This is a genomic window from Microvirga arabica (assembly GCF_016811235.1).
Taxonomy (GTDB): Bacteria; Pseudomonadota; Alphaproteobacteria; order Rhizobiales; family Beijerinckiaceae; genus Microvirga; species Microvirga arabica.
The window spans coordinates 1-54,805 of the sequence record NZ_JAFBID010000012.1 but is presented as its reverse complement, the minus strand read 5'-3'; the positions used below and the strand labels follow the sequence as shown (position 1 = coordinate 54,805).

The 54,805-nt window shown below is 63.8% G+C and carries 59 protein-coding genes, 1 tRNA gene and 1 pseudogene (1 of these 61 cut by a window edge); 27 read left to right on the top strand and 34 right to left on the bottom strand.

What is annotated here, in order from left to right:
* Positions 1 to 365 carry the 5' portion of a ribosome maturation factor RimP gene (rimP, locus tag JQC81_RS08890; RefSeq protein ID WP_203271450.1) on the bottom strand. It extends 256 nt beyond the left edge of the window, so only the first 365 of its 621 coding nucleotides appear in the window; it begins with the start codon at positions 363 to 365; its stop codon lies beyond the left edge, outside the window.
* Between the two features lie 254 nt (positions 366 to 619).
* On the opposite strand from rimP, the gene JQC81_RS08885 reads away from it, so the two are divergent.
* From JQC81_RS08885 to JQC81_RS08875, 3 genes are read left to right on the top strand one after another with little or no spacing between them, the layout of a single operon-like run.
* Entirely contained in the window at positions 620 to 1,615 is a 996-nt protein-coding gene (locus tag JQC81_RS08885) for an efflux RND transporter periplasmic adaptor subunit (RefSeq protein ID WP_203271449.1), read from the top strand.
* Between the two features lie 3 nt (positions 1,616 to 1,618).
* On the top strand, positions 1,619 to 2,866 hold the full coding sequence (locus JQC81_RS08880) for an ABC transporter permease (protein WP_203271448.1): 1,248 nt from the start codon (positions 1,619 to 1,621) through the stop codon (positions 2,864 to 2,866).
* Positions 2,863 to 3,564: an ABC transporter ATP-binding protein gene (locus JQC81_RS08875; protein ID WP_203271447.1), complete on the top strand. Its 702-nt coding sequence runs from the start codon at positions 2,863 to 2,865 to the stop codon at positions 3,562 to 3,564. The genes JQC81_RS08880 and JQC81_RS08875 overlap by 4 nt, the downstream gene beginning before the upstream one ends.
* A gap of 1 nt (position 3,565) precedes the next feature.
* On the opposite strand, the gene trmB is transcribed toward JQC81_RS08875, so the two are convergent.
* From trmB to JQC81_RS08825, 10 genes are all read right to left on the bottom strand, one after another.
* Positions 3,566 to 4,249 carry a tRNA (guanine(46)-N(7))-methyltransferase TrmB gene (gene trmB / locus JQC81_RS08870; protein WP_203271446.1) on the bottom strand — a complete coding sequence of 228 codons (684 nt, stop codon included), beginning with the start codon at positions 4,247 to 4,249 and terminating at the stop codon, positions 3,566 to 3,568.
* A 152-nt stretch (positions 4,250 to 4,401) separates the two neighbouring features.
* Entirely contained in the window at positions 4,402 to 5,580 is a 1,179-nt protein-coding gene (gene metK / locus JQC81_RS08865; RefSeq protein WP_203271445.1) for a methionine adenosyltransferase, read from the bottom strand.
* Positions 5,581 to 5,685: 105 nt separating this feature from the next.
* Positions 5,686 to 6,099 carry a helix-turn-helix domain-containing protein gene (locus tag JQC81_RS08860; protein ID WP_203271444.1) on the bottom strand — a complete coding sequence of 138 codons (414 nt, stop codon included), beginning with the start codon at positions 6,097 to 6,099 and terminating at the stop codon, positions 5,686 to 5,688.
* A gap of 50 nt (positions 6,100 to 6,149) precedes the next feature.
* Positions 6,150 to 7,805, bottom strand: a complete 1,656-nt coding sequence (gene lnt, locus JQC81_RS08855) for an apolipoprotein N-acyltransferase (protein WP_203271443.1) — start codon at positions 7,803 to 7,805, stop codon at positions 6,150 to 6,152.
* Positions 7,802 to 8,836 (bottom strand): hemolysin family protein, encoded by a 1,035-nt coding sequence (locus JQC81_RS08850; protein ID WP_203271442.1) that lies wholly within the window; start codon positions 8,834 to 8,836, stop codon positions 7,802 to 7,804. Before JQC81_RS08850 ends, lnt begins: the two co-directional genes overlap by 4 nt.
* 19 nt (positions 8,837 to 8,855) lie before the next feature.
* Complete coding sequence (ybeY, locus tag JQC81_RS08845) at positions 8,856 to 9,314, bottom strand: rRNA maturation RNase YbeY (protein WP_203271511.1); 459 nt, start codon at positions 9,312 to 9,314, stop codon at positions 8,856 to 8,858.
* Between the two features lie 14 nt (positions 9,315 to 9,328).
* Complete coding sequence (locus JQC81_RS08840; RefSeq protein ID WP_203271441.1) at positions 9,329 to 10,426, bottom strand: PhoH family protein; 1,098 nt, start codon at positions 10,424 to 10,426, stop codon at positions 9,329 to 9,331.
* A gap of 69 nt (positions 10,427 to 10,495) precedes the next feature.
* Positions 10,496 to 11,854, bottom strand: coding sequence for a tRNA (N6-isopentenyl adenosine(37)-C2)-methylthiotransferase MiaB (gene miaB, locus JQC81_RS08835; protein WP_203271440.1), 1,359 nt, complete (start codon positions 11,852 to 11,854; stop codon positions 10,496 to 10,498).
* Between the two features lie 223 nt (positions 11,855 to 12,077).
* Positions 12,078 to 12,761, bottom strand: a complete 684-nt coding sequence (locus tag JQC81_RS08830) for a glutathione S-transferase family protein (protein ID WP_203271439.1) — start codon at positions 12,759 to 12,761, stop codon at positions 12,078 to 12,080.
* 20 nt (positions 12,762 to 12,781) lie between these two features.
* On the bottom strand, positions 12,782 to 13,021 hold the full coding sequence (locus JQC81_RS08825) for a DUF1127 domain-containing protein (protein WP_203271438.1): 240 nt from the start codon (positions 13,019 to 13,021) through the stop codon (positions 12,782 to 12,784).
* A gap of 124 nt (positions 13,022 to 13,145) precedes the next feature.
* Between JQC81_RS08825 and JQC81_RS08820 the strand changes: the two genes are divergently transcribed.
* Positions 13,146 to 14,117, top strand: coding sequence for a transcriptional regulator GcvA (locus JQC81_RS08820; protein WP_203271437.1), 972 nt, complete (start codon positions 13,146 to 13,148; stop codon positions 14,115 to 14,117).
* 58 nt (positions 14,118 to 14,175) lie between these two features.
* Here JQC81_RS08820 and olsA read toward each other — a convergent pair whose 3' ends face one another.
* From olsA to JQC81_RS08795, 5 genes are all read right to left on the bottom strand, one after another.
* Entirely contained in the window at positions 14,176 to 14,946 is a 771-nt protein-coding gene (olsA, locus tag JQC81_RS08815) for a lyso-ornithine lipid O-acyltransferase (protein WP_203271436.1), read from the bottom strand.
* The gene (locus JQC81_RS08810) at positions 14,943 to 15,368 is read right to left on the bottom strand and encodes a Fur family transcriptional regulator (protein WP_203271510.1); all 426 of its coding nucleotides are present in this window, start codon (positions 15,366 to 15,368) and stop codon (positions 14,943 to 14,945) included. Before JQC81_RS08810 ends, olsA begins: the two co-directional genes overlap by 4 nt.
* Before the next feature lie 79 nt (positions 15,369 to 15,447).
* A complete protein-coding gene (locus JQC81_RS08805) occupies positions 15,448 to 15,933 on the bottom strand; it encodes a GNAT family N-acetyltransferase (RefSeq protein ID WP_203271435.1) in 486 nt (161 codons plus the stop codon).
* A gap of 11 nt (positions 15,934 to 15,944) precedes the next feature.
* On the bottom strand, positions 15,945 to 16,628 hold the full coding sequence (gene tsaB / locus JQC81_RS08800) for a tRNA (adenosine(37)-N6)-threonylcarbamoyltransferase complex dimerization subunit type 1 TsaB (protein ID WP_203271434.1): 684 nt from the start codon (positions 16,626 to 16,628) through the stop codon (positions 15,945 to 15,947).
* A 250-nt stretch (positions 16,629 to 16,878) separates the two neighbouring features.
* A complete protein-coding gene (locus tag JQC81_RS08795; protein WP_203271433.1) occupies positions 16,879 to 17,307 on the bottom strand; it encodes a VOC family protein in 429 nt (142 codons plus the stop codon).
* Positions 17,308 to 17,377: 70 nt separating this feature from the next.
* Here JQC81_RS08795 and JQC81_RS08790 point away from each other — a divergent pair, with 70 nt between their 5' ends.
* Entirely contained in the window at positions 17,378 to 17,962 is a 585-nt protein-coding gene (locus tag JQC81_RS08790; protein ID WP_203271432.1) for a TetR/AcrR family transcriptional regulator, read from the top strand.
* Positions 17,963 to 18,059: 97 nt separating this feature from the next.
* Here JQC81_RS08790 and JQC81_RS08785 read toward each other — a convergent pair whose 3' ends face one another.
* The 5 genes from JQC81_RS08785 to JQC81_RS08765 all read right to left on the bottom strand — a co-directional run bounded on the left by JQC81_RS08785 (position 18,060) and on the right by JQC81_RS08765 (position 22,931).
* Positions 18,060 to 18,620: a NifU family protein gene (locus JQC81_RS08785; RefSeq protein ID WP_203271431.1), complete on the bottom strand. Its 561-nt coding sequence runs from the start codon at positions 18,618 to 18,620 to the stop codon at positions 18,060 to 18,062.
* Positions 18,621 to 18,788: 168 nt separating this feature from the next.
* The gene (locus tag JQC81_RS08780; RefSeq protein ID WP_203271430.1) at positions 18,789 to 19,286 is read right to left on the bottom strand and encodes a universal stress protein; all 498 of its coding nucleotides are present in this window, start codon (positions 19,284 to 19,286) and stop codon (positions 18,789 to 18,791) included.
* Positions 19,287 to 19,375: 89 nt separating this feature from the next.
* Positions 19,376 to 20,416 carry a tryptophan--tRNA ligase gene (gene trpS / locus JQC81_RS08775; RefSeq protein WP_203271429.1) on the bottom strand — a complete coding sequence of 347 codons (1,041 nt, stop codon included), beginning with the start codon at positions 20,414 to 20,416 and terminating at the stop codon, positions 19,376 to 19,378.
* Between the two features lie 133 nt (positions 20,417 to 20,549).
* Positions 20,550 to 22,106: a murein biosynthesis integral membrane protein MurJ gene (gene murJ / locus JQC81_RS08770; RefSeq protein WP_203271428.1), complete on the bottom strand. Its 1,557-nt coding sequence runs from the start codon at positions 22,104 to 22,106 to the stop codon at positions 20,550 to 20,552.
* Between the two features lie 198 nt (positions 22,107 to 22,304).
* On the bottom strand, positions 22,305 to 22,931 hold the full coding sequence (locus JQC81_RS08765; protein ID WP_203271427.1) for a thioredoxin domain-containing protein: 627 nt from the start codon (positions 22,929 to 22,931) through the stop codon (positions 22,305 to 22,307).
* Between the two features lie 177 nt (positions 22,932 to 23,108).
* On the opposite strand from JQC81_RS08765, the gene JQC81_RS08760 reads away from it, so the two are divergent.
* Positions 23,109 to 24,008, top strand: coding sequence for a protein-L-isoaspartate O-methyltransferase family protein (locus JQC81_RS08760; protein WP_246520316.1), 900 nt, complete (start codon positions 23,109 to 23,111; stop codon positions 24,006 to 24,008).
* A 7-nt stretch (positions 24,009 to 24,015) separates the two neighbouring features.
* Here the strand turns inward: JQC81_RS08760 and JQC81_RS08755 are convergent, their stop codons facing one another.
* From JQC81_RS08755 to fabA, 4 genes are all read right to left on the bottom strand, one after another.
* Positions 24,016 to 26,655: a bifunctional diguanylate cyclase/phosphodiesterase gene (locus JQC81_RS08755; RefSeq protein ID WP_203271425.1), complete on the bottom strand. Its 2,640-nt coding sequence runs from the start codon at positions 26,653 to 26,655 to the stop codon at positions 24,016 to 24,018.
* A 310-nt stretch (positions 26,656 to 26,965) separates the two neighbouring features.
* Complete coding sequence (gene fabI, locus JQC81_RS08750; RefSeq protein ID WP_312887496.1) at positions 26,966 to 27,796, bottom strand: enoyl-ACP reductase FabI; 831 nt, start codon at positions 27,794 to 27,796, stop codon at positions 26,966 to 26,968.
* A 158-nt stretch (positions 27,797 to 27,954) separates the two neighbouring features.
* The gene (gene fabB / locus JQC81_RS08745) at positions 27,955 to 29,178 is read right to left on the bottom strand and encodes a beta-ketoacyl-ACP synthase I (RefSeq protein ID WP_203271424.1); all 1,224 of its coding nucleotides are present in this window, start codon (positions 29,176 to 29,178) and stop codon (positions 27,955 to 27,957) included.
* 217 nt (positions 29,179 to 29,395) lie between these two features.
* The gene (gene fabA / locus JQC81_RS08740) at positions 29,396 to 29,917 is read right to left on the bottom strand and encodes a 3-hydroxyacyl-[acyl-carrier-protein] dehydratase FabA (RefSeq protein WP_036354479.1); all 522 of its coding nucleotides are present in this window, start codon (positions 29,915 to 29,917) and stop codon (positions 29,396 to 29,398) included.
* A gap of 262 nt (positions 29,918 to 30,179) precedes the next feature.
* Between fabA and irrA the strand changes: the two genes are divergently transcribed.
* Both irrA and JQC81_RS08730 read left to right on the top strand, forming a co-directional pair.
* Positions 30,180 to 30,647: an iron response transcriptional regulator IrrA gene (irrA, locus tag JQC81_RS08735; protein ID WP_246520315.1), complete on the top strand. Its 468-nt coding sequence runs from the start codon at positions 30,180 to 30,182 to the stop codon at positions 30,645 to 30,647.
* 36 nt (positions 30,648 to 30,683) lie between these two features.
* Positions 30,684 to 31,559, top strand: a complete 876-nt coding sequence (locus JQC81_RS08730) for an EamA family transporter (protein WP_203271423.1) — start codon at positions 30,684 to 30,686, stop codon at positions 31,557 to 31,559.
* A gap of 173 nt (positions 31,560 to 31,732) precedes the next feature.
* Here JQC81_RS08730 and JQC81_RS08725 read toward each other — a convergent pair whose 3' ends face one another.
* Together JQC81_RS08725 and JQC81_RS08720 are read right to left on the bottom strand one after the other, a co-directional pair.
* Complete coding sequence (locus tag JQC81_RS08725; RefSeq protein ID WP_203271422.1) at positions 31,733 to 31,879, bottom strand: DUF3096 domain-containing protein; 147 nt, start codon at positions 31,877 to 31,879, stop codon at positions 31,733 to 31,735.
* 73 nt (positions 31,880 to 31,952) lie between these two features.
* On the bottom strand, positions 31,953 to 32,486 hold the full coding sequence (locus tag JQC81_RS08720) for an SH3 domain-containing protein (RefSeq protein WP_203271507.1): 534 nt from the start codon (positions 32,484 to 32,486) through the stop codon (positions 31,953 to 31,955).
* Between the two features lie 165 nt (positions 32,487 to 32,651).
* On the opposite strand from JQC81_RS08720, the gene JQC81_RS08715 reads away from it, so the two are divergent.
* From JQC81_RS08715 to JQC81_RS08700, 4 genes are all read left to right on the top strand, one after another.
* Entirely contained in the window at positions 32,652 to 33,644 is a 993-nt protein-coding gene (locus tag JQC81_RS08715) for a 2-hydroxyacid dehydrogenase (RefSeq protein ID WP_203271421.1), read from the top strand.
* 166 nt (positions 33,645 to 33,810) lie between these two features.
* Complete coding sequence (locus tag JQC81_RS08710; protein ID WP_203271420.1) at positions 33,811 to 34,188, top strand: response regulator; 378 nt, start codon at positions 33,811 to 33,813, stop codon at positions 34,186 to 34,188.
* Between the two features lie 195 nt (positions 34,189 to 34,383).
* On the top strand, positions 34,384 to 35,103 hold the full coding sequence (locus tag JQC81_RS08705; RefSeq protein WP_203271419.1) for a Crp/Fnr family transcriptional regulator: 720 nt from the start codon (positions 34,384 to 34,386) through the stop codon (positions 35,101 to 35,103).
* Positions 35,104 to 35,122: 19 nt separating this feature from the next.
* Positions 35,123 to 35,401 (top strand): hypothetical protein, encoded by a 279-nt coding sequence (locus JQC81_RS08700; protein ID WP_246520314.1) that lies wholly within the window; start codon positions 35,123 to 35,125, stop codon positions 35,399 to 35,401.
* A 5-nt stretch (positions 35,402 to 35,406) separates the two neighbouring features.
* Here the strand turns inward: JQC81_RS08700 and JQC81_RS08695 are convergent, their stop codons facing one another.
* Entirely contained in the window at positions 35,407 to 36,708 is a 1,302-nt protein-coding gene (locus tag JQC81_RS08695) for a flavin monoamine oxidase family protein (protein ID WP_203271418.1), read from the bottom strand.
* 60 nt (positions 36,709 to 36,768) lie between these two features.
* Here JQC81_RS08695 and JQC81_RS08690 point away from each other — a divergent pair, with 60 nt between their 5' ends.
* Positions 36,769 to 37,497, top strand: a complete 729-nt coding sequence (locus tag JQC81_RS08690) for a sulfate transporter family protein (protein WP_203271417.1) — start codon at positions 36,769 to 36,771, stop codon at positions 37,495 to 37,497.
* Between the two features lie 13 nt (positions 37,498 to 37,510).
* Here the strand turns inward: JQC81_RS08690 and JQC81_RS08685 are convergent, their stop codons facing one another.
* Positions 37,511 to 38,614 (bottom strand): complex I NDUFA9 subunit family protein, encoded by a 1,104-nt coding sequence (locus JQC81_RS08685; RefSeq protein WP_203271416.1) that lies wholly within the window; start codon positions 38,612 to 38,614, stop codon positions 37,511 to 37,513.
* Between the two features lie 178 nt (positions 38,615 to 38,792).
* Here JQC81_RS08685 and JQC81_RS08680 point away from each other — a divergent pair.
* A tRNA-Leu gene (locus JQC81_RS08680) sits at positions 38,793 to 38,877 on the top strand.
* Positions 38,878 to 39,434: 557 nt separating this feature from the next.
* Here JQC81_RS08680 and JQC81_RS08675 read toward each other — a convergent pair.
* Entirely contained in the window at positions 39,435 to 40,847 is a 1,413-nt protein-coding gene (locus JQC81_RS08675; RefSeq protein WP_203271415.1) for a hypothetical protein, read from the bottom strand.
* 305 nt (positions 40,848 to 41,152) lie between these two features.
* Here JQC81_RS08675 and JQC81_RS08670 point away from each other — a divergent pair, with 305 nt between their 5' ends.
* From JQC81_RS08670 to JQC81_RS08650, 5 genes are read left to right on the top strand one after another with little or no spacing between them, the layout of a single operon-like run.
* Complete coding sequence (locus JQC81_RS08670; protein WP_203271414.1) at positions 41,153 to 42,289, top strand: ABC transporter ATP-binding protein; 1,137 nt, start codon at positions 41,153 to 41,155, stop codon at positions 42,287 to 42,289.
* Positions 42,290 to 42,335: 46 nt separating this feature from the next.
* Positions 42,336 to 43,487 (top strand): extracellular solute-binding protein, encoded by a 1,152-nt coding sequence (locus JQC81_RS08665; protein ID WP_203271413.1) that lies wholly within the window; start codon positions 42,336 to 42,338, stop codon positions 43,485 to 43,487.
* A 57-nt stretch (positions 43,488 to 43,544) separates the two neighbouring features.
* Positions 43,545 to 44,378, top strand: coding sequence for an ABC transporter permease (locus tag JQC81_RS08660; protein ID WP_203271412.1), 834 nt, complete (start codon positions 43,545 to 43,547; stop codon positions 44,376 to 44,378).
* Positions 44,375 to 45,250, top strand: coding sequence for an ABC transporter permease (locus tag JQC81_RS08655; RefSeq protein WP_203271411.1), 876 nt, complete (start codon positions 44,375 to 44,377; stop codon positions 45,248 to 45,250). Before JQC81_RS08660 ends, JQC81_RS08655 begins: the two co-directional genes overlap by 4 nt.
* Positions 45,251 to 45,257: 7 nt before the next feature.
* Entirely contained in the window at positions 45,258 to 46,028 is a 771-nt protein-coding gene (locus JQC81_RS08650; protein WP_203271410.1) for a metallophosphoesterase, read from the top strand.
* Between the two features lie 45 nt (positions 46,029 to 46,073).
* Here JQC81_RS08650 and JQC81_RS34300 read toward each other — a convergent pair whose 3' ends face one another.
* A complete protein-coding gene (locus tag JQC81_RS34300; RefSeq protein ID WP_203271409.1) occupies positions 46,074 to 46,397 on the bottom strand; it encodes a LysR substrate-binding domain-containing protein in 324 nt (107 codons plus the stop codon).
* Between JQC81_RS34300 and JQC81_RS08640 the strand changes: the two genes are divergently transcribed.
* Entirely contained in the window at positions 46,296 to 47,471 is a 1,176-nt protein-coding gene (locus tag JQC81_RS08640) for a type II secretion system protein GspD (RefSeq protein ID WP_312887495.1), read from the top strand. The two genes, JQC81_RS34300 and JQC81_RS08640, sit on opposite strands and share 102 nt — an antisense overlap.
* On the opposite strand, the gene JQC81_RS08635 is transcribed toward JQC81_RS08640, so the two are convergent.
* Positions 47,445 to 47,861, bottom strand: a complete 417-nt coding sequence (locus JQC81_RS08635) for a hypothetical protein (protein WP_203271407.1) — start codon at positions 47,859 to 47,861, stop codon at positions 47,445 to 47,447. The two genes, JQC81_RS08640 and JQC81_RS08635, sit on opposite strands and share 27 nt — an antisense overlap.
* 601 nt (positions 47,862 to 48,462) lie before the next feature.
* Between JQC81_RS08635 and JQC81_RS08630 the strand changes: the two genes are divergently transcribed.
* The 5 genes from JQC81_RS08630 (at position 48,463) to JQC81_RS08610 (ending at position 52,525) form a co-directional block, all read left to right on the top strand.
* The gene (locus JQC81_RS08630) at positions 48,463 to 49,299 is read left to right on the top strand and encodes a universal stress protein (RefSeq protein ID WP_203271406.1); all 837 of its coding nucleotides are present in this window, start codon (positions 48,463 to 48,465) and stop codon (positions 49,297 to 49,299) included.
* A 26-nt stretch (positions 49,300 to 49,325) separates the two neighbouring features.
* Positions 49,326 to 49,910 carry an NAD(P)H-dependent oxidoreductase gene (locus JQC81_RS08625; protein WP_203271405.1) on the top strand — a complete coding sequence of 195 codons (585 nt, stop codon included), beginning with the start codon at positions 49,326 to 49,328 and terminating at the stop codon, positions 49,908 to 49,910.
* Positions 49,911 to 50,078: 168 nt separating this feature from the next.
* Positions 50,079 to 51,674 carry an MBL fold metallo-hydrolase gene (locus JQC81_RS08620; protein WP_203271404.1) on the top strand — a complete coding sequence of 532 codons (1,596 nt, stop codon included), beginning with the start codon at positions 50,079 to 50,081 and terminating at the stop codon, positions 51,672 to 51,674.
* A gap of 129 nt (positions 51,675 to 51,803) precedes the next feature.
* Positions 51,804 to 52,208 carry a hypothetical protein gene (locus tag JQC81_RS08615; RefSeq protein WP_203271403.1) on the top strand — a complete coding sequence of 135 codons (405 nt, stop codon included), beginning with the start codon at positions 51,804 to 51,806 and terminating at the stop codon, positions 52,206 to 52,208.
* Entirely contained in the window at positions 52,208 to 52,525 is a 318-nt protein-coding gene (locus tag JQC81_RS08610; protein ID WP_203271505.1) for a c-type cytochrome, read from the top strand. The genes JQC81_RS08615 and JQC81_RS08610 overlap by 1 nt, the downstream gene beginning before the upstream one ends.
* A 48-nt stretch (positions 52,526 to 52,573) precedes the next feature.
* Here the strand turns inward: JQC81_RS08610 and JQC81_RS08605 are convergent, their stop codons facing one another.
* The gene (locus tag JQC81_RS08605) at positions 52,574 to 53,416 is read right to left on the bottom strand and encodes a universal stress protein (RefSeq protein WP_203271402.1); all 843 of its coding nucleotides are present in this window, start codon (positions 53,414 to 53,416) and stop codon (positions 52,574 to 52,576) included.
* Positions 53,417 to 53,634: 218 nt separating this feature from the next.
* Here JQC81_RS08605 and JQC81_RS08600 point away from each other — a divergent pair, with 218 nt between their 5' ends.
* Both JQC81_RS08600 and JQC81_RS08595 read left to right on the top strand, forming a co-directional pair.
* Positions 53,635 to 53,832 (top strand): hypothetical protein, encoded by a 198-nt coding sequence (locus tag JQC81_RS08600; protein ID WP_203271401.1) that lies wholly within the window; start codon positions 53,635 to 53,637, stop codon positions 53,830 to 53,832.
* Positions 53,833 to 53,972: 140 nt separating this feature from the next.
* A pseudogene (locus JQC81_RS08595) lies at positions 53,973 to 54,530 on the top strand (NAD(P)-dependent oxidoreductase); the annotation flags it as partial.
* Positions 54,531 to 54,548: 18 nt separating this feature from the next.
* Here JQC81_RS08595 and JQC81_RS08590 read toward each other — a convergent pair.
* The coding region (locus JQC81_RS08590) for a transposase (protein ID WP_203271400.1) at positions 54,549 to 54,805 on the bottom strand (257 nt) is incomplete at its 5' end.

Genomic DNA, 54,805 nt, shown 5'->3' with positions numbered 1-54,805 from the left:
CGGCCCTCAAGCGGCACGGCCATTTCGATCTTGGCGTCGTAACCGGTCCAGCGTTCGAAATCGCTGATCCGCACGAGCGGTCTGTCGATCCCGGGCGAGGATATCTCGAGGTAATAGGCCGTATCGATCGGGTCCTCGAGGTCGAGCACCGGTGAAATCGCCCGGCTCACGGTCTCGCAATCGCTCACCGACATGGTGCCGTCCGGCCTCTCGGCCATGATCTGCACGGTGCATCCGTTCTGGCCGGTGACCCGCACCCGCACCAGATTGAAGCCCAGATCCTCGATCACGGGCTCGACGATCGCCGCCACTCGGGCGGCCACGCCGTTCTCGGTAATCAGCCGCTTGTCGCGTTCGTTGGTCATGGTTCTCCGCACGCTCCGGCATTCAGGCAATAAAAAAGAGCGGACCCGGCGGGGCCCACTCTTGACCAGCAGCTTGACGCTGCAACCAGAGCTGACATCGAACTTATAGCGATTCAAGCCCAAAAAAGCAAGGGTCCTCCGGAAGACCTGTCGGGGCGAACCATGTGAAGGGGACCAGACCTCTCTGGAAAGGTCCTCAATCGCCGCCACGCTTCAGTTATGATAGAGGAGTCCGGCGTTTCGAGAGCCGTGCCGTGAAACTGTCTCGCCTCCTCATCCTGCTCGCCGTCATTCTGGCCGCCGCTGCCACGTTCTGGCATTCCAGCCAGCCGCAGGAGGTCGCCGTCGTGCCGCCGAAGCGCGGGGATGCTGCCGAGATCGTCTATGCCACGGGCATCGTCGAGCCGCGTACCTGGGCCAAGGTGACGCCGCTGCTGCGGGAGCGGATCGTCGAATTGTGCAATTGCGAGGGCGAAGCGGTGGAGCGCGGGGCCGTTCTGGCCCGCCTCGACAGCCGTCAGCCGGAGGCGGCGCTCGCCGAATTGCGGGCGCGGCAGAAATTCACCCAGACGGAATACGAGCGGATCACCGCCCTTATGGAGCGACGGGTAGCGAGCGAGCAGGCCCTCGACCGGGCGCGCAGCGAACTCGGGCAGATCGAGGCCCTCCTCGCCGGACAGGAGACCCGGCTCGAGTCCTATGTCCTGCGGGCGCCGGTGAGCGGTGTCGTCCTGCGCCAGGATGGGGAGGTCGGGGAGGTGGCCGAGCCCGGGACGGTCCTGTTCTGGGTGGGCGAGCCCAAGCCCTTGCAGGTGGAGGCCGACGTGAACGAGGAGGACATCCCGCGCGTCGCTGTGGGGCAGCGGGCCGTCCTCAAGGCCGATGCCTTTCCGGACCAGGTGCTGGAGGCGAAGGTCGATTCGATCACCCCGAAGGGCGATCCGGTGGCCAAGACCTACCGGATCCACCTGTCCCTGCCGGAGGACACGCCGCTGCGCATCGGCATGACGGTCGAGGTGAACGTGATCGTGCGGGTCGCCTCCGAGGCTCTCCTCGTTCCCAGCAATGCCCTTCGTGGAGGCAGCCTTTTCACCGTGGAGGACGGCGTGGCCCGCCGCCGTGACGTGAAGGTGGGCATCCGCGGGGCTGGACATACGCAGGTTCTGGAGGGGTTGAGCGAGACCGACCGTATCATTGCTCCTTTCCCGGACGACCTCGCCGACGGAACGAAGGTTTCGGAGAAGAGGTGAGACATGCGCCTCATCTTTGAGCTCGCCCTCACCCACATCGCCGGACGCGGACGCCAGACCATCGTGGCGATCCTCGGCGTCGCGCTCGGCGTCGGCTTCTCCATCGCCATGGCGGCCCTGATGCAGGGCACCGAGAAGGATTTCATCGCCCAGCTCGTCGACACCATGCCGCATGTGCAGATCACCGACGAGCGCCGCACCGCGCGCCGGCAGCCGGCCGAGGACCTGTTCGCCGCCACCCAGTTCGAGGGCCTGCGCCCGAAGGAGGATCGTCGCGGCATTCTCAATCCGGCGGCCGCTTTCGCATCGTTGCGTTCCTGGGTGCCGGGCCGCATGGCCCAGAGCCTGCGGACCCAGGGGGTCGTCCGTTATGCAGGGCGGGACGTGGGGGTATCCATCATAGGGATCGATCCGGAGACGGAGGCGCGGGTCTCGTCGGTGGCCGGCGACTTCGTGGAGGGCAGCTTCGACGCCCTGCGCGCCGGGGGCAACAACATCGTGGTCGGCGACGGCCTCGCGCGGCGGATCGGCGCCTCGACGGGCACCACGATCCAGGTGGTCGCGCCGACCGGGCAGTCACGGGGCTTTCGCATCGTCGGGCTCTTCCATACCGGCAACGTCGCCCGCGACGAGGGCGAGGCCTATGTGCTCCTGAAGAGCGCCCAGATCCTCTCCGAGCGGCCCAACGCCATCAACGACATCCGCCTGCGCCTGGACGACCCGGAGGCGGCGCCCCGCGTCGCCCGCCAGGCGGAGGCCGAACTCGGCTACAAGGCCGTGCCCTGGCAGGAGGCGAACGAATCGCTCCTCGAAGCGCTCGTGGTGCGTAACGTGGTCATGTACACGGTGGTGGGCGCGATCCTGCTGGTGGCGGGCTTCGGCATCTTCAACATCATCTCCACCATCACCCACGAGAAGGCGCGCGACATCGCTATCCTGAAGTCGCTGGGCTTCACGCAGGGTAACATGCGCCGGCTTTTCCTCGTCGAGGGGCTGGCCTTAGGGCTGGCCGGCTCGCTGGTGGGCTGGCTCATCGGCTTTCTCCTGTGCTTCGCCCTCTCCCAGGTGGAGTTCAAAGTGTCGGGCGCAGGCATAGGGCGCGAGATGACCAATCTGCCCCTTTTCTGGAGCCCCTGGCACTATGCCATTGCGTCCGCCTTCGCGCTGATCTCGTCCGGCGTGGCCGGCTATCTCCCGGCCCGGCAGGCGGCGCGGCTCAATCCGGTCGACATCATCCGGGGGGCCACATGAGCCTGCTCATCGAAGCCGATCATCTCACGCGCATCCTGCCCGCCACCGTGCCGGTGACCCTTGTGCGCGACGTGTCGCTCACCGTCGGCGAGCAGGAATTCATTGCCATCACCGGCCCGTCCGGCTCCGGCAAGTCGTCGCTGCTCTATCTCCTTGGCCTCCTCGACCGCCCGACGAGCGGGATCTTGAGGGTGGCCGGGCGGGATACTTCATCCCTGAATGACCATGCGCTGGCGCATCTGCGCCTCGACATGCTGGGCTTCGTGTTCCAGTTCCACTTCCTGCTGCCGGAATTCTCGGTTCTGGAGAACGTGAAGCTGCCCATGCGCAAGGCGGGACGCCTGTCATCGGGCGAGATGCGGGAGCGCGCCGCGGGCCTGCTGGAGGAGCTCGGCTTGGCCGGTCATCTCGACAAGCGGCCCGACCAGCTCTCCGGCGGCCAGCGCCAGCGCGTGGCGGTCGCCCGTGCGCTCGCCAACGACCCCCATGTGGTGCTCGCCGACGAGCCGACCGGTAGCCTCGACAGCAAGAGCTCCGAGCAGGTGTTTCAGATCCTGCGGGATCTCGTGAGGAAGCGCGGCAAGACCGTGATTGCGGTCACGCACGAAATGGACATCGCGGCCCGCGTCGACCGTCGCATCCACCTCGTCGACGGCGCGGTGGTGAGCGACGACCGCGTGGCTCCGGCTGCGGTCTGAGTTAGATGCGAACGAGGGTCAGGTAGCTCGGCACGCGGCCCTCGCGGATGGCCTTGGCCTCGTAGCGGGTGCCTGGCCAGCCCTCATAGGGCCTGCGCCAATCGTCGGCGCGGGTGGCGGTCCAGCGGAAATGCGGGGAGCGCAAGGCGCGGGCGAGCACCCAGCCGATGTAGTCGTCGATGTCGCTGGCAAAGCGCAGCTCGGCGCCAGGCTTCATCACGCGGGCGAGCATCTCCAGAGTCTCGTCGGAGACGAGGCGGCGCTTGCGCTGCCGGCGCTTGGGCCAGGGATCCGGATAGAGAATGTAGACCCGATCGAACGAGGCGTCGGGCAAGGTCGGCAGCAGGTCGGTGACGTCGTCATCCCAGACCCGGACATTGTCGAGATGTTCCTGCTCGACCACGGCGAGAAGCTTCGCCATCCCGTTCACGAAGGGCTCGCAGCCGACGATATTGACGTCGCGATGGGCACGGGCCTGGGCTGCAAGATGCTCGCCGCCGCCGAAGCCGATCTCGAGCCAGGTTTCGTGCGCCTGAGGGTTCGGAAACTGGCCGTGAACGTCGCGGCCGGGGACCACGCGGATCGCGGGCAGCAAGTTCTGAACGAGGTCGTCCTGTCCGGCGCGAAGCTTCTTGCCTTTCCGGCGTCCGAAGAAGGCGCCAGCGCGTTCGGAGGCTTCGCTCATGGGACACATGCTCCTGGAGTCGGCATGACTGCTCGAAAGCCTGTGCTTATCACGTTGCATCATGCATTGAGAGCCGGTTCTCCTCGCGGGGAACCGGCTCTTTATGGTGAGTCTCGGTGGGCTGAACGGTCTTCAGCCTGCCGCAACAGCCGTTAGCGGAACGCCGCCTTCAGACGGTCGGCGAGGTCCGTACGCTCCCAGGAGAAGCCGCCATCCTGGTCGGGCTTGCGGCCGAAATGGCCGTAGGCCGAGGTGCGGGCATAGATCGGCCGGTTGAGGCCGAGATGCGTGCGGATGCCGCGGGGCGAGAGATCCATGGCGTCCATGAGCACCGCTTCGAGCTTGCCCTCGTCCACCTTGCCGGTGCCGTGCAGATCCACATAGATCGACAGGGGCTTGGCGACGCCAATGGCGTAGGAGAGCTGCAGGGTGCAGTTATCGGCAAGACCTGCGGCGACCACGTTCTTGGCAAGATAGCGGGCGGCATAAGCCGCCGAGCGGTCCACCTTGGTCGGGTCCTTGCCCGAGAAGGCGCCGCCGCCGTGGGGAGCCGCACCGCCATAGGTGTCGACGATGATCTTGCGGCCGGTGAGGCCGCAATCGCCGTCCGGGCCGCCGATCACGAACTTGCCCGTGGGGTTCACGTGCCAGATGGTGTCGGGCGAGATCCAGCCCTCGGGCAGGGTCTGGCGGATATGCGGCTCGACGATCCTGCGCACGTCCTCGGAGGTGAGGCTCTCGTCCAGGTGCTGAGTGGAGAGAACGATCTGGGTGGCCGAGACGGGCCGGCCGTTCTCGTAGCGCACGGTGACCTGACTCTTGGCATCCGGGCCAAGCTTGGCGGCATCGCCCACCCGGCCTTTACGGGCGGCGGTGAGGTTCTCGAGAATCTTGTGCGCGTAGTAGATCGGTGCCGGCATCAAATCGGGCGTCTCGGTGCAGGCATAGCCGAACATGATACCCTGGTCGCCTGCGCCCTCGTCCTTATTGCCGGAGGCATCGACGCCCTGGGCGATGTGGGCCGACTGGGCGTGGAGGTAGACTTCGACGTCCGCGTTCTTCCAGTGGAAGCCGTCCTGCTCGTAGCCGATGTCCTTGATGGCGTCGCGGGCGAGCGCGATCACCTTATCCTTGGTGATGGAGTCGGGGCCGCGCACCTCGCCGGCAATGACCACGCGGTTGGTGGTGGCAAGCGTCTCGCAGGCCACGCGGGCCTCGGGCTCGGCGGCCAGATAGGCATCGACGACGGCATCGGAAATCCGATCGCAGACCTTGTCCGGATGCCCCTCGGACACCGATTCACTGGTGAAAAGATAGCTCGAACGCCGCACGACGGAATTCCTTAAGGCAATGGAAAAGCTGGGCCTGCGGGTTCCCGCAGGTCTCAAGTCATGGTCATGCCGCAGGCTTAAGGAAAGGTCAAGCGAACGTGTTCGTTATGACGAACGTTCCGTATCGTCCTCAGCGGCCACCGAGGCGACGAGCTGGACGATGCTTTTACGGACCTTGGGGTTCTTGATCCTGGCAAAATGCCGCACGAGCTGCAGGCCTTCCGGAGTGGCCATCATGTCCGCCACATAGGTGGGCGGGCTCTCCTCCGCGAAGCCGGGGGCGGGTTTGGTGCTCGTGACGCCGTCGAGAAAGAAATGAACATCGACGCCGAGGATCTTGGTGATCTCGATCAGACGAGCGACGCTGATCCGGTTCATGCCCTTTTCGTATTTCTGAACCTGCTGGAAGGTCAGGCCGAGCATATCGCCAAGCTTCTCCTGGCTCATGCCGATGGACACGCGGCGCATGCGCACACGGCTTCCGACTTCCTTATCGATAGAGCCCGTCGACTTCTTCATGTGGCCCCACTTCCTCACTGGACTTAGTGTAACGCAAGGTCATGGGTTACTTAAGGAAAAGTTGAGTGTGGCCCACGACGTACAACCAGGAGCATTAAGCAGATCACAAGCGTAACCGTCAAAGAAAACTTGCCCGATTTGCTGTAAACAGTCGCAGGTTTCGCAACTGGAAGATTTGTATTCAAAGTTCCTTCAACTGAAAGTGGCAGTTTCTCCACTATGCGGCCGAAAGGATCGACAATGGCTGAGATCCCCGTATTGGCGGCCCGCACCAAAGGCAGGCCCTCCTCGACGGCACGTAAGCGGGCTTGGGCGAAATGCTGGTAGGGCCCTGGTGTCTCGCCGAACCACGCATCATTGGTCACGTTCAGGATGAGGTCCGGCCGGGGGCCGTCGCTCAGGATCTCTCCCGGAAAAATCGCCTCATAGCAGATCGTCGCGGCCACAGGGGGCAGGCCCGGAATGGCAAGCGTCATGCGCTTCTCGGCCGGCTCGAATCCACCCGGAATATGCACGAACTGGCGCAGGCCCACCGCCCGGATAACGGTATCGAGTACCTTCGGCAGGTATTCGCCGAACGGCACCAGATGCACCTTGTCATAGGAACCGAGGATCGTGCCCCGGTCGTCGATCACCTGGATGGCATTGTAGAACTTGCCCACCGCCTCGCCGGGCAGCGGGTCGTCCATGCGGGCCGCCCCGGTGATCAGGACGGAGCCGGGCTCCAGAAGAGCCCCGATCTGAGCCAATGAGGCAGGATCGCGATGGAGCAGGAACGGAAAGGCCGATTCCGGCCAGATGATATGCGTTGGTGCGGCGCCGTTCGGACCGGGTCTCGCGCTGAGGGACAGGTAATGCCGCATGATGGCGTCACGGTTGCGCGGGTTGAACTTGGCATCCTGGGGCAGATTGGGCTGCATAATGCGCAGGCGCACGTCGGGAACCGTGGCGGAGGCCTGCGCCGGCACCCGCCAGAAGCCGAAGCCCGCAAGGCCGACGAGCATTGCCGCCGCAAGGGCTGGAGCCGTCCAGCGGGCGCGGGCTGTCCGCCCGGTGAGCAGGACGGCCGGTGCGGCGCCGATGCAGAAGCTCAAGAACGTGAGGCCGTAGAGGCCGACCAGGGAGGCGGACTGCATCAGCCAGAGGTTCTGGCCGAGCGCCATGCCCGGGCTGTTCCAGGGGAAACCGGTGAAGAGATGCCCGCGCAGCCACTCGGCCACAGTGAGGCCGAACGCGAAGGCCAGGATGCGCCGGGCGTCAGGAAGCCAGAGCAGGCAAGCGAGCGCGAAGCCGAAGGCCGGGAAGGAGGCGAGGAGCGCCGGCAGGCCCAGAACCCCGAAGGGCATGGCCCAGGCGAACTGGTCGGCCTCCACGAGGAAGGCGGCGCCGAGCCACCAGAGCCCGGCGACGAAATAACCAAAGCCCCAGAACCAGCCGAGCAGGGCCGCAACCTTGAGCGGGGCCCAACGGGATGAGCCCTCCTTCATGGTGCCGTCGAGGAGCCAGATGGCCGGCACGAGGGACAGGACGAGCGCCGGCAGGAATCCGAAAGGCGGCATGGCCAGAGCGCCGACGGCTCCGGCCGCGACGGCCATGAGCCAGCGGCGCCAGCCGCGCGAACGGGTTCCCAGCGCGGCAAGGGCCGGCAGGATCCCTGCAATGCCCGACGTTTCGGTCAAGGCATCGCGCTTCGCCAGCAGGCTCATTCGGCGGCAGCGCTTTCAGGACGCGCGGCGACCGGCTGGCCTTCTGTGATTTCCACTTCTGTCGAGGCCACGGTGCGGCGCAGGATGCGAAGCCGCTTCACGCGCCGGGGATCGGCGTCCAAAACCTCGAATTCGAGGCCGGCCGGACCCACGATGACCTCACTGCGGGACGGCACGCGGCCGGCGAGCGTCACGATGAAACCGCCGATCGTGTCGATGTCCTCGGCACCCTCCTCCTCGGTAAGGTCGACGCCCAGCGTCTCCTTGATCTCGTCGAGGCTCGCCCGGGCATCGGCGATGGTGGTGCCGTCGGCCGCCTGCGTGATCGTGAGGGTCGCATCCTCGTCGTGCTCGTCCTCGATATCGCCCACCACCATCTCGACAAGGTCCTCGATCGACACGAGGCCGTCGGTGCCGCCGTATTCGTCGATCACCAGGGCCATGTGGGTGCGCGTTGCCTGCATCCGCACCAGGAGGTCGATGGCCGGCATGGAGCGCGGCACGAACAGCACCGGGCGCAGGATGTTGGCCGACGCCAGGGTCATTGACAGGTCGATCTGGCCGAGGCTCGGCGCAGCCGTCGCGTCGCCGGCGCCCGCTTCCGAGGCGCCGCCATCGGCCCGCATGGCAATGAAATCGAGAAAGTCCCGGATGTGGACCATGCCCTTGGGATCGTCCAGGGTCTCGCCATAGACCGGCAGGCGCGAGTGGCCGGCCGTGCGGAAGAGGTTCAGGAGCTCGCCGAGATTGGTCTCGGCCGCCACCGCCACGATATCGGCGCGGGGCACCATGACGTCCTCCACCCGGATGCGGTGGAAGGACAGCACGTTCTTGAGCATCGCCCGCTCCTGGGGCGAAAAGTCCGTATCCTCGACGGTTTCCGCGAGAGCATCCTCAAGATCGTGACGGATGGATTCGCGGGGTTTCAGGCCGAGACGGGTCAAAACCCGGTCGTACCAGTGGTCGCGTGTGTCGTCTGTCTCGGTGAGGGTTCGGACAGGGCGGTCGCTACGACTTCGATCTTCGTTCATTGCCGTGGGTTGTCAGCCGTTATGCTGCCATATCGCGATAGGGGTCGGCGATGCCAAGGGTGGCGAGCGCCTTGACCTCGAGACCTTCCATGATCTCCGCCTCCGCCTCGACCTCGTGGTCGTAGCCGAGAAGGTGCAGAACGCCATGGACGATCAGATGGGCGAAATGATGCGCAAGCTCCTTGGATTCCTCCTCGGATTCACGCACCAGGGTTTCGTACGCTAGAGCAATATCGCCCAAATGGCGAGGCCCTGTTGCACCCGGCTGCTCGGGCGCCGGGAAGGACAGCACATTCGTCGGCTTGTCCTTGTCCCGCCAGGTGCGGTTCAACTCCCGGATCTGGGCGTCGTTGGTGAGCATGACGCTGGCCTCGAACTCCTCGTCCGCCTCGTAAGTGACGGCGAGCGCCGCCTCGGCGGCTTTCTGCGCCAGGGCCTCGGCGTCTTCGAGGCGGGCCCAGTCGCCTGCCTCGATCATGATGTCGAGGGTGATCACGGCCGGCGATCCCGGTAATCCTGGCGCGGCGGCTCCGGCGGCGCTTCGCGGGCCGCCTTGTCGTAGGCGGTCACGATGCGGCGCACGAGGTCGTGGCGCACCACGTCCGCGTCCTTGAACGTCACGCGGGTGATGCCTTCCACTCCGTCGAGGATGCGCACCGCCTCGACGAGACCCGATTTCTGGCCCGGCGGCAGGTCGATCTGCGACGGATCGCCCGTGATGATCATCCGCGAGCCTTCGCCGAGGCGGGTGAGAAACATCTTCATCTGCATCGACGTGGTGTTCTGCGCCTCATCCAGCAGCACCAGGGCGTTGGTCAGCGTGCGCCCGCGCATGAAGGCGAGAGGCGCGATCTCGATCATGCCGGTCTGCAGGCCCCGGTCCACATGTCGGGCCTCCATGAAGTCGTAGAGCGCATCGTAGATCGGGCGAAGATAGGGATCGACCTTCTCGCGCATGTCGCCGGGCAGGAAGCCGAGCCGCTCGCCCGCTTCCACGGCCGGGCGCGAAATGATCAGGCGGTCCACCTGTCCGGCCTCGAGCAGCGAGACCGCGTAGCCCACGGCCAGCCAGGTCTTGCCGGTGCCGGCAGGACCCTCGGCGAAGACGAGCTCGTTGGTTTTGAGCGCCTTGATATAGGTGTTCTGCGAGGCGTTGCGGGCACGCACCGCCCCGCGCCGGCGGGTGGAAATCTGGTCGAAGGCGGTGAGGCCCGTAGCCGGCTGCTCCTCGGCCGCCGGGAAGAGGCTGCCCTGGAGGGTGCTCTCCTCGATGGCACCGTCCACGTCGCCGGTGCCGAGGGCTCCGCCCTGGCGGGCGCGCTCATAGAGGCCCTCCAGAACGCGCCGGGCCATCTCGGAGGCTTCCGGCGTGCCCTTCACCGTGACCCGGTTGCCGTTGGCGATAGCCGTCACGTCGAGGCGCCGCTCGAGATGGGCGAGGTTCTGGTCGTATTGTCCGAAAACGAGGCTGGCGAGGCGGTTGTCGTCGAAGGTGAGGATGATTTCGGCCTCTTCGACGACGCCGGGATGCAAGCCGCCGGGGTTCCGTCCCTTTTGTGCACGTGCGGTCGCGTTGTCCGCTGGGCTCAAATGCCTCTCCTCTGAATCTCTGTCGCAGGCGTTGCGGCAGACGGATATGGGGTCTTACCGGTCAACAGACTAGGCCGCGGCTTGGCTGCCGGGTCCGATCCATTCCCCGAACAGGCTGTTCGAGCCTGCCTGAATGATCCGCACCGTCACGATCTCGCCGACGGCATGGCGGTCGCTCTCGAACTGCACGGGCTGCAGGTAGGGCGACTTGCCGGCCATCTGGCCCGGGTGACGACCCGGCTTCTCCAAGAGAACGTCGAGGGTCTGGCCGACGGTTCCGTGATTGAAGGCCTGCCGCTGCATTTCGAGCAGATTCTGCAGCCGCGCCAGGCGCTCGGCCTTCACCGCCTCGGAGACTTGGGTCTCGATGTCGGCCGCGGGCGTGCCGGGGCGGGGGCTGTACTTGAACGAAAACGAGCTGGCAAAGCCCACGTCAGAAATGAGCCGCATGGTGTCCTCGAACTCCGCATCCGTCTCGCCGGGGAAGCCGACGATGAAATCGGAGGAGAGCGCCAGGTTCGGTTGAGCTTTGCGGATGCGCTCGATCAGGCGGCGGTACTCGTCGCCCGTGTGCTTGCGGTTCATCACGTCGAGAATGCGGTCGGAGCCGGACTGCACCGGAAGGTGCAGGTAGGGCATCAGAGCCGGCAGATCGCGATGGGCGACGATCAGCTCGTCGTCCATGTCGCGCGGGTGGCTGGTGGTGTAGCGCAGCCGCGCGATGCCGGGGATCTCGGCCAGGCGATGCAGCAGCCGGCCAAGCGACCACACGGCACCGTCAGGCCCCTCGCCGTGATAGGCGTTCACGTTCTGGCCGATGAGCGTCAGCTCGCGCACGCCCGCGTCCGCCAAGCGCAGGGCCTCGTCCAGAATCTTGGCGACGGGACGCGAGACTTCGGCGCCGCGGGTATAGGGCACCACGCAGAAGGTGCAGAACTTGTCGCAGCCTTCCTGGATGGTCAAGAAGGCCGACACGCCCCGGTTCCGGATCGCCGCCTTTGAGGGCTTGGGCAGGTGGTCGAACTTGTCCTCGACCGGAAACTCCGTGTCGACGACACGCTCGGAGCGCGGCTTCTTCAGCAGGCTCGGCAGGTTGTGATAGTTCTGGGGCCCCACCACCACGTCCACGGCGGGAGCCCGGCGCAGGATCTCCTTGCCCTCGGCCTGGGCGACGCAGCCGGCCACCACGACCTTGGTTTCCCGGCCTGCCGCCTCGCGCTCGTTCTTGAGTTCGCGCACGCGGCCGAGCTCGGAATAGACCTTCTCAGCGGCCTTCTCGCGGATATGGCATGTGTTGAGGATGACGAGGTCCGCCTCCTCCATGACCTTGGTTTCGCTGTAGCCCTCGGTGGCCAGCATGTCGGCCATGCGCTCGGCGTCATAGACGTTCATCTGGCAGCCATAGGATTTGACGAAGACTTTTTTCACGAGGTCGGCCTGTTCTGCTTGCAATCGGGCGGGCGAAGATGAGCGCCTTTTAAGCCTTTTATGCGTGCAAGAGAATAGCGGCTGTTTGGCTCAAGAGATTTGAAGAGTTTCAACGCCGTCTGTTGTCCCCGGCGAGCCGCAGGCGAGGGAAGGGGATCCATGGTGCGGAGCGTGCGGGTGGATTCCCTTCCACTCCGCTCCGGCCGGGAATGACACTACTGCCTCACTCCCGGAACGCGCCCTCGACCGGCGCGGACAATTCCGCATCGGCGGCCAGAATTTCAGCAACGACCTTCGCGAAGGCCGGGCGTGCGCTGAGCCGATCGTACCAAGCAGCCAGGTTTTCATGCCCTCGCAAGGAGGGACCGCCCAGGCGGCGGGTCCAGAAAACGGTCATGAACACGGCGATGTCCGCGGCTGAGAAACCGCCGCAGAGGTAATCCCGGTCTTTGAGCTGGCGGTTGAGCGTGGCGAAATGGCCGGCAAGCGCAGGCTCGGCCTCGCGGGCCTTCAGTTCTTTCGCCTCCCAGCGCTCAAGATCGTCAGGCTTCGGCTCGGTCCGGTGCATCAGGAAGCGCAAGGGCGCCAGCATGATCTCGTCGGCGAACACGTCGAGCAGGCGGCAGCGGGCGCGCTCCCGCGAATCCTTCGGGTAGAGCGCCGGTTCGGGATAGGCGTCTTCCAGGTATTCGAGGATCACGGTCGAATCGTAGAGGGACAGGTCCCCGTCGACGAGAACCGGGACCTGTCCCTTGGGGTTGAGCGCCAGCACGTCCGGGTGCTTGGGGGCATAGCCCTTCGTCTGGCTGAAGGCGACGCCGATGCGCTCGAAGGCGAGCCCCTTCTCGTAGAGGGCAATCTCCACTTTACGGGAGAAGAGGCTGACGGGGCCGGAATAGAGCTTCATCGGGGGCCTTTCAAACATGCTTATCGGCTGATGGACGGCGGCAGGTGATCCTGCCAGGAGGCCTCATTCAGGCCCTCCACGTCGGCCCGCGACAACCCGATATCATGCAATGCGTGATCGTCGAGCTCGTATAGAGCCTTCAAGGTCCTGCGGCGGTCGAGCCAAGCCTCATAGCGCAGAAGCAGGTTCATGAGCGTGTTCCCATGGTTGCGGCGGGTGGTGTGGAACCCAAGATTTGCTGTGGCATATCCGGTCGCCATGACGGTTCTCCTTCGATGGCGTTTCTCTGGAGATGAATGTGCTCCTGTGGTAGCCTGCAAGCAAACGAGAAGTTCTTGCGCGTCGCCCAAGAAAAACTTGGGCTGAGCCCTGTCCGGATCCGCCATGTCCCGCCGCCGTCTCCCGCCGCTCAATGCCCTGCGCGCCTTTGAGGCCGCGGCCCGTCACCTCAGCTTCGAGAAGGCCGGCGACGAGATCGCCGTCACGGCGAGCGCCGTGGGCCAGCAGGTGAAATCCCTCGAGGCCTGGCTCGGGCGGCCGCTCTTCCTCCGCCAGCCGAGCCGGGGCGTGGTGCTCACCCCCTTGGGCGAACGCTATGCCGCGTCACTGTCCGACATCCTCGATCGCCTTGACGACGCGACGGCCCAAGCCCTGCGGCCGGAGGCTTCCCATGTGATCACGGTGAGCGCCATGCCGAGCCTCGCCTCGAACTGGCTGATCCCCCGGCTCGGTTCCTTCCAGCAGCGCCATCCGGAATTCGACGTCCGGGTCTCGGTTTCGATGCAGCTGACCGATTTCGCCCGGGAGGACGTGGATATCGCGATCCGCTTCGGCCGCGGCGGCTATCCGGGCCTGCGCACGGACCTGCTGATGGAGGAGGTCTTCTTCGCAGTCTGCAGCGCGGCCCTGCTCAACCATCCGGAGCGTCCCCTGCGCGAGCCAGCCGACCTGCGCCACCACATGCTCATCCATGAGGCCGCAAGCGGCGTGCCGGACTACACCACCTGGGACACCTGGCTGAAGGCCCTTGGCGTCGAGGGAATCGACACGTCGCGGGGACCGCGCTTCAGCCACACCTATCTCTGCCTGCAGGCGGCCGCCTCCGGGCAGGGCGTGGCGCTGGCGACCAGCGTCCTGATCGGCGATTATCTCAAGGCGGGCCGTCTGGTGCAGCCCTTCCCGCATCAGGTGAAAGGCGCCTACCGCTATTACGTCGTCTGCCCCGAGGTGACCGCCGACCGGCCGGCGCTGGCGGCCTTTCGCACCTGGCTCTTGGACGAGGCGAGGGGGCAGGAAGCGGACGGTCGTGGTATCAATCCCGGCCGGAGCGAAAGCGGAGGGGAAGGTAATCCATAGCGCCTAGCCTGATCGTGGATCCCCTTCCCGATCCTGCAGGCCACCGGGATGACACTGACTATGCCACCCTCAACGCCCGGCGCACCTCGGCCTCGGCGAAGGCGGTCGCTTGCTTGCGGCTGCCGTTGAAGGGCATCGGCTCGCCCCAGGTCACCACCACGTCGATGGGAATGCCCTGAATGAACATCTTGAGATGAGGCGCCAGATCCATGTCGCCGTACCAGGCGATGAAGGGGCGGTCGCGCCGGGTCACGGGCATGCCGTGGCGGCGGGTATAGGTGATGGCGAGCGGCTGCAGGAGCACGCGCTCGACGCTGTCATGCATGAGCGCCGTCTGGGCTGCGCCCACCAGCGAGGAGCGGAAAGGCAGGAGCCGGTTGCCGTCGCTCGTGGTGCCTTCGGCAAACAGCACGATCACCTCACCCTTCACCAGCCGGTGGGCGAGCGCGTCGTTGACTTCGGCCGTCGCCTTGCGGCGCTGGCGGTCGATGAACACGGACCGCTGGAGCGTCGCCATGAAGCCCACCACCGGCCAGCCCTCGATCTCGGATTTCGCGATGAAGGAGAGCGGGTGCAGCGAGCCGATCACCGGAATGTCGAGCCAGGACACGTGGTTCGACACCACGATGGTGGGCGCCCGGCCCGGCGGCGTACCGCGCTCGATGACGCGCACGTTGAAGATTTTCAGGAGCGCCCGGTGAAACCACATCGGCAGCACGTGCAGGGTGGCCGACCAGCCGAGACGCAGGGCGAGCATCTGCAGCGGCACGAGCACAAGGCTGCACAGGCCGAGCAGGAGCAGCCGGAAGACGACGGCGATTTTCGTCACGCGTCGTCCTTGTCCAGCGGCACCGCGTAGAGTTCGAGACGGTGATACACCACCTTGTAGCCGAGCCGCCGGGCGATTTCGTTCTGCAGCGCCTCGATTTCCTCGGAGCGGAACTCGATCACGTCGCCGGTCTCGAGATTGATCAGGTGGTCGTGGTGCTCGCGGGCCGCCTGCTCGTAGCGCGAGCGCCCGTCGCGGAAATCGAGCCGCTCGAGAATGCCCTCCGTCTCGAACAGCTTCACCGTGCGATAGACGGTGGAGAGGGAGATGCGGTCGTCCACCTCAGCCGCGCGGCGATGCAGCTCCACCACGTCGGGATGGTCCTCGGCCGCATCGAGCACCTGCGCGATGATCTTGCGCTGGCCCGTCATGCGCAGGCCCTTCTCGCGGCAGGCGCGCTCGATGGCGTCCGACCGGCGCATTCTGGCGGATGTGCTGTTGCGTGTGGCCAAGGTTAAACGACTCCTTGCGGAGGGTTATACGGTAGGTGAGGGAACGGGGCTATAGGTCGAGCGCCATGGTGAGCGCTGAAGCCTTCGTGCCGTCGGCCTTGTGGTAGTAGCCCTCCCGCCGTCCGGTCTCGCGAAACCCGGCGCGGCGGTAGAGGGCGATGGCCGGCCCGTTCCCCTCCTCGACCTCCAGATGCACGCGGGCGACGCCGCGGCGCGACAGGACGTCGAGATGGTGCGTGAGCAGGACGTGTGCATGGCCTTTCCCGCGGGCCTCAGGGGCGATCGCCACCGTGATGATCTCCGCCTCGTCGAGCACGATCCGCGACAGCACGAAGCCAGAGGGCTTGGTGGTGCGGCCGATGAAGAGCCCGTCCGCCACGATGCCACGCTCCCCGAGCAGGCGCTCGAAATCGAGGGTGCTCCACGGGCGCGGAAAGGCCGAGGCGTGGATCGCCGCAAGCCGCGCAGCCGCATCGGTGCCCACAGGCACGACATGCGGCGCAGGCGGCTGGAGGAAGCGGTCGAGAATGCTCATGGCGAGACGTTTCACTGCCGAGCGATTCGGGCCCCGTCCTGCGGCTTGGCGTCGGGCTCGCGCAGGTAAAGCGGCTTCGGCAGGGCCTGAGCCGGATCGGCCAGCGCCCCGAGGCGCGCCACCCAGGCGATGTCGGGAAAGGCCGACACGTCGCTGATATGAGCATCGACGCCCTGAATCCGGGCCTCAGCCGCCAGCATGGCGGCGGCCGAGCCGGCCACGATGATCGGCCCCGAGCCGAGAAGCCGGATTGCGTCGCGATAGGTCATCAGTCCCGGCGGGATGATGGTGCGTCCGCCCGGCGCGACGGCCTGGATGTAGAGGTGGCTGTGCTTGGCATCGATGGCGGCGGTAAACAGCCCGCGTTTGTCGCCCACCATGAGCGGCGCCAGGAAGGCCGACAGGGTGGCCACGCCCACCACGGGAATGCCGGCCGCGAGGCCGATGCCGCGGGCGGCGCTGATGCCGACCCTCAGGCCCGTATAGCTGCCGGGTCCCACCGTCACGGCGACCCGGTCGAGGCTCTCGAACCCGCCGCCCACCTGGGCGGAGAGCCGGTCGAGCAGCGGCATCAGGGCCTCCGCGTGGCCGCGCTCCATGGGGATGGTGTCGGCCGCCAGCGGCACGGTCTCTCCGGCCTGGACGATGCAGGCCGAGCAGGCGCCGAGGGCGGTATCGATGGCAAGGACACGCAACGTCAGTCTCCGTCAGGTCTCCCTGTTTCTTTAGAGCATGGGACCAAGAGGAGGGAACCCGGAATCGGCGCAGGGGACGACGCAAGCGGAGGTTCTGAGGGCGTGCGTCCTGTATGGAGTCAGAAAAGCCCTCGGAGGGTAAGGTGTCATTCCCGGCCGGAGCGCAGCCGAGGGGGAAGGGAAGCCATGACGCCTCGCGTGTAGATGGATCCCCTTCCCGGCCTGCGGCCGCCGGGACGACAACCGTGCATTATCTCCGCGGCAGAGCACCCGCCTCGTATTGCGCGGCAAATTCAGCGCTCGGCGGGATCGGCTTGATGACGTCGATCAACACGCCGTTCGGATCCTGCGTAATGAAATGCCGCTGCCCGAAAGCCTCGTCGCGCAACGGGATAAGGATGGGTAGGCCGGCGGCCCTGACCTCGTCGTAGAGCGCATCCGGATCCTCGACCTCGAAGTTGAGGAGCAGCCCCGCGGCCGGCTGGCGGCTGCCGGCCGGGATTGTGTCGTGGGTGCTGTCGAGAACCGCGAGGTTGACGGCCTCATCGTCGCGGAACTGCAGGTGAACGTACCAGTCGCTCGCAAAGACCGGCTGGAAGCGGAAATGCTCGGCATAGAAGGCAGCGGTGCCGGCAACATCGCGGGTCATGATCACCGGGTAATAGCTCGTGATCTTCATCTCTGTTCAACCTCCGCCCGATAACATATAATCTGCATGTTTTGTTGGAAATAACATACAGGCTGTATGTATGCAACAGAGACGATCCAATTCTGAGCGAGCCGACGCAACCCGGAAGGCCCTTGTGCAGGCCGGCCGCTCCTTGTTCGTGCAGAAAGGATACGCCGAGACCTCCACACCTGAGATCGTCGAGGCCGCCCACGTAACGCGCGGCGCGCTCTATCATCATTTTGCCGACAAGCGCGACCTGTTCCGGGCCGTGCTGGAGCGGGAGGCCCAGGCAGTGGCCGAGGAGATCGAAGCTTCGGCCTCTCCCGATCTCTCCCCTCAGGATGCGCTGGTCGAGGGCAGCATGGCCTATCTCGAGGCCATGACCGTTCCCGGCCGCACACGCCTGCTCCTCGTGGATGGCCCTGCGGTCCTTGGGTCGGCCGATATGGCGGCCATCGATGAAGCCCATGCCGCCCGGACCCTCCGCGAAGGGCTTGAGGCGATCGCAGGCTCCCTACAGCGTCGGTTTCCGACTCCGGCCATGACGGCCCTGCTCTCGGCAGCCTTCGACCGCGCGGCGCTTGCCATCGAGTCGGGAGCCGATCCTGCGGAATTCAAGTCAGCGATGATCAGCCTCGTGGAGCGGGTCACAGCTCCCGAATAGGCAGAGCCGTCAAAGAAGCGTGCGAATCCCCTACGAACGAAAAGCGCGGCTTTTAGGCCGCGCTTGGGTAACCCAAACTCTGGTTTGATCGCAGGCGTCAGACGGCCTGCACCTCGCGCACATCCGGTAGGAAGTGACGCAGCAGGTTCTGGATGCCGTGGCGCAGGGTGGCGGTCGAGGACGGGCAGCCGGAGCAGGCGCCCTTCATGACGAGATAGACGGTGCCATCCTTAAAGCCCCGGAAGGTGATGTCACCGCCGTCGCCAGCCACCGCCGGGCGGATGCGGGTTTCGAGCAGCTCCTTGATGGTCTCGACGGTGGCGGCATCCTGTTCGTCGAAGAACTCCTCGCCGTCCTCCTGAGAGGCGCCGTAGCCGTTGGCGAAGAGCGGCGCGCCAGTCATGAAATGCTCCATGATGGCGCCGAGGATCGCCGGCTTCAGGTGCTGCCACTCGCCATCCGCCTTGGTGACCGTGACGAAGTCGTAGCCGAAGAACACGCCCGTCACGCCGGGAACGGCGAAGAGGCGCTGAGCGAGGGGGGATACTTCGCCCTGGTCGGGATTCTTGGCCTCGAAGGTGCCTTCCGGCATCACGACGCGGCCGGGCAGGAACTTCAGGGTGGCGGGATTGGGCGTGGCTTCGGTCTGAATAAACATCGTCGTTTGTCCTCTGCGCCGGTTCAAGGCCGGCCGAGTGGTGGATTTAGAATGGTTCTAACAGATTCCTCTCCCAATGTGGATTGAATCGGGACGAATTCCAAGGGGAGGACGCATGCAGGTGTGTCATGCCGGATCGGCTTGCGCCGTGCTGGATGACGGAAGCCTTCACCCCGCCAGCGCGTCGATCTGCTCGTCCGACAATCCGCCCGGCACGATCACGATGGGCACAGGGAAGGAGGCGGCGGCGCGGCCGCCCAGGGTCGAGACCAGGGGACCGGGGCCCTCCTTGCTGTTGCCGGCGCCGAGCACCAGGAAGGAGATATCTTCGTCCTCCTGGATCAGCTTCATGATCTCGTCCGCCCGGGTGCCGACACGGATGATCTGCTCGGGCTCTACGCCCGCCGCATTGCGGGCCTCGCGGGCAGCTGTATCGAGGAGCTTCTGAGCCTCCTCGCTCGCTTCCTCGATCATGGCCTCGCCCACGCCGATCCATTCGAAATCGTCGGGCGGATCCACGACCGCAAGCATTACCATGCTGGCGCCGGTGCGGGCTGCGCGGCGGGAGGCGAAATGCACCGCGCGGGCGCATTCCGGGGTCTTGTCGACCACCACCATGAATTTCGGCCTGTGGCCCGATTCGTAGGATCGACGCTTGTCGCTCACGGAACGCTCTCCTGATGACACCGGATGCTGCCCTGCCTTTGCGTCAACGGCAAGCGGGTCGCATGCCGCTCATTTAAGCAGCGCATGCGTCAGCGGGCGCGCACGAATCCCACGATATCCTTCACCGCATCCATGGTCACGGAGGCAAGCGCCCGCGCCCGCGCGGAGCCGTCCGCCAGCACCGCGTCGATGTAGCCGGGATCGGCCATGAGGCGGCGCATCTCGTCGGCGACCGGCGAGAGCTTCGTCACTGCCACGTCCACCAGGGAGGCCTTGAAGCCGGAGAACTGCGCGCCGCCATGCTGGCGCAGCACCTCGTCGGGCGTGGTGTCCATCAGCGCCGCATAGATCGCCACGAGGTTCTCGGCTTCCGGCCGGGTCTTCAGGCCCTCGACCTCGGAGGGCAGGGGCTCAGGATCGGTCTTCGCCTTGCGCACCTTCTGGGCGATGGTGTCCGCATCGTCCGTAAGGTTGATGCGCGAGTAATCGGACGGGTCCGACTTCGACATCTTCTTCGAGCCGTCGCGCAGCGACATGACCCGGGTGGCCGGCCCCTGGATCATGGGCTCGGTCAACGGGAAGAAAGCCTCGCCGAAGCCGTGGGCTGCGATCGACTCGGCCCAGTCGTTGTTGAACTTCTGGGCGATGTCGCGGGTCAGCTCCAGGTGCTGCTTCTGGTCCTCGCCCACCGGCACGTGGGTGGCGCGGTAGACCAGGATGTCGGCGGCCATCAGGCTCGGATAGGCGTAGAGGCCGACGGAGGCGTTCTCACGGTCCTTGCCGGCCTTGTCCTTGAACTGGGTCATGCGGTTGAGCCAGCCCAGCCGCGCGACGCAGTTGAACACCCAGGCGAGTTCCGCGTGCTGGGGCACCTGGGACTGGTTGAAGACGATGTGGCGCTTCGGGTCGATGCCGGCGGCGAGGAACGCGGCGGTCACTTCCCGGATCTGCCGGGTGAGGTCGGCGGGGTTCTGCGGCACCGTGATCGCGTGCATGTCCACGACGCAGTAGATGCAGTCGTAATTCTCCTGCATGGCCACGAAGCGCTTGATGGCGCCGAGATAATTCCCGAGATGAAGGTTTCCCGTGGGCTGAACGCCCGAGAACACCAGCTCCTTGAACTGCGCCATCGCCTTGAACTCCTGCGGGACGTGCAGGCGAACGGAGGGATCCTCGCGCTGCCCTAAACCCTATTTTCAATGCATCGTCCTGACGGAGGGCGGAGGACCCGCCTGTCCGGAACATGCTTCTCTGCGGCGCGGGTTATGACAGGCCCGCGTCGGGACGCAAGGGTTCTGACGATTTTTTCGTGAGAGAGGCCCAATCGTCGCGGGTCATGGCGCCGGTCGCGATGGCGGCAAGGGCATAAAGCCCAAAGCCGCCGAGGCAGAGGGCTGCCAGCATGAGAGACCCGGGCTCGGGAAGGGCGCTTCTGGCGCCGAGGAGCCCGAGGCTCATGACGAGGGTCGCCGTTACCGCTCGCGCCAGGCGGCTCAGGCTCCGGCGGTCGGGCGACCAGAGGCCGAGTCGACGCAGAGCCAGGATCACCGCGCCCGCGTGAACGAGGCAGCCGAGGCTGACCCCAAGCGCAATCCCGGTCGGGCCGAGCGGCCAGGCGAGGAGGAGGGAGGCGGTCACGGTGACAGCGAGGCCCAGGCCGGCGGCCGCGAGCGCGGTTCTCAGGGAGCTCAGGGCGAAGAGGGTCTGGCTCAGGACTTTCCCCACCGTGGCGAAGGGAAGCCCCAGGCTCAGAGCCATGAGCACCAGGGCGGTGCCATCGGCATCCGTGGACACGAAGGCACCGCGCTCGAAGAGAACCGTGCTGATGGGACGGGCCAGGATGACCAGGGCGGCACCGGCCGGCAGGGCAAGCAGCAGCGCCACCTCCAGGGCCCGGTTCTGCGCCGTTATCAAAGTCTGCCGCTCGCCCGCCTGATGGCGCCGGGCCAGCTCCGGCAGGAGCAGGCCTGCGCTCAAGCCCGCCATCAGGCCGAGCGGCAGCTGCATGACCCGCTCGGCGTAGTAGAGCCAGGACACGCCGGAGGGCCAGAAGGAGGCGATCTGGGTGGCGGCCAGGAAGTAGATCTGCACCGCGCCGCTGGCTGCCAGCACGGGCAGTCCCGCCAGCAGCAGGCTCTTCAGGAAGGGTGACCAGCGCGGTCGGCGAAAGCGCACGAGGCGCGGCCAGCCCTGCAGGAGCGCTGCCGCCACGATGCCGAGCTGGACGAGGCCGGCGAGGCTTGAGGCAGCCGCAAGCCATGCGGCTTTTTGGGCGAGAGGGAATTCGAACCCGCTTTCCAGCACCACGAGCGCCAGGATCAATCCGCCATTGACCGCGAGCGGCGCAAGCGCCGTGGCCGTAAAGCGCCCGCGCCCGTTGAGAACGGCAGCCGCCATGGAGGCGAGCGTCACGCAGATCACGACGGGAAACGACAGGCGGGTATAGAGCGCGACCAGCGCCAGCGTCTCCCCGTTATCGTGCAAGCCCGGCGCGAGGAGAAAGGCGATAAGGCCCGCACCGATCTCTACGAGGCCTGTGAGCGCCAGCAGCGCAAGGGCGAAGACGCTGAGCGCATCGCCCGCCATCGTGACTGCCTCGTCCGGACCCACCCGGCTCAAACCCGGCACGAGCACCGGATTGAGCCCGCCCTCGCCGACGATGCGGCGCACGAGGTTCGGCAGGCGGAAAGCCGCAAGAAACGCATCCGCCACCGGACCTGCGCCCAAGGCCTGCGCGAACAGCACGTCGCGCGCGAAACCGAGGATGCGCGAGGCAACGGAGCCGAAGCTGACCAGAAGGGAGGAGCGGATGAGCGACATGCGCTCTGAGGCTTAACCGGTTCGCTTCGTCTCGTGCAACTTTCCCTGCCTTTTGCGGAGAATGTGCTGCGCTGTGTCATTTCCGGCGCACGAAGTGCGGGAAGGGGATCCATTCGTACGCTCAGCGCTATTGATTCCCTTCCCTCCGCTGACGCTCCGGCCGGGAATGACACCAAAGGGTGTTCGTGAAAGGGGTGATCAGCCCCTCGCCGCGGCAATCGCCTCGCGCTTCTGCGCAAGCGTCATGCCGCCCGCATAGGATTGCGTGGCGACCAGGAAGGACGGGGTGGCGACGAACCCGAGAGAATCGCCGATTTTGAGGGTGTCCTTCATCCATTGCGCGGTGCGCTCGGCATTGGCGGCTTCCTCCAGGCGCGCCCGGTCGGCGCCGAGGCGCTCGGCTTCTGCCAGCGCCCGCCCGCCATCCAGGGCGCCGCGCAGGAGGAACAGGGCGAGGTGGAGGTCGAGATAGCGCTCGGGGCCATGGAGCTGGAGATAGGCGAGCGCCGCCTTGTGAGCCGTGACAGACGGGATGCCGAGAACGGCGAAATTCACCAGCACGTAGGAGAGGTCCGGCTCCGCCTTCAGCAGCGCCGGCAGGTCCCCGGCCGAGCGTTTGCACCAGGGGCAGTTGTAGTCGAAATATTCGATCATGATCACGTCGCCATGCTTGTGGCCGAGCCGCACGGCGGACGGAAGAGCCAGCGTATCCTCCACCAGCTCGATGGGCACCAGCTGCGGCTCCGGCCCCGACTGCGCGAAGGCAGGGACGTTGACGCCGGATGCGGCGAGACCGGCGAGAAGAGTGCGGCGCGACAGGATCATGAAAAGCGACTCGTCTGAAGGGAGGCCCCTCGTGACGCCGGATCGTGGCGATGGCAAGGCCAAGGTTGGCCCTCTCGCGCACTCGTGAAAAATCTGGCCCGATCACAGCATCCGGCTACTCAGTTGCACATGGCCCTGCTTGCGCCGACAATCGCCGCGACAGACGAGGAATGCCCGATGAGTTCAGTTTTCAGCCACGGCGAACTGGCCGTGATCCGGCGCGCCTATGCCAAGCAGATCCTCACGCTCTGCGGCATCGCGGACGATCCCAGGCTCGAGGAAGCCTTCGCCGCCGTTACGCGCGAGCGCTTCATCGGCGCGCCGCCGTGGCTGATGTCGCGCGGGCTGAGAGGCTACGACACCGTCGCATCGCACGATCCGGCAGTGCTGTATCAGGATGTGCTCTTCGCCCTTGCGTCCGACAAGGGCGTCAACAACGGCAGCCCGTCCCTCCATGCCCGCTGCCTGCATGCTCTAAACCTGCGCGAGGGCGAGCGCGTGGCCCATATCGGCGCGGGAACGGGCTATTACTCGGCGCTGCTCGCCCATCTCGTCGGCACACGAGGGCATGTGCTCGCCGTCGAGTTCGATCCCGTTCTTGCGCAGCGCGCCCGGGACAATCTGGCGGACCTGCCCAACGTCACCGTCGTCCAGGGCGACGGCGCCGAATGGCCGCGCGAGGATGTGGATGCGGTTTATGTAAATTTTGCCGTCGGGAGACCGGCCGAGGCCTGGATCGAGCGCCTCAAACAGAACGGCCGGCTCATCTTTCCCCTCGGCGTTCCCCAGCCGAAACCGAGCCCGGGGGGAGGGACGCACTCCCTCTACGGCGCGGGGCTGTTGGTGACAAGCAAGAGAGCCGGCCTTGCCGTGCGATGGCTCGGCCACGTGTCCTTCGTCTGTGCGGAGGGACGCCTGTCGCAGCCGGGAGAGGACAGGCAGGCGCTGCAGGCCGCCTTCGAGAGCGGCGGGATGGAGTTCGTGCGCAGCCTGGTCTGGCGGCAGAGCGCCACGCCTGGACGGTGTTGCTTTACCGGAGCGGGCTGGGCCCTGTCTTATGATGATGTGCCGGAATAATTTGGGGCTACATCCCCTGCCATGACGCGAGGAAGGACGGCACGTCGCTCCCCGGCATCGGGCGTCCGAAATGATAACCCTGGACCAGGTCGCAGCTCATGCGCTGCAGGAGAGAGGCCTGGAAAGCCGTCTCGACGCCCTCGGCGACGACCTCGATGCCGAGATTGTGCCCGAGGTTCAGCACGGCCTTCACGATGGCCGCGTCCCCTGCGTCCGCTTCCAGGTCCTGCACGAAGGTGCGGTCGATCTTGAGCGTGTTCACCGGAAAGCGCTTGAGGTGAGACAGGGAAGCATAGCCCGTTCCGAAATCGTCGAGCGCGATGGTGACGCCCTCGGCGCTCAAGGCACGCAGGGCCCGTTCCACCAGCTGGGTGCTGGAACCGAGAAACACGCTCTCGGTCACCTCCACTTCGAGGCAATGGGCCGGCACGCCCGCCTGCCTCAGCTCCTCGAGCACGCGCTCGGCATAATTATCGCGACGGAACTCGGCCGCCGATGCATTGATGGCAATGCGCCCGAGGTTGAGCCCGGCATCGAGCCAGCGGCGCATGTCGGACAATACGCAGGCGCGCATGCGCTCGCCGATGGCGGTGCCGAGTTCGGTGTCGTTGAAGGCCGGGGCGATCTTTTCCGGCGATTGGATGCCGCCGCGCGGATGCTGCCAGCGCAACAGCGCCTCGAAGCCGCCGATGGCCCCTGAGGCCAGCACCACCTTGGGCTGGTAGAACGGCATGATCCAGCCGGCTTCCACGGCTTTCGCCGCCACCTCCAGGGCCGAGGCCGTCCGCTGCGCTTCCTGGCGTAGGGCCGGGACGAACATCTTGAACGCCCCGCGGCCTGAACTCTTGCTGTGGTAGAGCGCCAGATCCGCCTGCTTCTGGAGATCCTCGGGGCTGGTTCCTGCTGCGAGCGCGATGGCGCCGCCGATGCTGGTGCGACAGTCCAGCGCCTTGCCGCTGCGCTTGAGCGGTTCCTGCATACGGCACAGAATGGTTCGGGCGATCTCCGCGACCTCCTCCTCGCCGGCGACGTCGGGCAGGATCACGGCGAATTCGTCTCCGCCCAGACGGGCCACCACATCGGTGGGCTTCACCGCCTGCCGCAGGCGCTGGGCGAACTCCTTCAGGAGATTGTCACCGGCGTCATGGCCGAACCGGTCGTTAATCTGCTTGAGGTGGTCGAGATCCATGACCAGGAGGCCGATGGCATGGGACTCGTCGGTAACCTCGTCCAGAACCTGCTTGAGGCGTTCGCGGAAGAACCTCCGGTTGGCGAGGCCGGTGAGATCGTCGTGATAGGCTGCCCGGTGGAGTTGCTCCTCGGCGATCTTGCGGTCATGGATGTCCTCGACCGTGCCGTACCATCGGATCACCGTCCCGTCCTCGGCCAGGTGAGGGATCGCCCGGGTCCGAAACCAGCGGTAGCTTCCGTCGACGAGACGTCCTCGGCATTGCGCATCCAGCGGTTCACTCGTGCGCACCGCCTCAAGCCATTTCTGTCGCTGGAGAGGCAGGTCCTGAGGATGAATGGCCTCCTCCCAGTTTGAGTCGGCTGTCCCGTCAGGGGACCCGCCCGTCAGCTGGGTCCAGCGAGGGGAGGTGGTCAGAACATTGCCGTCCCCGTCGGCCGTCCAGGGAATCTGCGGGTTCAGCTCAACCGAATAGCGGTAGTGCTCCTCGCTGTCGCGCAGGGCCGCCTCACTCCGCTGCCGCTCGATGGCGAGTGCCGCCAGATGCGACACGGCATCAATCCCTGCCATCTCGCTCCGGGTCGGGGAGCGTGGTTCGGCATAGTAGAAGCCGAAGGTGCCGAGCACATCGCCGGACCGGGACAGGATCGGCTTCGACCAGCAGGCCTGCAGATCATGCTGCAGAGCGAGATCGCGCCATGGGGCCCAGAGCGGGTCGTTCGCGATGTCCGAGACGATCACGGGGCTGCGCGTGTAGGCGGCGGGGCCGCAGGACCCGGCATCCGGCCCTATGGGCAGGAGGTCGATGGCCGCGTTGTAGGCCGGGGGAAGGTTGGGTGCCGCTCCGTGCCGGAGCAGCCCGCGCTCCGGATCGAAGAGGAGGATCGAGCAGCGGGCTCCAGCAATCTGGTCTTCGGCGAGGCGGCAGAGAGCCGTCAGCACCTCGTCGAGCGGCCGTCCGGCGGCGATCATCTCCAGGACCCGCGTCTGGCCCTGGTGGGTCAGTTCGGCAAGCTTGCGGTCCTGGATGTCCTGGGTGGTGCCGTACCAGAGAATGACCGCCCCGGCCTCGTTCCGGCGCGCTCCCGCGCTGGAGCGGAACCACCGGTAGCTGCCGTCGGCCGCCCTGATCCGGTACTCGCATTCGTAGGACGCCCCTGAAATCAGGGTCTCGCGCCGGGCCTGCTGCAGCCGGGCAGCGTCATCCGGATGCACGAACTGCATCCAGCCATATCCCAGCAGGTCTTCGAGAGGGTAGCCGATCATCTCCGCCCAGCCCGGCCCGATATAGAGGATGTGACCTTCCGTATCCGAAACCCATAGGATCTGGTGGCTCAGCTCAATGGCGTAACGGTATAAACTCTCTTTTTCAAAGAAAACGTTGCAGGCACCATCGAATACCGCCTCGCGATAAAGACTACCTCCTTCAAGAGGAGCGATGGATTGGTTGCGATGCATTGAGCAGACTTGATAATACTACAAGATGAAGGCAAAAACCTTGGCCGACGTAGATCCTTCTGTCCATCCGGCAAAAGATATCTTGTCATTGTAAGGGTTAATTAAATCGGTAATTGAGCTTTCCTTTACGTCTCCCGCAGGCTCACTGTGATCGCTTGCAGAGGGAGCACGGATGCTGACCGCTCAGAAGCGACTCCGTTAAGGCCAGCTGCAAAATTTCAGATGGCGGCTGGATCGAACGTGAAAAAGGCCGACCGTCTTGCAACGGCCGGCCTCAGAATATTCAGGGATCGGCGCGAAAGGTCTGGCTTTAGCCTTCTTCACCCGTCACGCCGGCGGCATCCTGAGCCCTGAGCACCTCGGGGCGCGGCATGGAGATGATGTTATAGCCGGAATCCACGTAGTGGATTTCGCCGGTCACGCCGCGGGAGAGATCCGACAGCATGTAGAGGGCAGCACCGCCGACATCCTCGATGGTGATGTTCTGGCGCAGGGGCGAATGGGCCTTCTGATAGGTGAACATCAGGCGCGCATCGGCGATGCCCGCGCCCGCAAGCGTCCGCACGGGACCAGCCGAGATGGCGTTGCAGCGGATGCCGGCGGGGCCGAGGTCGTTGGCGATGTAGCGCACCGAAGCCTCCAAGGCCGCCTTCGCCACGCCCATCACGTTGTAGTTCGGCATGACCCGGGTGGAGCCGCCATAGGTCAGCGTCAGGAGCGAGCCGCCGTTGCGCATGCGCTTGGCGGCGCGCTGGGCGATCTCCGTGAAGGAGAAGCAGGAGATCACCATGGTGCGGGAGAAGTTCTCCCGGGTGGTGACGTCCACATAAGGGCCCTTGAGCTGCGACTTGTCGGAGAAGCCGATGGCGTGAACCACGAAGTCGAGGCCGTCCCAAGCCTTGTCGAGGGTGTCGAACACCGCGTCGACAGAAGCGAGATCCTCCACGTCGCAGGGGACCACGAGGTTGGAGCCGAGCGACTGCGCCAGCGGAGCCACGCGCTTGCCGAGCGCCTCGCCCTGATAAGTGAAGGCGAGCTCCGCCCCTTGCTCGGCCACGGCCTTGGCGATGCCCCAGGCAATGGAGTGATCGTTCGCGACGCCCATGATGAGGCCGCGCTTTCCTTGCATCAGACCGGTCACGTGGGTTCCCCTCTGCATCGGCTCCAGGGTGCGATGCCAATTGTTATGAAAGTGTGCATCGCGAGCCGGAATCGTGGTGTGATTGAGCGTATCCATGCGAGGTCCCCTTGGAGTCACCGGGGCTTCGCATGGGGCCGTCTCAAGTTTATGACAACGTCTTACCCGTTGTAGCGGCTGAAGACGAGTGTGGCATTGGTGCCGCCGAAGCCGAAGGAGTTCGACAGGACCGTGTCGATCCGGGCATCGTCGACCCGCTTGCGCACGATGTTCATGTCGGCGAATTCCGGATCGATCTCGTCGATATGGGCGCTCTCGCAGATGAAGCCGTTGTTCATCATCAGCAGGGAGTAGACCGCCTCCTGCACGCCGGTGGCGCCGAGCGAGTGCCCGGTGAGCGATTTCGTAGCGGAGATCGGCGGGCACTTGTCGCCGGAGCCGAAGACCGTGCGGATCGCCTCGATCTCCTTCTGGTCGCCCACGGGGGTCGAGGTGGCGTGCGGGTTGATGTAGTCGACCGGGTTGTGCACGTCCTTGAGGGCCATGCGCATGCAGCGGATCGCGCCCTCGCCGGACGGGGCCACCATGTCGTAGCCGTCCGAGGTCATGCCGTAGCCGACGATCTCGCCGTAGATGCGGGCGCCGCGGGCCTTGGCGTGCTCCAGCTCTTCGAGCACCAGCACGCCCGCGCCGCCGGCGATGACGAAGCCGTCGCGGTTGACGTCATAGGCCCGCGAGGCCCGTGACGGGGTATCGTTGTACTTGGTGGACATGGCCCCCATGGCGTCGAAGAGGTTGGACATGCTCCAGTCCAGGTCCTCGCAGCCGCCGGCGAACATCACGTCCTGCTTGCCGTACTGGATCATCTCGTAGGCGTTGCCGACGCAATGGTTCGAGGTCGCGCAGGCCGACGAGATCGAATAGTTCACGCCCTTGATCTTGAACCAGGTGGCGAGCGTCGCGGAAGCCGTGGAGGACATGGCTTTGGGCACCGCGAACGGCCCGATGCGCTTGGGGCCCTTTTCGCGGGTGATGTCGCCAGCCTCAAGGATGATGCGGGTGGAGGGACCGCCCGAGCCCATGATGATGCCGGTGCGCTCGTTGGAGATCTCGTTCTCCTCCAGGCCCGCGTCGCGGATCGCCTGGTCCATGGCCACATGGTTCCAGGCCGTGCCCTTGGCGTGGAAGCGCATGGCGCGCCGGTCGACGATCTCCTCCGGGTTCAGGCTCGGGGCGCCCTGCACCTGGCAGCGGAAGCCGTATTTCGCGAAATCCTCGGCCTTGCTGATGCCGGATCTGGCTTCGCGCAGAGAGGCCAGCACCTCCTGGGTGTTGTTGCCGATGGACGACACGATGCCCATGCCGGTGACGACGACGCGCCTCATAGCTACCTCTCCAAAGAACTCTTGATGCCAAGCCTAACGCCTCAACAGGTAAGGCTGGCCCTGCTCATTCTCAACACTGAGCCCGAGAATGGTCGAAAGCATGACGCCAAGTCCCAAGGCTCCTGCGGCTGAGCGATGAGGCTGGTTCTTGAAAAAAGATCATGCTTTGTCAATAGGATGCGGCCCAGCTTGGTGCCGGGCCGGCCTCATCCGACTTCTAGCCGCCGACCGGGGCTTCGGCCTGGAACAGCCCGACGCGCATGTCCTTGGCCTCGTAGATCCGGCGTCCGTCGGCCTCGAGCCAGCCGTCGGCGATGCCGAGCACCAGCTTGGAGCGGAACACGCGCTTGAGATCGACGCCGTAGACCACCTTCTTGACGGTGGGCAGCACCTGATCGGAGAACTTCACCTCGCCGACGCCGAGCGCACGACCGCGGCCCGGAGAGCCGCCCCAGCCGAGGAAGAAGCCGGTCATCTGCCAGAGGGCATCAAGGCCGAGGCAGCCCGGCATCACCGGGTCGCCCTTGAAGTGGCAGGGGAAGAACCAGAGGTCCGGCCGCACGTCGAGTTCCGCCACCACATGGCCCTTGCCATAGGCGCCGCCATCCTCGCCGATGGAGGTGATGCGGTCGAACATCAGCATGGGCGGGAGCGGCAATTGCGCGTTGCCGGGGCCGAACAACTCTCCGCGCCCGCAGGCAAGGAGCTCTTCATAATTAAAGCTGGACTGGCGGGCCATGCCGGGTGCCGATCCTTTCCCTAGGGTCTCAAAAGGGCCTCAAGAAAGCCTCGGGGCCATGATGCGGCTCTGGTAGCACAGGCTTGGCCGTCCATCAAAGGGACCCTGGCCGGGATTCTTTGCGGCCTCCAACCATCATCCCAGGAACCCTGCCAAGGACCATGCTCCCATGAGCCATCCGGGGGGCAGCCTTGCGGCAGCCCTCTCGCTTTCTTATTATCGTGATGTTAGAAGCGCGCATTCGTCCATTCAGTTCCGTGACATGACCGATCCTTTGTCCGCCTACATCGCGTCCACCACCGCTCCGGCTCACCGGAAGGGCTGCCCCGTGTCCGAATTGCGGGACAAGCTGCGGCGCGTGGGCCTGCGCCCGACCCGCCAGCGCGTATCCCTGGGCTGGCTCCTGTTCGGCAAGGGCGACCGTCACATCACGGCCGAAATGCTCTTCGACGAGGCGTCCCGCGCCCGCGTGCCGGTGTCACTGGCAACCGTCTACAACACCCTGCACCAGTTCACGGAAGCCGGCCTCCTGCGCCAGCTCGCGGTAGACGGCGCCAAGGCCTATTTCGACACCAACCCCACCGAGCACCACCACTTCTTCCTGGAGGAAGAGGGCGAACTCGTGGACATGCCCTCCTCAGGGCTGAGCGTCGCCGACCTGCCCCAGCCGCCCGAGGGCATGGAAGTGGCGGGCGTCGAGGTGATCGTGCGCCTGCGTCGCAAGGCTTAATCACCAGCCTCTTCAAGCGGCTTCCGGATTATTTCGATGCCGCTCAGCCATACTCTCTTCGCTCTTCTGGTCACGGTCATCTGGGGCCTGAGCTTCGTGGTCATCAAGCTCGGGGTCGGCACCACGCCGCCCCTGCTGCTGGCGGCCCTTCGCTTCCTCTTCGCCGCAATCCCGGCGGTCTTCTTCATCCCGCGCCCGAAGACGGGCTGGACGAACGTGGTGGCCTACGGGTTCTTCCTCGGGGTCGCCCAGTTCGGATTGCTCTTTGCCGCCATCTCATTCGGCATGCCGGCAAGCCTCGCCTCGGTGGTCATGCAGGCGCAGGTCTTCTTCACGGTCCTCTTTGCCGCATTCCTGATGAACGAACGGCCCGGGCCGCATCAGGTTGCCGGCGGCTTGGTGGCCGGCCTGGGTCTCGTCCTCATCGCCTGGCCGCGCCTGACCGGCGGGGGCGCCGGACCCTTCCTCATGACGGTGATCGCCGCCGCCTGCTGGGGTGTGGCCAACATCGTGTCCAAGCGGGCCGGTCGGGTCGATATGCTGGGCTATATCGTCTGGTCGAGCCTGGTCGCGCCGCTGCCGCTGCTGGGACTGTCCCTGTGGCTCGACGGACCGGATCAGGTGATCGCCGCCCTGACCCGCATGGACGGCGGGACGCTCGCGGCGGTGGCGTATCTCGCCTATCCGACCACGATCTTCGCTTTCGGGATCTGGGCCTATCTGCTGTCCCGCCACCCGGCCGCCACGGTGACGCCCTTCGCGCTCTTCGTGCCCGTTGCCGGGATCCTGGGCTCAGTCCTGATCCTCGGGGAGGACATGCACCCGATCGAGGCCGTCGGCGGGGCTGTGATCGTGCTGGGGCTCGCCTTCAACGTGTTCGGCCCGCGTCTCATAAGGCGCCGGGTTGTTTGAACAGCATTGTCATTCCGGGGCGGCTCGCAAGAGCCGAGCCCGGAATCCATAACCGCTGACGGTGCAAGGCAAATCGCACCGACAGGTGCTTTATCCTGAGATGCTGGTGTTTATGGATTCCGGGCTCCGCTGCGCGGCCCCGGAATGACATTGTAGAGAGGGCTCTTAACTTTTCAGCGAATGAAGCCGTAGCCCACGAGGCCGTAGGCGATCAGGAAGATTGCCACGAAAACGTTGAGAAAACGGGGAACGACCAGGGAGGCGATACCCAGCACAATGGCCAGGATCGGGAGCAGCTTGAAGCTCAGGTTCAGGGTCATGGGAGAAGGCTTCCGCCAATTGGGTTACGATGTTGCCTTCTAGCCCGAAAAAACTTGATAAATCGGTAAAGGCCTACTCGACCGTCTCGTTGGGATAGACGCCCCACAGCTTCTCCTGCTGGATGTAGCCGTCCACGTCGCGGGCGCCCTCCATGGCGATCATCACCCGGCACCACCGGCCGTCGCAGCCCTTAATGTTGGTGATCACGCCGGGCTGGAGATGGGCCACCACGGCGCTCTTCTCGTCGGCCCGGTCGAACAGGCTGATCGGGGGCTGGTCGCCCTTGGCCCAGGGCATGGCGAGGGCGGTGCGGCGCCCCGACAGGAGCGAATGGAGCACCCATCCCTCCGTGCCCTCCGAATCGCGGATGCGCCGCCAGGTCTCGTATTCGGCGATGATCTCCACAGGGAGGCCCGCGCGCTGGAACACCCAGGCGGTCCGGTGATCCTTGGACGGGCCTTCTCGCAGGTTCACCCGGTCGGTCTTGAGGCTGACATAGCGGGGCACGGGCAGGCCCGTGCCGAGGCGTCCGCCCGGAGGCTGCTGCGCAAGGGCCGCGCCGGCGCTCAGGCTCACGACAGCAAGGGCAAGGACGATCTTGCGCATGGGTTCCTCGATCATGACTTTGTCTTGGATGGCAGGCTCTGGTAGATAAGCTTGACGGATGCCGCCACGCGGCGGGTCGTCTCCCTTGATCGCCGAACCAGGGTTAAGAGAGCGTGAAACTCTTTAGACTTCGCGGCTTTTTCAGTGCTGAGGGTTTTTGAACCGATGAAGAAAAGACCCTTGGTCGTCGTCACCCGCCGCCTGCCCGACGTGATCGAGACGCGCCTGCGCGAGTTGTTCGACACGCGCCTCAACCTCGAGGACAAGCCGCTCTCAGCCGAAGAGCTTAGCGAGGCGGTCAAGACGGCCGACGTGCTGGTTCCCACCATCACCGACGAGATCGATGCGGGCATCATCGGGCAGGCTGGACCGAACCTGAAGCTCATCGCCAATTTCGGCAACGGCGTCGACAACATCGATGTGTCGGCAGCGGTGGCCAAGGGCATCACCGTGACCAACACCCCCGGGGTCCTCACTGAGGACACGGCCGACATGACCATGGCGCTGATCCTGGCGGTGGCCCGGCGCCTTCCGGAAGGCACGCGGGTGATCCCTGACGGGGATTGGGCCGGCTGGTCGCCTACCTGGATGCTGGGGCGGCGCATCACGGGAAAACGTCTCGGCATCGTCGGCATGGGCCGCATCGGCCAGGCGCTCGCCCGTCGGGCGAAAGCCTTCGGCCTGTCGATCCACTACCATAACCGCCGTCACGTGCCGCCGAAGATCGAGGCGGAGCTCGAGGCGACCTACTGGGAATCCCTCGACCAGATGCTGGCCCGCATGGACATCGTGTCCGTGAACTGCCCGCACACGCCGGCCACCTACCACCTGCTCTCCGCACGGCGCCTCAAGCTCATGAAGCCGGACGCGATCCTGGTGAACACGGCCCGCGGCGAGATCATCGACGAAGGCGCCCTGACCAAGCTGATTGAAGCCGGCGCCATCGCGGGCGCGGGCCTCGACGTGTTCGAGGAAGAGCCCGCGGTCAATCCGCGCCTCGTGCGGCTGGCCAAGCAGGGCAAGGTGGTGCTCCTGCCGCATATGGGCTCGGCGACGCACGAAGGGCGCGTCGCCATGGGCGAGAAGGTGATCGTCAACATCCGGGCCTTCGTGGACGGCCACAAGCCGCCGGATCGTGTGCTGCCCAGCATGCTCTGAGCACGCCACGCAATTAGATCAGCCCCTTGTCGGCGCGGCGATGCGGTGCCCGCTGCGGGGTTTTTCCTTGAATCCATGTCTCGCTAACATATGTTAATCCGCGTGATTCGCGTGAGCCGATCTACCTAAACTCCGACTTTCCTCCCGTCGCGAGACCATCTCCCCGATGAACGGCCATTCGATTTCTTCACGGCCCGTCGTGCTCCTCGTGGAGGATGAACTCCTCGTCCGGATGGCAACGGCCGATGCCCTCACGGACGCGGGGTTCGACGTGATCGAGACCGCCCATGCCCAGGCGGCGCTGGAGGTCCTCCAGCATCGGGACGACATTCGGGTGCTGTTCACCGACGTGAAGATGCCGGGGTCCATGGATGGCCTCGAACTCGCAGACCTCGTCCGCCGCCGCTGGCCCCATATCCTGATCGTGATCACCTCCGGCCATCTGACGCCGGAGAGCGTTTCGCTGCCTGACGATGCCGTCTTCATCGCCAAACCGTATGGCGAAAAGGCTCCGGCCGTGGTGATCCAGGCCCTTCTGGCCTGATGCCGAGGGGCGGCGTTGCGTCCCCGATCCGCATCCGGACAGCACGCCCCGACACCCACGGCGCTCCCCTGAATGTGAAAATGTGGGCTGCGACTCAATGAAACCGAAAACCATCTTGAGCATAAACATATGTGAGTGCAGCTGAGAACGGAGTTTGGCCAGTACAGGCTGTTCCTACCCTCAACAACGACCCGTATGACCAACCCCCTGATTCTAAAGCTCGAACAGCGTGATCAGCTCTCGGACGAAGAGAAGAGAGCCCTGGAAAATGCGATTGCGCGCGTTCGGGTGGTCGAGGCCGACGAGGACATCGTGCGCGAGGGGGATCGCCCGAACGAGAGTTCCCTGCTCCTGGACGGTTTTGCCGCCCGATATAAGATCGTGTCGAACGGCCGGCGGCAGATTTCCGCCCTCCATGTTGCGGGCGATTTCCTCGATCTGCATAGCTTTCTGCTGAAGACCATGGATCACGGCGTTCTGGCGCTGACCACCTGCCGCATCGCCACCGTTCCGCATGCGACGCTGGAAAAGATCACCGACGAGTTTCCCCATCTCACACGTCTGCTGTGGCTCAATACGCTGATCGACGGCGCCATCCACCGTGAGTGGCTCACCGCCATGGGGCGGCTCTCGGCAACGGCCCACATGGCGCACCTGATCTGTGAGCTTTACCTGCGTCTCAAAGTGGTCGGCCGGGCCGAGGGCGACTCGGTCCAGCTTCCCATCACGCAGGCCGAGCTCGGCGACACGCTGGGGCTCTCGACCGTCCACGTGAACCGGGTGCTGCAGGAACTGCGCAAGGAAGGACTGATCCGTTTCCAGGGCGATGCGTTGACCATCCTCGATTGGGAGCGGCTGAAGAAGGTGGGCGAGTTCACCTCGACCTATCTCAGCCTCCAGAACGAGGATCGATAGGCCGAGGCCCTGATACCGGATGCCCGAAATCACCCTGCAGCCCATATCCGTGATGACCGATGGTGGCGGCCACGAGGGACAGCTCGTCCTCGCCGCCGGGCATCCTGTGGCCGTTCTCTCCCGTGTGACGGCAGAGGAAACCCTGGGCGAGCGGGAGCAGGTCGGTGGATGGTTTCTGGAGGCCGGCTTCGGCCCCTGCGGGCCCCTGATGAGCGTCACGCCGCCCGTTTTCGCCGATCTTGACCAGGCCTTGGCATGGGTCCGCACGCGGCTGGAAACGGGCTTCAATCCGAGCTGACCGGATCAGCCGCCCAACTGCCTGACGATCTCCCGGGCGGCCCGTTCGCCCTCCTCCCAGGCACCGCCCGCCGTACCCCACTGCGCCCGTGACAGCGCCTCGCCGGCAAACCAGATCCGCTCGCCGACCGGTGCCTTCAGGATGTCGCGGATCGGGTAGAGCCCCGGCGGCACCACCGCCCAGGAGGCGCGCGACCAGGGATCGTTGCGCCAGGCGGTGCTGTGCAGAGTGGTGAGGTTGCGGATCGCCCGGTGGCCGAAATGCTCCGCCAGCACCGCGCGGGCAAACCGGAACGGCGCATGGGCATCCCGCCGGTCGAAGCCTGCGGCTGCGGGCTGGTCGAGCTCGAAGAAATGGAACGGCGTGTTGTCGATGCAGGTGAGAAGCCCCGGCGGCTCCCGGTGCGTGCCGGTGAGGCTCGCCAGGCGGTCGGCGCCACGGAACGGCGAATCCGGCCAGTGCAGCACCACATGCTCGTAGACGCCCTGGGTGAAGCCGTGGATCGCCTCCCGGATGGCGTTCGGCAGGGCGGGAGCGAAGCGGATCGCGTCCCGCTGCAGCACCGCCATGGGCGTGGTCACGATGGCGGCTTTCCCGCGCAGCGTTCCGGCGCTGCTCTCCACGCGCACGCCTTCTGCCGACCAGTCGATGGACCGGACAGCCGCTCCGAGACGAATCGGCAGGCCCCACGCCAAGCGGCCCACATAAGCGCCGAGCCCTCCGGCGATGAAGAGGTTGTCGGCATATTCCATGCTCGGGAAGTCGTGCAGGCTGACCTCGTCGAGCGGCCTCCCTGAGACCAGCCCGTGGATGGCCGCCACCCGCCGCCCCTGCGGCCCCATGGGCGGCAGGACCCTGGCGGCCGCCTGATCCTCACGGGCTCTGGCGGCTTGCGTCATGGCCCGGTCGGCCATGGCAAAGGCACGGTCGAGCGCCGCGCTCTCGGCCCGGCTTCCCCGACGGCCGCGCACGAAGAAATGTCCGTCCACGGGAGCCCGGCGCAGGGGCTCACGGCGCTCTCGACCGAGCTTTACCAACGGGTTGATGGGACCTGCATGAAGCCAATGGGCGCCGAGGTCGAGCGGGTGGCCCTTGAAGCTCCGCGTGAGCGTGCGCCCGCCGATCCGGTTTCTGGCCTCCAGGACCGTGACCGTCAGCCCCTGGGCCAGGAGATGCCGCGCCGCCGCGATGCCGGCGCTGCCCGCGCCCACGACGATCACGTCTGGATCCGCCACAGGGGCGATCGACAACCCGGTTTTCAACGGCACAGGCTTCCCCACCCCTCGCTTTGCGGCGGCTTCGTTCATAAGTAAGCTCCGCGCCGCGCATCAAGCGTGGCCTTAAAGTTTCGAGGGGACGAACGACAGATGCTCATCCAATCGGTTTTCGCGGCGGTCCGCGAGGTGTTCTCGCCCGCGCTGCGGCGCATCCTCTGGAAATCGATCGGATTGACCCTGGCGCTGCTTGTCCTGGTCTGGCTCGGCCTGACGAGGCTGTTCGACATCTTCCTCACCAATCACGATCTCAGCGCCAGCTATCCGATCATCGACAGCTTCGCGTTCTTCCTCGCGGGCTTCGGGCTTTTCGTGGCCCTGATCTACCTGCTGCCGGCAGTCTCGGCCATCGTGGCGGGCTACTTCCTCGACGACGTGGCCGAGGTGGTGGAGCACAAGGATTATCCGGCCGATGCGCCGGGCCGGGCTCTGCCCTTCGGCAAGGCCATTCTCTACGGCATCCGCTTTGCCGGCCTGTCGCTGCTCGTGAACCTCGTCGCCCTGCTGCTGTTCTTCATTCCCGGCATCAATATCGGGGCGTTCTTCGTGGCCAATGCCTATCTGCTCGGGCGCGAGTATTTCGAGCTGGCGGCCGGCCGCTTCTGGCCCGCGGAGGACGTGGCGCGCCTGCGCACCGAGCACCGGGGCACGGTGCTCGGTGCCGGTGCCGTACTGGCCGGCCTGGTGCTCGTGCCGGTGGTGAACCTCATCACGCCGGTCTTCGGCGCCGTGATGATGGTTCACCTGCACAAGAGGCTCACTCGCGGCCGGGCGGCGATCCCGGACCGCCGGGAGGGCCAAGCCTCTCTCGGGAACCGCTAAAGAGGCAAGCCCCTCAGCGGCTCGCCTGCTGGCCGATGGCCGGGCCGGACGCCTGCTCAGGGTGGAAGTCGGATGCAGGCCCTCCCGAGCGGGGAGCGAGCAGGTCCGGCATCGTTTGCGTCGCGTTGCGCTTGAGGTCGAACTGGCCGGTCTTGCGGAACCGCACCAGATAGCTCGGCACGATGGCTTCGATGGTGGTGGGGTTGATGCCCAAGCCCTGGAGCGTGCGGCCCTCGGCCACGGCGCTCTCGGACACCACGTTGTCGCTCTCGAGCAGGATCGCCTGGTCGCGGGTGGTGACGAGCTCGTTCGGCAGGAGGCCGAGGGTGAGCCAGTCGAGCGTGCCCATGACGCTTCCCATGGCCCTGGCGGCACTGGCCGGCACGGGCACGATGGTGCGCTTGCGCTCGGTGACCTCGAAGATGAGCTCCATCATCTGGCGTAGGGTGCGAGTCTCCGGCCCGCCGAGTTCGTAAACCCGGCCGGCAGGCACCCGGCCGTCCACTGATGCCACGATGGCGGCCGCCACATCGCCCGCATAGACCGGCTGGAAGCGGGTGTCGGCGCCCGGCAGGGGCAGGACGGGCAGCATGCGGGCCAGCGTCGCAAAGCGGGTGAAGGAGCTATCCCCGGGTCCGAACAGCAGGGAGGGGCGCAGGATCACCGCATCCGGCCGCTCCCGCAACAGAGCCGCCTCGCCCTCGGCCTTGGAGCGGGCATAGGCCGACTCCGAGCTCGCATCCGCCCCAAGGGCCGAGACATGCGTGAACGAGACCGCCTTCTTGGCCAGCCGCGCGATCATGGCCGGCGCCTGGGCCTGCAGCGTGTCGAAGCGCTGGCGCCCCGTCTCCTGCAGGATGCCGACCAGGTTGATCACGTGATCGGCCCGGGCCACCGCATGGGCCACCGAATCCTCGTTGCGCAGGTTGGCATGGATCGGGTGGATCTGCCCCACCTTCCCCAAGGGAAGAAAATTCGCCATGTTCGGCTGCCGGGTCGGCACGAGCACCCGGTAGCCGCGCTGGGCGAGCAGGCTCACCACATAGCGGCCCAGGAAGCCCGACCCGCCGAAGACGGTGACGATTTGCTGCTCAGGCGTGCGAAGGGCACCGATCATGAAACTCTCCTGCCCGGCGAGGGACTTGCATGGAGCTTGGGTGGGAAATGTAGAACGTCTCTAGTCAAACGCCGCTCCCCTGTGAAGAGGTGCAGGCAGAAGAATGCGCATCTGACGCATTTTCAGCGATTGACGCGCCGCCCGATCCACCGTAAACGAAGCCTCGCCGGTAAGGCATGCCCAGGTGGCGGAATTGGTAGACGCACTGCTTTCAGGTAGCAGCGGGTAACACCGTGGAGGTTCGAGTCCTCTCCTGGGCACCAACAATCCTCTAAAGGATTGATCCGCAAAAGAATCCGAATCAATCAACACTGAAAGACGGTCCGAGCGCTACCACGGGTGGTAGCCATGGCCGTTTCGATATCGCACTCCTGGAAGAAACCCGAGACCGAGTCTACTGATTTCGCAGAGGCGCGTCTCCGACGACCTGCGGACCGTCATCGGCAAGCGCGATGAACGCGGGGGCTGGGAGCTCTCTTCTGAGGCCAAGCAGAGGCATTTAGAAGTACTAGCCAAGCTTGAGAAGCATCGGGCTAATATGACGGCTGGCCTCAAGTTCCTCAGAGAATGAGACTCTCATTCGCTTGCAGCCTTCGTCTGCCGTCAATGAGCTGAACCAGTACTGTGACACTCCTCGTCAGCAGAAGCAGTGGCGCGGCGACTTAGATATGAGGTCGTGGCTCAGAACGGGTCCGATCTAAACGCTTTGCTGTTCGAACGACACAATCGCATCCGGTTGGATGCCACATCGTTGGAAATTTGATCAGAGCCACCGAGGTCGAAGCGGCCCGCCGGTCGGAGTCAGCGAGCCGCCCGCGATTCATGGCGCTGCGAACTCACGGAACGATAGCCATCGCGCACCGGTGTTTGACATGTCACGCCAGCCGTCGGAGGCGTACATCATGATCTTTCCGTTGATGCTTACATGAATTCCCGCTGCCATGTTGAAGTCGGCGAATTTAGGCCCAGCAACTCTGTCGCTCAGGACAAACTTCTTCTTCCATATCTTGCGGATGAAGTAGCGCCCTGGGACACCATCCCCGGGGAAGAGCCCGTAAATATCGATCCAATTCGTGCCGATCACACTTGAGCCGAATAGACCATCGTTGTTTGTTGCGGCGATATAGAATCTACCATCGCAACCATTGATGAGGCTGATGCTTTGATACCGGCCTAGGCTGGAGTCGATGCTCCCAGGCCCAGGGATCTTGGTATGGTTGTAGCCGCTATCGGAGGCTCCGATTCCTAGATGGATGAAACCGGATCTAATATCGGGTGTGCGAGAGATGTAAAATGTCATCTCATAATCGACCCATGTCGCCACAACCCAATGATTGTCACGGTTCCGGGTAATGGCCGCTGCACCAATTTTGCGTGGTGTTTTTATTTCCAGTCCATCAATCTTGTACGGCTTCCAAGGATTGGAAACATCAACGAAGACGATCTTTCCCACATTCCAATCGCCATCTTCAAGAGCGACGGCCATAATGCCTTCATACTCCTGGATACCTCCGGCATGCCAGTAGCCAGGCTTGTTTGGGCCTTCGGCTTTGTTATCGAGCCTGACTTTGTGATAGATATGATCACGCCCATCCGGCATGTTCCACCGCCACCAAGAATCATAGCTAAAATTGCTCTTAGATGTTTGAGCCCATCCACTCGTAAACGGATAGATGTGAGTATCTTCCCGACTCGGCAGGTGAGCGAAGAACAGATGGGACCCGCCCTCAAAATCATAATGCCAGTCGCCGCCTGACCAGACGATGAAATTCCAGCCCGCCCAAGGATTGCCGAAGCGGATCAATCCCTGAAAATGATTGTTTCCACCTGGCTGATCTGGGAAATCCGGAATCGGTCCAATGTTGTGATCAGTTTTCGTGTAACGCCAGCCGTAAATCCAGTCATGCTCCCGCACCCCAAGAGGATGACTAAAGCTGCCTGAAGAATATCGAAGCTCTCCGTTTTCATACCAAGAGCCATTTTGCATTTTATCAAACTGATCAGTAACTCCATGCGCACAGCGATACTGGCTCGCAAGCCCCAATGGCGGCCTCGTGATAGGTCCGCCAATGGTAGATATGGGAGGTGGCGGCTCGATGGACTCATTGTCGAGCGCAAGAGAAGCCGTTGATAGGCTCAAGGCAACGACCAGGATCGAGCCTAACCTCGTATATGTTTCAATCATTTTAAACCCCGAAGCTGATTCATCGCCGTGCGCCGAGCAGCCGGGCATTGGGAAATCCGCTTTACCTAGTGAATTCTAGAAGGGCGGATTGACCTACATGAGGTTCATGTCACCGGACATCATCGACACGCATCCGGTATGCAGGCCTCGTATAGGAAGAAACCCATGATTGTTGATCGATTAACGCATGAAAAATTCATGAGCTTGCTATGTTTAGAGAGGTGGTGAACTGGGTTTCGAGGTATGATAGGCAACGCAGGCGCCAAGGTAGCAATACACGTCACAAAAGCGTAACAGAATATCTGTAGACGCCGCACCATGGGCCGAGTGGGCCCCGATGGCGAGCTTCTGGCGTGACGTCTTCCACCTTCCTGAACATACAAGGCCTCAGCGTTGGCTATGGGCGCAATGCGGTGCTCTCCGGCATCGATCTTGAGCTCGGGCAAGGTGAGTTCATTGCTCTATTGGGCTCGTCTGGCTGTGGAAAGACGACGCTTCTGCGCACGCTTGCCGGCTTCATGCAGCCGTCTTCAGGGCGCATCCTCGTTGCCGGGCGCGACATTACGCATAATCCGCCCGAGCGACGGGACATGGCGCTCGTGTTCCAGTCCTATGCTCTCTGGCCGCACATGAGCGTCAGGCAAAACGTGGGATACGGCCTCAAGGTGCGCGGCATTCCCCGTTCCGTGATCGGAGCGAGGGTCGACGAAGTCCTAACCATGCTGGGTCTCGATGGACTTGGAGACCGGCCCGTCACAGCCTTGTCGGGTGGGCAGCGCCAGCGCGTGGCGCTCGGGCGGGCGCTGGCGATTGCGCCGCAGATTCTGCTGCTTGATGAGCCTTTGTCGAATCTCGACGCCCGCATCCGTCTAACCGTTCGACACGAGATCCGCTCTCTCCAGCAGCGTCTCGGGATTACGGCCGTTCATGTGACCCACGATCGCGAAGAGGCCATGGTCATGGCCGATCGGATCGTGATCCTCAACCAAGGACGGATCGAGCAGGTCGGCTCCCCGGAGGAACTCTACCGCCACCCCGCCAGCGCCTTCGTGGCGACTTTCCTGGGTGCGGACAACGTGATCCGCCTCCATGCGGAGACCGAGGCCTCAACCCTGTTCCTCAAAGGCGATGCCCTGGCGGGGGGTGCAGGTGTTGTGCCAAGGCCCGAGCATCTTACCGGGTATCGCGGCCCGGTGCAGGCGCATTTCCGCAGCGATGAGGCAGAGATTGTCTCCGGTTCCTCCAATGGAGCAGGAATCGAATTGCTGGGCATCGTGAAGCATGCCTCCTATCCGGGCGGTATCTGGCGGCACGCAGTTGCTGTCGGAGATGAGGAGATCCTCGTCGATGCCAAAAACAGTCATGCACAGGGAGCGAATGTACGGATCCGTATTCCGGCGGATGCCCTGTTCGTGTTTCCGGCAGAGGCCGCCACTCAAAGCGAGATGAACGAACTCCAGCGGGGAGGGGCCACGCAGGCCGCCGCTTGAGCAACCCGGCTGCATAAGCAGTCTTGAGACGACCAGGAGAACCTTCATGAAACCGGCACAGATCCTTCTCGCCGGGGTGTTCGCGGCTGCTTTGGCCTCGACCGCTCAGGCGCAGACCACGCTCAACGTCGCTACCGCCGGCGACCAGAACATGGTCGACTACATCAACGACTATCTCGGCCCGCTCTTCGAGAAGCAGAACCCGGGCACCAAGGTGCGGGCGCTGGGCACCGGCCCCGGCGATGCCGGCTCGCAGAAGATCTTTGAGCGCCTCGACGCCCAAGCCAAGTCCAACGCCCCTGCCTGGGACGTGGACGTGGCTGTCGTTCACGAGAAGATCACCGGCAAGCTCGTGACCGACAAGCTGCTCGCCAACTACCGCTCGGGCATCCAGACGGCCAACCTCGCGACTCGCGATTCTTCGAAAGCTGCCCTGGGCACGCCGGTGGACGGCTACGTGATGCCGATGTTCCACAGCCAGACGGCGATCGCCTACAACCCGGACATCGTGAAGAACCCGCCGTCCACTTATGACGAACTCGTCGATTGGGCGAAGAAGAACCCGAAGCAGTTCGGCTATAACGGCATCAAGGGCGGCATGTCGGGCGTGAGCTTCGTCATGGGCTGGATGTACGCCTATGGCCCGGATGCCAAGAAGCTGCAGAACGGTCCCTTCGACGCCGAACTGACCAAGTCGAAGGCTTGGAACTACGCCATGGCGAACCTGAAGGAGTTCAACAAGAACGTGACCTTCACGCCAGGCAATGCCGGTACGCTGGACATGCTCAACCGCGGCGAGATCGCCATGGGCCCGGTGTGGGTCGATATGTTCTACTCCTGGAAGGCGGAAGGCCGCCTCAACCCCAGCATGAAGCTGAAGCTCGTCGGCCCCGGCATGCCTGGCCAGCCGATGTACTACGTGGTGCCGGCCAAGGCCGCTCAGTCGGATCTTGCCAAGAAGTTTGTGGCTCTCGCCACCAGCCCCGAGGTGCAGGCCGAAGGCATCGTGAAGCGCTTCAGCTGGTATCCGGGCATCGACGCCAAGCACGTGCAGGCCAAACTCGATGGTGCCACCTGGCAGAAGCTGTTCACGGACGTGACGCCGGACGACCTCGCCACGAAGGGCAAGTCTTTCCCGGTCGGCCCGTACTTCGACGCGATCCTTGAATCCTACGAGCGTCAGACCGCGACCAACTAATGGCTCTCGGCGGAGCCGGCCCCATGCAGGCCGGCTCCGCCAGCTTCGGGATCACCCATGAATCAGCGAGCTCTCGGCCCCATTCTTGTTGCGCCCGCCCTTGCCATGGTGGTGCTCTTCTTCGTTTATCCGCTAGCATATTCCCTGATCAGCGCCTTCTGGTCTCCTGAAGGCTGGGGCTGGGCCAACTTCATCAAAGCCTACGAGCTCTATCGCAACGACATCGTCTTCACGGTGCTGATCATTGCGCTTTCGACCGCCCTTGTCGGCGTGTTCTCGATCGCCATCGGAGGATATTTGGTGCTGGGCGAGAATCCTCGCTCCGTGGCTATTCTCAAATGGCTCTACCGCTGGCCGCTCTTCATTCCGTTCGTGGTTGCGGGGCAGGTCATGCGCACGTTCCTGGCCAAGAACGGCATGCTCAACAACACACTCGTCGGGTTGGAGCTGATCGAACCTGTCAGCGCCGTAAGCCTCCTTGACTGGCGCGGCATCGTCATCACCTTCGTTTGGAAGCAGACGCCTTTCGTCGCGCTGCTTGTCGCCGGAGCCATGGCCTCCCTCGACCGGAGCATGATCGAGGCCGCACGCAATCTTGGCGCGTCGCGCCTGCGCATCCTGCTTGAGATCATCGTGCCTCAGGTGCGAGCCAGTCTCACGGTCGGTCTGACCTTAAGCTTCGTGACCATGATGTCCGTCCTGTCAGTGCCGCTCATGATCAACGCACAGACACCCACTACGATCACGGCCAATATGGCATTCCGCATCAACTCCTATGGAGACTACGGCGTCGCCAACGCACTTGGGGTCATCTCGATCCTTCTGACAAGCGGCGTGGCATGGCTCTATCTGCGCCAAGCGTCGAAAGACAAATCTCGGGCGATCGCATGAGCAGTTCCGTTCTCAACACCCCAGCCTTGCCGTCGAGCACGGCAACCCATCTCACGACATGGTTGCCAAGCCGGGCGCTGCGCCTGCTTCTGCGAGGCTTAGCGCTCGGTCTGCTCGCCTTCGCAGTGTTCGGGCCACTTCTCAACATGCTGCTCTGGACCGTCGCGGAGAGCTGGTTCTTCCCAAATAAGCTGCCGTCCGCTTATGGCTTCGCCTATTGGGGCCGGGTGTTCTCCCCGCGCGGCAATGCGGTGGAGTCATTGGTCAACAGCGTCTCGATTGCCGTTGGCGTGGTGGTTCTCTCCCTGTCGCTTGCAATCCCGGCGGGCTATGCTCTGGCGCGGCTCAAACTCCCGATGCGGAGCTTAGTCCTGCTCATGTTCCTCGTGCCTCAGGCCTTTCCGAACCTGCCCGTCTATATGAACATTGCTCGCCTCTTCTACGATGTCGGGCTTAACGGAACCTACCTCGGCGTCGTTCTGGTCCATACGGTCCACGGGCTCGTCTATGCCATCTGGATCGCGACGGCGGCCTTTGCAGCCGTGGATCATGCCTTGGAAGAGGCGGCACGCATCTCCGGGGCCGGACCTCTGCGGACATTCTCCGACATTACCCTGCCGCTGGCCATGCCGGGCCTGATGGCAAGCGCCGTCTTCGTGTTCCTCGAATCCCTTGATGAGTTCACTGCGACCTTCTTCGTTGGGGCTCCCGAAGTGAATACCCTGCCACTGCTGCTCTATACGGCCAGTGCTGGCGGCAACTATCAGATTGCTTCGATTACCGCTCTCATCCTCCTGGTTCCATCAATCGGCTTCATGCTGGTCGTCGAGCGGTTGCTGCGCGCCGACGTGCTCGCCAAGGTCGGACAGTGAGGCCCAGATGCTGATCGCTCACCTCTCCGACCTGCATGTCTGCGCCAGGGCGCCGCTCTCGGCCACGAATGTCCATACCGAGCAGGCCGTTGAAAGTCTGATGCGCCTGTTGCCGCAGCCCGACGTGGTCGTCGTCACGGGAGATGTCGGCGAGGGAAGCCCCGACGATTACGCTCTGCTGGCGCGATATCTCTGCCCTCTGCCCATGCCGGTCTACATGGTCCCTGGCAATCACGACGATCGGGAGGCGATGCGCTCGGCCCTCTCTGGCCTTCGCTACATGCCTGCCTCAGGTCCGCTGAATTTCGTGGTGGAGACCCGGCCCGTGCGGCTGATCGGGCTGGACAGCCTCATTCCCGGCAAGGTCGAAGGTGCCCTCGACGATGAGACGCTCGACTTTCTCGACAATGCTCTGGCAGCCGACACATCCGTTCCAACTGTCATCCTCGTTCATCATACGCCGTTTCAGTGTGGGATCGAGGAGAAGGATTCCATCCGCCTGTTCGAAGGTGCCGAACGACTCTCCGGAATCCTGTCCCGACACAGGCAGGTGGAGCGCGTTCTCTCCGGGCACCACCATCGATCCCTGCTCGGGCAGTTCGGCAACGCAATCTGCCAGATCGCTCCTCCGGTCCGGTATCAGGAGGCATGCAGCTTCGAAGCGGGCCGTCCGACCCATGAGGCTGAAATGCCGGGCTTCCTGCTTCACCGCTGGATCGACGGCGCGGGACTTGCGACACAGCACTGCCCGTTGAATATCGGCATGCTGACAAGGTGACCCGAAGGCAACCAGGTCCTTGAGGCCTGTCGGTTCAAGGCCCTGTCAGATGGTCGTTTGCCACAGGAGTTCGACAAGGCGCTGTGCGGCAGGCTCGAGCTTGCGTACTTTGTGATGGACGGCAAAGACCGGGTATTCGCTCTGGCGGTGGGGATCTTCGACATCCAGTTCCTGCAAGATGCCGTCTACATTTTGGGCATTGAGGAGATGACGCGGGACATAACCCCATCCGAGGCCTGCCCGGATGAGTGAGAGCTTGGCTGAAAAATCGGTGACGATCCACGAGCGGCCGAGATACCGAGAACCTGTAGCCTGAACAGGCGGGCGAACGAGATCGCCGAGGTTCTCAATGGGATGCTCGGCACTCAAACAGGTTCAAAGCAGCTCAAGCTGGAAGGTTCGGCGACGACGCCTGCCTTGACGCCGGTTTCAATGCAAAGTGTCTCTGGCGAGACGCCGGCCCCAAGCTCCTTGCCGGCAATGGCATCTGAAGCACTCCCAGAGCGGAGTGCAGACAACAGACAGGAGATCAATCCGAACGGGACCCAGCTTCGCGAGGCCGTGCAGATCAAGGCGGATACCGCGACAAACTCCCTCGTCGTTATCGCGAAGCCAGAGGATTATCGGCTGGTGGAAGCCGCCATACGACGGCTCGATGTTCTCCCCACTCAGGTCCTGATCGAGGCCACCATCGTCGAGGTGTCGCTCAACGATAAACTCAAGCATGGCGTGCGCTGGTTCTTTCAGTATGGAAACCACGGTGTATCTTTGGATGACGGCAGCACCGCCAAATCGAACGATCTGCCCGGATTCAACTACACATTCAAGGTCGGTTCCGGCAGGGTCGTGCTCAATGCTCTCGAAAGCATCACGGATATCGAGGTAATCTCCTCGCCCGCTTTAACTGTCCTGGACAACCAGACGGCGAACCTGAAGGTGGGCGATCAAGTTCCCGTAGCCACCCGCTCCGCGCGAAGTGTCGTCAACCCGGATACGCCTGTCGTCAATGACATCGAAATGAAGGATACCGGCATCATCCTGTCGGTAACGCCACGGGTGAACTCGAGCGGCCTCGTCATGCTCGACATCAGCCAGGAGGCAAGCGACGTTGTGCAGAATGAGACATCTGCCATCGACTCGCCTACCATCCGCCAGCGCAAGATCAACAGCTCGGTTGCGGCACAAAGCGGGACCGAGATCGTTCTCGGCGGCCTCATATCGACCCGGCGAACCAAAGGAAAGGCTGGCGTGCCAATCCTGAAGGATATTCCCCTGCTCGGAACGGCCTTCACCAATGATGCCGTCAACGATCAAGGTCGAACGGAACTTCTGATCATCATCCGCCCGACCGTCATCGGCAGCCGCCTTGATGTCCACAACATCACCCAGGAGATCAAGGCGCGCATGCAGGGAGTGTCAGGAGCCCCGTACGGGCGTTTGTAGGAGTACCGCCGACGTCAGGCTCTGGGCGTTTCCCGAGCCGGAAGCTTTCTCTGGTGTGGCGGGTGGCTTCTTCCTCGACCGATTCGCCGTGCGCCGGGGCTTTTCCTCGACAGTCCCGGGCTTCGGCGCCGGCTCTTTCCGGGAGGGAGCTTTCGTCTTCTCCACAGCCTTTGTCTTGACCAAAGTGAGCGACCGCTCGGTCTTCTTGGCTTCCTTCTTCAACACTTTGATTCCCTGCCGGACGGATGTCAGAAACTCCTCTGCAGCGGAGCCTGGCTCGCTTTGAGCAACCACCTTAAGGAGAGTCTTCTCGAGTTTCTTGCCGCGCCTGAGAGCTTTCTCAGTGTTGTATGCCAAATCCTGAACGATAACCTGTCTGTCTGCAGCCACGGCTTTCTCCTGTGATCGATGGCCGACCGTTATCAGCCGTCACGGGACCGTAACAGTGAAGTTTCGATGACACTTTTATGACAGTCAGGCAGAGCGGGAAAAAAGTACGAGCTGCTCTTATTGCTATCTATGTTCTCAAATCGCACCTGTTTTCGAACTCGGCGTTGGTCCGAAAGAGTGGTAAAAATGCTTACAATAAGCAGCTGGTAAGCGCTCGAAATGAAACGGGTTTGGGACGGACTGGCACAATCCTCGCCAGGGTATTATCAACCCTCAAGTAGTTGACCCGCAAAAGAACCCAGGCAAATCAGGGCTGATAGGTTACACGAGCGGCGCACACAGTTGGTGCGTGTAACCCTTTCGGTGCCGCGGCTCTGAAGGATTCACGACACCGGTGCCTGCAGGTTGTGAAAGTGGCCCTTGCGGACCTTCACCTCATCTTTTGCGGGCGCTAAGAGCATCAATGTTCTGGAAACTGAGATCACCGGCGGTCTTCGCTCGGTGCCTTGCGATAGATCAAAGCATTTCTCAGTCTAAATCTCACAATATTGCGATTGATGACCCGGCGATATTACCGGTTGAGGCGAGCAGAGGGGCGGCAATGATCAAGGACATCATGGTTCATCTGGACGGGGGCTCGGAAGACGAAGTCCGGCTTGAATATGGCCAAGCCATTGCCGCCGCTAATCAGGCACATCTGATCGGTGTCTTCACGAATTCCCTGCCGGATCTGTCGATTGCCATGCCTTTCGACGGAGGTGCTGCCGCCGTCGTGCAGGCTGTCTCGGACCTGAAAGAGCAGGCGCGCCAGGAGGGTAACGCTGCAGCCAAGCGCTTGACTGAGAGGCTCACAAGCCTCCAGGCGACAAGTGAGCTGCGTCGTTTCGACGAAATCCCCGGCACGATGCCGATCAGGGTCGCGGAACAGGCCCGGTATGCTGATCTCTTCGTCACGACGCGGCCTTATGGTGCTGGCGATGAGCCTGTCTGGTTGGACCTTATCGAAGCCGTGCTGTTCGGTAGTGGGCGCGGTCTCATGATCGTGCCTCCCGGCTGGCATAACCATGGGCCGACTCAGACGGTTCTCGTTGCCTGGAACGGCAGCCGCGAGGCCGCTCGCGCCTTGAGTGAAGGGCTGAGTTTCATTGAGAAAGCCACCCGCGTTGCGGTTCTCATGATTGGCCCTCAGACGGGAGCAGAGGCCGGATCCGAGATCAAGGCTCACCTCAATCGACATGGAATCGTGTCAGAGGTCATCACCGTCGAAAGCGAGGGCCGACGTGTTGCAGATATCGTGCTTGAGGAAGCAGAAAGTGTCTCCGCCGATCTCATCGTCATGGGCGGCTACGGACATACCCGTTTGCGTGAACAGATCTTCGGTGGCGCAACCCTCGATATGCTGACGCTCGCGGACCGTCCCGTGTTGATGGCCCATTAGCTCTCAAGCTGCTGCGAGGAGCCGGCATGACTCGGATCGTCATCATTCAGGGTCATCCAAGCACCAACAGCCGGCACTTCTGCCATGCCTTGGCCGATACCTATGCTCAGGGTGCAACAGAAAGGGAGCACGAGGTCCGCGTCATTGCGATTGCAGATCTCGATTTTATGCTGCTGCGCTCCAAAAGCGATTGGGAGGGCGCACCTCCGCCGCCTGCCATTGCTGACGCTCAGCAGGCGCTCGCCTGGGCTGAGCATCTCGTCATCATCTATCCTCTCTGGCTCGGCGGAATGCCTGCCCTCCTCAAGGGTTTCATGGAGCAGGCGTTCCGCCCGGCTTTCATGACCGGAGGAGCTAGCCGAGGGGCGAACTGGAAGACAGCCCTCAAGGGCCGCTCCTCCCGAATCATCATCACCATGGGCATGCCGGGCTTTGCCTATCGCTGGTACTTCGGTGCGCACAGCCTCAAGAGCCTCAAGCGCAGCATCCTGTCCCTCGTCGGGATCGGCCCCAACCGGCACACGCTCATCGGCATGATCGAAGGCATGAGCGATGCCAAGCGGACAGCATGGCTCAACGCCGTTCGTCAGCTCGGGGTGCGGGCTCGGTAGAATGTGCGGTGCGCTATCCCGTCCGCGGGAGCTGGACGAAATTGCGATGAGGCGAAAGTCTCTTTCAGGAGTAAGATCAGACCATGATTGGACAAACCAAGCTGGACGATGACGTGTGAGAGGTCATGATCGCCCCGCCTGATCATTCGTCATACATCGGAGCTCCCCTTGTCGCTTCGTCTCCACATTTTTGGCGCCGCCCGCACCGTGACCGGCTCCTGCTTCCTGCTTGAGACGGATGCTGCCCGTATCCTGGTCGATTGCGGCATGTTTCAGGGATCGAAGGAGGAGCGGGAGCTCAACTACCAGCATCTCCCCTTCCGTGCGGCCGGCATCGATGCGCTCTGCCTCACCCATGCGCATATTGACCATAGCGGCCTCGTGCCGAAGCTGGTGAAAGCCGGCTTCGACGGTCCGATCTACGCGACGGACGGGACGGCCAATCTCGCCTCGATCATGCTTCCGGACTCGGGCTACATTCAGGAAATGGAGGTCGACCAGCTCAACCGCCGCAACAGTCGGCGGGGACGCGAGACCGTGTCTCCGATCTACACGGAGGACGACGCCATAGCGTCCCTGAGGCAGTTCCGTTCCGTGCCTTACGGTCGATGGCAGGATGTGGCTCTGGGTTTTAGGGCTCGCTACTGGAATGCAGGCCATCTTTTGGGTTCGGCCTCTGTCGAGATCGAGGTCACGTCCGGCGAAAATGACAAGCGGACCCGTCTTCTGTTCTCCGGTGATCTCGGCCCGGACCACAAGCTCCTTCAGCCTGACCCAGACGGGCCACGCGACCTCGACTACGTGGTCCTTGAGTCGACCTATGGCGACACGGATCGGGCCGGTACCACCATCGAGCGGCGCCGGCGGATGCTGCGGGACGAGGTGCGAGCGGCCATGCGCCCGAGCGGGGTTCTGCTCATTCCATCCTTCGCGGTGGAGAGGACGCAGGAACTGCTCGTCGACCTCATGGAATTGATGGAAGCGGGCGAGTTGCCAGATATTCCAATCTTTATCGACTCGCCCCTGGCCTCGAAGGCCAGCGCCATCTTCAAGCGCCATGCCGGGGAGCTCAGGAACGGCTCGGACCTGGTGCAGGCGCTCGAATCCAGATGGGTTCGCTTCACGGAGAGTGTCGAGCAGAGCAAGGCCATCGACCGCATTCATAGCTTCCACATCATCATAGCGGCCAGCGGCATGTGCGAGGCGGGTCGGATCCGGCACCACCTGAAGGCCTGGCTCTGGAAGGACGAGGCGACGGTTCTCTTTGTCGGTTTCCAGGCGCAAGGCACTCTTGGTCGCATCCTTCAGGATGGTGCTTCGAAAGTCCGGATCCATGGCGAAGAGATCAAGGTCCGCGCCCGGATGAGGACGCTCGACCTCTATTCAGGTCATGCGGACGGTCCCGAGTTGAAGACATGGCTATCGGAGCGCCTGCCTGTGCGTCGCGGCGTCTTCCTGGTTCACGGGGAGGATCCGGCCCTGAAGGCCCTGCAATCGGCGCTGGCTGACCTGGAGCGAGTGCCGGATGCACTCATCCCTGAGATTGACGATGTCTATGATCTGAGCGGCGAGCAACCCGCGCGTGTCGAACGCCATGAGGCGCGGCTGCCTGGCTCAAGCGCCGGCCACCGGGATTGGCACAACGACTATGCGGAGCTGCTTCTTGACATCAACGATGCCGTCGAGGCCGCCGCCGACAAAAAGGCTAAGGGAGTTATCATCCGGCGCATCCGGGATGCGCTAAAAAGCGGCTCTAGAGGGTGATTCTACTGCCCTTCTGTTCCTGGATCGATATCGAATTGATCCCAATCAAGGTTTTCGAGGGGCGTGCTTCTAAGCTTTGCCACAATGGCGATTTTCGCTTGGGACGCGCCCTGAACCTGGGAGGGACACATGTTCTACCATATTACGCTTCATCTGGCCCGCAGCAGAGAGTTTCCGGAGGGCAGCCCGCGCTACGGCTACGAGATCACTGCGCCTCTGAATGCCCAGGGGCATTTGAATCAGGAGGAGTGGGCGGACAAACCGGCCTATTGCCGGGTTCGTCGGTTCTGGGCCGGTGAGGGGGAGCGGCACGGCATTCTGATCCACAGCCCCGGTGGAGCCGGCGGGGCAACCTGGATGATCGACTACAACCAGGGCCGTCCTGGCGACGAGGAGGCCGGCTATCGCCTGCATCAGCATCGCTTTGCCGAGGGTGAATACATCACGATCCAGGATGGCGACGAGAAGCCCCATACCTTCCAGGTGGTCTCCGTAAAGCAGGCAGAACCTGCCAGAGCAGAGGAGCATCAATGATGAAGAGGCTCACTCTTCTGTGCATTGCACTGGCCCTTGGCTCATCGGCCGTCTTGGCCCAATCCGGGCGCGTGCAGCGCGGTTTCACCTTCGCGCAGACCAACTGCTCCCAGTGTCATGCCATCGGCCGCTTCGGCGACAGTCCCATTCCGGAAGCACCCCCGTTCCGGACGCTCCATACCCTCTACCCCATTGAGGATTTGGCGGAGGCCTTCGCCGAGGGCATTACAACCGGCCACCCGTCGATGCCTCAGTTCGAACTCGACCCCGCTCAGATCAATGATCTTCTCGCCTATCTGAACTCAATCCAGGGATAGAGTGCCCCAGGCGAGACGTTTCGCACAAACGTCTCGCCCCTCCCACGCTCAGTAAGACAGGAATAGAGGGACAGGGCAGTTCTTGAGCAGAGACTGCGTCGTGCCACCGAACATCATCTGCCGCAGGCGCGAATGCACGTAGGCGCCCATCACGATCATGTCGGTCCTCGTGAGGTGCGCATGACTGCGCAATGTCTCGGCCACATCTCCATTCTGGACGGGCAGGGACAGGACATTCACCTGGATGCCGTGGCGCTCGAGATGGGGAGCAATCTCGGCTCCAGGGACAGTGTGAGTCAGATCCTTTTCTCCCGTCACGCTGACCAACTCAACCTGCGAGGCTGCGCGCAGGAAGGGCAGGGCATCATTCAGAGCACGCGCTGCCTTGGCGCTGCCGTCCCACGCCACCATGATCCGGTCTCCCGCGAAGGCCTCATGGCCCTGTGGCACGATCAGGAGAGGTCGCCCGCTGTCGGTGAGCACCGCCTCGATCAGCCCCCGGTCGACGGCGAGCGAGATCGGCTCCGAATCCAGAACGGTCAGGTCATGGGTCCGTGCCAGAGAGGTGAAGCTCTTGACCAAGGCAGGATAGGCCAAGTGCGGTGCCTGCGTGGTGCAGGCGACGCCCGATGCAGCCGCCGCCCGTTGGGAGGCTTCAGCGACAGTATGCGCCAAGGCATCCAGGCGGCGATTCTCGGCTGCTACGAGTCCTTCGGCGAAGTTGCTGATGAAGGCGTGGGTCACTGTCAGCTTCAGCGATGCGGCCTGGACCGTGACATGGGTCCCAGCCGTACGGGCGAGTGAGAGCCCGTAAGCCAAGGCTGCGGAGCGCTCCTGGGCATCGCCTTCCTCGGTGATCCCGATGAGAATGCTGTGAATGTTCTGCACCATGGTATCCTCCCTCCAGATTTGAGCGCAGATGCCTCAAACTCAATCCAGCGTCAGAGGCTCAAACCGCCGAACGTATCGTCGGCTTCCTAGTCGCCGTCAGCCTTGATCTGCATCAATGCGCTCCGATAGGATCGGCTTGAATTATACCTCAAGGGTTCATCGACCTTGCAGAGTTGGAGGGCTTGTCAGGACGAGCCCAAAAGGGGATGGAGGACGCCATGCTCGGTTGGATTGTCCGGGTTCTTCTGATCGCCGCAGGAGTTGTGACGAGCTGGTTCGTCGCGCGGGATGCCGCCGTATTCGGCGTTGCCCAGGTGATGGTGGCTCTCGTTCTGATTACCGCCATTGTCGCCATCTTGGCCTTCTGGCCGTCACAATGGGCCATCACGATGAACCGCTTTCGCAGATCGCCGTAAAAGCCAAGGCTTGGTGAGACATGTTTGGAGCGGGTTGCTCGCCGCACCAAATCCAGGCGACGCTATAATCTACTCTCCCAGCCTGACCGGATAATGGTGGAGATTAGGCTTGTGATCGCCAGCCGGAGGGAGCCTTGCCGATGCATGTCACGGTTTTCAGCACCAAGCCTTATGACCGCCGCTTTCTCGAGGAGGCGAATGCCACAGCAGGGCATTTCTTGTCATTCCATGAGGCACGTCTCTCCACCACCACATGTAGCCTAGCCAACGGTGCTGGCGCCGTTTGCGTGTTCGTCAATGACGAGGTGAACGCGGATGTTCTTGCCGATCTGGCGGCCATGGGCGTGAAGCTCGTGGTCCTTCGCGCCGCCGGGTTCAACAACGTCGATCTGGAAGCGGCCCGGCGCGAGAGCATCATTGTGGCGCGGGTGCCGGCCTATTCGCCCCATGCGGTGGCCGAACATACGATTGCGCTCATTCTCAGCCTCAACCGCAACATTCATCGAGCCTATAATCGGGTTCGAGAGGGCAACTTCGCTTTGGATGGACTCCTCGGGTTCGATCTGGCAGGCAAGACGGCCGGCGTGGTGGGAACGGGCAAGATCGGCGAGGTGGTGTGCCGGATTCTCACAGGCTTCGGCTGCACCGTGCTGGCCTACGATCCGCAGCTCAATCCGGTCTGCGAGCAGATGGGGGTGCGCTAGAGCATCGGACGCTTACACGGACGCATAGCCAGCGGCCTTGAGGAAGTTCCAACATTCTTGCGGCTCAAACAAATCGCAGATGTCACCGAGGGCGCGCCAGAGCGCGTCGAAGGTTCGGGCTTCAGCTTTGCGCAGGTGGGCTTTGATCTTGGCGAAGGCCTGTTCAATCGGGTTCATGTCTGGACTGTACGGAGGCAGAAACAGGAACCAGGCGCCGCGTTGCTTCAGGCACTGCGCGGCCCTTTCGCTCTTGTGGACCGCCAGGTTGT

Bases quoted from the DNA above. Each gene is read 5' to 3' on its own strand.
- JQC81_RS08880 (WP_203271448.1), top strand. From the start codon at position 1,619: ATGCGCCTCATCTTTGAGCTCGCCCTCACCCACATCGCCGGACGCGGA.
- JQC81_RS08875 (WP_203271447.1), top strand. From the start codon at position 2,863: ATGAGCCTGCTCATCGAAGCCGATCATCTCACGCGCATCCTGCCCGCC.
- trmB (WP_203271446.1), bottom strand. From the start codon at position 4,249: ATGAGCGAAGCCTCCGAACGCGCTGGCGCCTTCTTCGGACGCCGGAAA.
- JQC81_RS08860 (WP_203271444.1), bottom strand. From the start codon at position 6,099: ATGAAGAAGTCGACGGGCTCTATCGATAAGGAAGTCGGAAGCCGTGTG.
- lnt (WP_203271443.1), bottom strand. From the start codon at position 7,805: ATGAGCCTGCTGGCGAAGCGCGATGCCTTGACCGAAACGTCGGGCATT.
- JQC81_RS08850 (WP_203271442.1), bottom strand. From the start codon at position 8,836: ATGAACGAAGATCGAAGTCGTAGCGACCGCCCTGTCCGAACCCTCACC.
- ybeY (WP_203271511.1), bottom strand. From the start codon at position 9,314: ATGATCGAGGCAGGCGACTGGGCCCGCCTCGAAGACGCCGAGGCCCTG.
- JQC81_RS08830 (WP_203271439.1), bottom strand. From the start codon at position 12,761: ATGAAGCTCTATTCCGGCCCCGTCAGCCTCTTCTCCCGTAAAGTGGAG.
- JQC81_RS08825 (WP_203271438.1), bottom strand. From the start codon at position 13,021: ATGGCGACCGGATATGCCACAGCAAATCTTGGGTTCCACACCACCCGC.
- JQC81_RS08820 (WP_203271437.1), top strand. From the start codon at position 13,146: ATGTCCCGCCGCCGTCTCCCGCCGCTCAATGCCCTGCGCGCCTTTGAG.
- JQC81_RS08810 (WP_203271510.1), bottom strand. From the start codon at position 15,368: ATGCGCCGGTCGGACGCCATCGAGCGCGCCTGCCGCGAGAAGGGCCTG.
- JQC81_RS08805 (WP_203271435.1), bottom strand. From the start codon at position 15,933: ATGAGCATTCTCGACCGCTTCCTCCAGCCGCCTGCGCCGCATGTCGTG.
- JQC81_RS08795 (WP_203271433.1), bottom strand. From the start codon at position 17,307: ATGAAGATCACGAGCTATTACCCGGTGATCATGACCCGCGATGTTGCC.
- JQC81_RS08790 (WP_203271432.1), top strand. From the start codon at position 17,378: ATGCAACAGAGACGATCCAATTCTGAGCGAGCCGACGCAACCCGGAAG.
- JQC81_RS08785 (WP_203271431.1), bottom strand. From the start codon at position 18,620: ATGTTTATTCAGACCGAAGCCACGCCCAATCCCGCCACCCTGAAGTTC.
- trpS (WP_203271429.1), bottom strand. From the start codon at position 20,416: ATGGCGCAGTTCAAGGAGCTGGTGTTCTCGGGCGTTCAGCCCACGGGA.
- murJ (WP_203271428.1), bottom strand. From the start codon at position 22,106: ATGTCGCTCATCCGCTCCTCCCTTCTGGTCAGCTTCGGCTCCGTTGCC.
- JQC81_RS08765 (WP_203271427.1), bottom strand. From the start codon at position 22,931: ATGATCCTGTCGCGCCGCACTCTTCTCGCCGGTCTCGCCGCATCCGGC.
- JQC81_RS08760 (WP_246520316.1), top strand. From the start codon at position 23,109: ATGAGTTCAGTTTTCAGCCACGGCGAACTGGCCGTGATCCGGCGCGCC.
- JQC81_RS08755 (WP_203271425.1), bottom strand. From the start codon at position 26,655: ATGCATCGCAACCAATCCATCGCTCCTCTTGAAGGAGGTAGTCTTTAT.
- fabB (WP_203271424.1), bottom strand. From the start codon at position 29,178: ATGAGGCGCGTCGTCGTCACCGGCATGGGCATCGTGTCGTCCATCGGC.
- fabA (WP_036354479.1), bottom strand. From the start codon at position 29,917: ATGGCCCGCCAGTCCAGCTTTAATTATGAAGAGCTCCTTGCCTGCGGG.
- irrA (WP_246520315.1), top strand. From the start codon at position 30,180: ATGACCGATCCTTTGTCCGCCTACATCGCGTCCACCACCGCTCCGGCT.
- JQC81_RS08730 (WP_203271423.1), top strand. From the start codon at position 30,684: ATGCCGCTCAGCCATACTCTCTTCGCTCTTCTGGTCACGGTCATCTGG.
- JQC81_RS08725 (WP_203271422.1), bottom strand. From the start codon at position 31,879: ATGACCCTGAACCTGAGCTTCAAGCTGCTCCCGATCCTGGCCATTGTG.
- JQC81_RS08720 (WP_203271507.1), bottom strand. From the start codon at position 32,486: ATGCGCAAGATCGTCCTTGCCCTTGCTGTCGTGAGCCTGAGCGCCGGC.
- JQC81_RS08715 (WP_203271421.1), top strand. From the start codon at position 32,652: ATGAAGAAAAGACCCTTGGTCGTCGTCACCCGCCGCCTGCCCGACGTG.
- JQC81_RS08710 (WP_203271420.1), top strand. From the start codon at position 33,811: ATGAACGGCCATTCGATTTCTTCACGGCCCGTCGTGCTCCTCGTGGAG.
- JQC81_RS08705 (WP_203271419.1), top strand. From the start codon at position 34,384: ATGACCAACCCCCTGATTCTAAAGCTCGAACAGCGTGATCAGCTCTCG.
- JQC81_RS08700 (WP_246520314.1), top strand. From the start codon at position 35,123: ATGCCCGAAATCACCCTGCAGCCCATATCCGTGATGACCGATGGTGGC.
- JQC81_RS08695 (WP_203271418.1), bottom strand. From the start codon at position 36,708: ATGAACGAAGCCGCCGCAAAGCGAGGGGTGGGGAAGCCTGTGCCGTTG.
- JQC81_RS08690 (WP_203271417.1), top strand. From the start codon at position 36,769: ATGCTCATCCAATCGGTTTTCGCGGCGGTCCGCGAGGTGTTCTCGCCC.
- JQC81_RS08685 (WP_203271416.1), bottom strand. From the start codon at position 38,614: ATGATCGGTGCCCTTCGCACGCCTGAGCAGCAAATCGTCACCGTCTTC.
- JQC81_RS08675 (WP_203271415.1), bottom strand. From the start codon at position 40,847: ATGCCCGGCTGCTCGGCGCACGGCGATGAATCAGCTTCGGGGTTTAAA.
- JQC81_RS08665 (WP_203271413.1), top strand. From the start codon at position 42,336: ATGAAACCGGCACAGATCCTTCTCGCCGGGGTGTTCGCGGCTGCTTTG.
- JQC81_RS08660 (WP_203271412.1), top strand. From the start codon at position 43,545: ATGAATCAGCGAGCTCTCGGCCCCATTCTTGTTGCGCCCGCCCTTGCC.
- JQC81_RS08655 (WP_203271411.1), top strand. From the start codon at position 44,375: ATGAGCAGTTCCGTTCTCAACACCCCAGCCTTGCCGTCGAGCACGGCA.
- JQC81_RS08650 (WP_203271410.1), top strand. From the start codon at position 45,258: ATGCTGATCGCTCACCTCTCCGACCTGCATGTCTGCGCCAGGGCGCCG.
- JQC81_RS08630 (WP_203271406.1), top strand. From the start codon at position 48,463: ATGATCAAGGACATCATGGTTCATCTGGACGGGGGCTCGGAAGACGAA.
- JQC81_RS08625 (WP_203271405.1), top strand. From the start codon at position 49,326: ATGACTCGGATCGTCATCATTCAGGGTCATCCAAGCACCAACAGCCGG.
- JQC81_RS08615 (WP_203271403.1), top strand. From the start codon at position 51,804: ATGTTCTACCATATTACGCTTCATCTGGCCCGCAGCAGAGAGTTTCCG.
- JQC81_RS08610 (WP_203271505.1), top strand. From the start codon at position 52,208: ATGAAGAGGCTCACTCTTCTGTGCATTGCACTGGCCCTTGGCTCATCG.
- JQC81_RS08605 (WP_203271402.1), bottom strand. From the start codon at position 53,416: ATGGTGCAGAACATTCACAGCATTCTCATCGGGATCACCGAGGAAGGC.
- JQC81_RS08600 (WP_203271401.1), top strand. From the start codon at position 53,635: ATGCTCGGTTGGATTGTCCGGGTTCTTCTGATCGCCGCAGGAGTTGTG.